The sequence below is a fragment of the Corynebacterium minutissimum genome (assembly GCF_000805675.1).
Taxonomy (GTDB): Bacteria; Actinomycetota; Actinomycetes; order Mycobacteriales; family Mycobacteriaceae; genus Corynebacterium; species Corynebacterium minutissimum.
On sequence record NZ_JSEF01000010.1, the window covers coordinates 1 to 50,139 of the forward strand.

Annotated in this window: 32 protein-coding genes and 1 pseudogene; 21 read left to right on the forward strand and 12 right to left on the reverse strand. The window is 59.5% G+C overall.

The features are described from left to right. The first annotated feature begins 47 nt into the window (after window positions 1–47). Window positions 48–7,256, forward strand: a complete 7,209-nt coding sequence (locus NX84_RS12625) for a G5 domain-containing protein (RefSeq protein WP_082013921.1) — start codon at window positions 48–50, stop codon at window positions 7,254–7,256. A 463-nt stretch (window positions 7,257–7,719) separates the two neighbouring features. Here the strand turns inward: NX84_RS12625 and NX84_RS05975 are convergent, their stop codons facing one another. Next, window positions 7,720–11,463 (reverse strand): multifunctional oxoglutarate decarboxylase/oxoglutarate dehydrogenase thiamine pyrophosphate-binding subunit/dihydrolipoyllysine-residue succinyltransferase subunit, encoded by a 3,744-nt coding sequence (locus NX84_RS05975; RefSeq protein ID WP_039674881.1) that lies wholly within the window; start codon window positions 11,461–11,463, stop codon window positions 7,720–7,722. Between the two features lie 153 nt (window positions 11,464–11,616). Further along, a complete protein-coding gene (locus NX84_RS05980; RefSeq protein ID WP_039674886.1) occupies window positions 11,617–12,336 on the reverse strand; it encodes a hypothetical protein in 720 nt (239 codons plus the stop codon). A 103-nt stretch (window positions 12,337–12,439) separates the two neighbouring features. Here NX84_RS05980 and NX84_RS05985 point away from each other — a divergent pair, with 103 nt between their 5' ends. The 3 genes from NX84_RS05985 to NX84_RS05995 all read left to right on the forward strand — a co-directional run bounded on the left by NX84_RS05985 (window position 12,440) and on the right by NX84_RS05995 (window position 16,010). Then, complete coding sequence (locus tag NX84_RS05985) at window positions 12,440–14,149, forward strand: carboxylesterase/lipase family protein (RefSeq protein WP_039674888.1); 1,710 nt, start codon at window positions 12,440–12,442, stop codon at window positions 14,147–14,149. 60 nt (window positions 14,150–14,209) lie between these two features. Further along, a complete protein-coding gene (locus tag NX84_RS05990; protein WP_039674890.1) occupies window positions 14,210–15,085 on the forward strand; it encodes a hypothetical protein in 876 nt (291 codons plus the stop codon). Window positions 15,086–15,158: 73 nt separating this feature from the next. Further along, complete coding sequence (locus NX84_RS05995; protein ID WP_039674892.1) at window positions 15,159–16,010, forward strand: hypothetical protein; 852 nt, start codon at window positions 15,159–15,161, stop codon at window positions 16,008–16,010. Between the two features lie 11 nt (window positions 16,011–16,021). Here the strand turns inward: NX84_RS05995 and NX84_RS13075 are convergent, their stop codons facing one another. Further along, window positions 16,022–16,558, reverse strand: a complete 537-nt coding sequence (locus NX84_RS13075) for a hypothetical protein (protein ID WP_174519901.1) — start codon at window positions 16,556–16,558, stop codon at window positions 16,022–16,024. Window positions 16,559–16,652: 94 nt separating this feature from the next. On the opposite strand from NX84_RS13075, the gene NX84_RS06005 reads away from it, so the two are divergent. Further along, entirely contained in the window at window positions 16,653–17,879 is a 1,227-nt protein-coding gene (locus tag NX84_RS06005; protein ID WP_039674932.1) for an MFS transporter, read from the forward strand. A gap of 79 nt (window positions 17,880–17,958) precedes the next feature. Continuing rightward, window positions 17,959–18,798: a MurR/RpiR family transcriptional regulator gene (locus NX84_RS06010; RefSeq protein ID WP_039674894.1), complete on the forward strand. Its 840-nt coding sequence runs from the start codon at window positions 17,959–17,961 to the stop codon at window positions 18,796–18,798. On the opposite strand, the gene NX84_RS12795 is transcribed toward NX84_RS06010, so the two are convergent. The 5 genes and pseudogenes from NX84_RS12795 to NX84_RS06030 all read right to left on the reverse strand — a co-directional run bounded on the left by NX84_RS12795 (window position 18,795) and on the right by NX84_RS06030 (window position 25,214). Next, window positions 18,795–18,962, reverse strand: coding sequence for a hypothetical protein (locus NX84_RS12795; protein WP_156126960.1), 168 nt, complete (start codon window positions 18,960–18,962; stop codon window positions 18,795–18,797). The genes NX84_RS06010 and NX84_RS12795 overlap by 4 nt on opposite strands. A gap of 343 nt (window positions 18,963–19,305) precedes the next feature. Continuing rightward, window positions 19,306–22,422: pseudogene (locus NX84_RS13295) on the reverse strand (DUF3427 domain-containing protein). Continuing rightward, complete coding sequence (locus NX84_RS06020) at window positions 22,419–22,811, reverse strand: (deoxy)nucleoside triphosphate pyrophosphohydrolase (protein WP_039674896.1); 393 nt, start codon at window positions 22,809–22,811, stop codon at window positions 22,419–22,421. The pseudogene NX84_RS13295 and the gene NX84_RS06020 overlap by 4 nt, the downstream one beginning before the upstream one ends. A 52-nt stretch (window positions 22,812–22,863) precedes the next feature. After that, the gene (hutG, locus tag NX84_RS06025) at window positions 22,864–23,823 is read right to left on the reverse strand and encodes a formimidoylglutamase (protein WP_039674898.1); all 960 of its coding nucleotides are present in this window, start codon (window positions 23,821–23,823) and stop codon (window positions 22,864–22,866) included. A gap of 2 nt (window positions 23,824–23,825) precedes the next feature. Further along, entirely contained in the window at window positions 23,826–25,214 is a 1,389-nt protein-coding gene (locus NX84_RS06030; protein ID WP_039674900.1) for an amino acid permease, read from the reverse strand. A 308-nt stretch (window positions 25,215–25,522) separates the two neighbouring features. Between NX84_RS06030 and NX84_RS06035 the strand changes: the two genes are divergently transcribed. The 6 genes from NX84_RS06035 (at window position 25,523) to NX84_RS06060 (ending at window position 34,764) form a co-directional block, all read left to right on the forward strand. Next, on the forward strand, window positions 25,523–26,869 hold the full coding sequence (locus NX84_RS06035; RefSeq protein ID WP_039674902.1) for a YjiH family protein: 1,347 nt from the start codon (window positions 25,523–25,525) through the stop codon (window positions 26,867–26,869). Between the two features lie 15 nt (window positions 26,870–26,884). Further along, a complete protein-coding gene (locus tag NX84_RS06040) occupies window positions 26,885–27,613 on the forward strand; it encodes an IclR family transcriptional regulator (protein ID WP_039674904.1) in 729 nt (242 codons plus the stop codon). A gap of 252 nt (window positions 27,614–27,865) precedes the next feature. Next, entirely contained in the window at window positions 27,866–29,419 is a 1,554-nt protein-coding gene (hutH, locus tag NX84_RS06045) for a histidine ammonia-lyase (RefSeq protein ID WP_039674906.1), read from the forward strand. Window positions 29,420–29,668: 249 nt separating this feature from the next. Then, window positions 29,669–31,345: a urocanate hydratase gene (gene hutU, locus NX84_RS06050; protein ID WP_039674909.1), complete on the forward strand. Its 1,677-nt coding sequence runs from the start codon at window positions 29,669–29,671 to the stop codon at window positions 31,343–31,345. A gap of 21 nt (window positions 31,346–31,366) precedes the next feature. Beyond that, window positions 31,367–32,545 (forward strand): imidazolonepropionase, encoded by a 1,179-nt coding sequence (gene hutI, locus NX84_RS06055; protein WP_039674911.1) that lies wholly within the window; start codon window positions 31,367–31,369, stop codon window positions 32,543–32,545. Between the two features lie 242 nt (window positions 32,546–32,787). After that, window positions 32,788–34,764 (forward strand): DEAD/DEAH box helicase, encoded by a 1,977-nt coding sequence (locus NX84_RS06060; RefSeq protein WP_039674913.1) that lies wholly within the window; start codon window positions 32,788–32,790, stop codon window positions 34,762–34,764. Between the two features lie 153 nt (window positions 34,765–34,917). Here NX84_RS06060 and NX84_RS06065 read toward each other — a convergent pair whose 3' ends face one another. Beyond that, window positions 34,918–35,361, reverse strand: a complete 444-nt coding sequence (locus NX84_RS06065; protein ID WP_039674914.1) for a hypothetical protein — start codon at window positions 35,359–35,361, stop codon at window positions 34,918–34,920. Between the two features lie 46 nt (window positions 35,362–35,407). Further along, entirely contained in the window at window positions 35,408–35,950 is a 543-nt protein-coding gene (locus tag NX84_RS06070; RefSeq protein WP_039674934.1) for an HNH endonuclease family protein, read from the reverse strand. Window positions 35,951–36,145: 195 nt separating this feature from the next. On the opposite strand from NX84_RS06070, the gene NX84_RS06075 reads away from it, so the two are divergent. Next, window positions 36,146–37,486 carry a lipase family protein gene (locus NX84_RS06075; protein WP_082013922.1) on the forward strand — a complete coding sequence of 447 codons (1,341 nt, stop codon included), beginning with the start codon at window positions 36,146–36,148 and terminating at the stop codon, window positions 37,484–37,486. A gap of 94 nt (window positions 37,487–37,580) precedes the next feature. On the opposite strand, the gene putP is transcribed toward NX84_RS06075, so the two are convergent. After that, entirely contained in the window at window positions 37,581–39,143 is a 1,563-nt protein-coding gene (putP, locus tag NX84_RS06080; protein WP_039674915.1) for a sodium/proline symporter PutP, read from the reverse strand. Window positions 39,144–39,385: 242 nt separating this feature from the next. On the opposite strand from putP, the gene NX84_RS06085 reads away from it, so the two are divergent. The 7 genes from NX84_RS06085 (at window position 39,386) to NX84_RS06115 (ending at window position 48,339) form a co-directional block, all read left to right on the forward strand. Then, a complete protein-coding gene (locus NX84_RS06085) occupies window positions 39,386–42,490 on the forward strand; it encodes a DEAD/DEAH box helicase (RefSeq protein WP_039674916.1) in 3,105 nt (1,034 codons plus the stop codon). After that, window positions 42,491–43,315, forward strand: a complete 825-nt coding sequence (locus NX84_RS06090; RefSeq protein ID WP_039674917.1) for an SWIM zinc finger family protein — start codon at window positions 42,491–42,493, stop codon at window positions 43,313–43,315. 37 nt (window positions 43,316–43,352) lie between these two features. Further along, window positions 43,353–44,486: a metallophosphoesterase family protein gene (locus NX84_RS06095; RefSeq protein WP_039674919.1), complete on the forward strand. Its 1,134-nt coding sequence runs from the start codon at window positions 43,353–43,355 to the stop codon at window positions 44,484–44,486. Between the two features lie 3 nt (window positions 44,487–44,489). Continuing rightward, window positions 44,490–47,060, forward strand: a complete 2,571-nt coding sequence (locus tag NX84_RS06100; RefSeq protein ID WP_039674920.1) for an AAA family ATPase — start codon at window positions 44,490–44,492, stop codon at window positions 47,058–47,060. 23 nt (window positions 47,061–47,083) lie between these two features. After that, a complete protein-coding gene (locus NX84_RS06105) occupies window positions 47,084–47,593 on the forward strand; it encodes a MarR family winged helix-turn-helix transcriptional regulator (RefSeq protein WP_039674921.1) in 510 nt (169 codons plus the stop codon). A 66-nt stretch (window positions 47,594–47,659) separates the two neighbouring features. After that, complete coding sequence (locus NX84_RS06110) at window positions 47,660–47,953, forward strand: hypothetical protein (RefSeq protein ID WP_039674922.1); 294 nt, start codon at window positions 47,660–47,662, stop codon at window positions 47,951–47,953. Between the two features lie 176 nt (window positions 47,954–48,129). Next, window positions 48,130–48,339 (forward strand): hypothetical protein, encoded by a 210-nt coding sequence (locus NX84_RS06115; RefSeq protein ID WP_039674923.1) that lies wholly within the window; start codon window positions 48,130–48,132, stop codon window positions 48,337–48,339. 147 nt (window positions 48,340–48,486) lie between these two features. On the opposite strand, the gene NX84_RS06120 is transcribed toward NX84_RS06115, so the two are convergent. Then, window positions 48,487–48,849, reverse strand: coding sequence for a VOC family protein (locus NX84_RS06120; protein ID WP_039674925.1), 363 nt, complete (start codon window positions 48,847–48,849; stop codon window positions 48,487–48,489). A gap of 112 nt (window positions 48,850–48,961) precedes the next feature. On the opposite strand from NX84_RS06120, the gene NX84_RS06125 reads away from it, so the two are divergent. Next, a complete protein-coding gene (locus NX84_RS06125) occupies window positions 48,962–49,411 on the forward strand; it encodes a hypothetical protein (RefSeq protein WP_039674928.1) in 450 nt (149 codons plus the stop codon). The last annotated feature ends 728 nt before the right edge of the window (window positions 49,412–50,139 follow it).

Consider the following 50,139-nt stretch of genomic DNA (forward strand, 5'->3'; position numbering starts at 1 on the left):
CGTAACTTCTCATCACCTGACATCTACACAACCTCCTAGCTGTATAGATGCATTCACCACCTGAGCCCGCCGCCGACGAAAGCATCTTCATTTTTAATTCTGGTCGCTCACTGCGAAACTTGAATCTCGGAGCAGGGCTGAGCGACGAGAAAGTCAAGCAGTTCGCGTCGGCCACTGCCGATAACCCTGTGCGTTACGCCTGGCAGGGCAACTACAAGAAGGACAATCCTGATGGCCCGAAAGCCACCCAGGGGTCCAATGCGTCTTTCTCCGCTGCTGTGAACCCGTGGCCGAGCGAGAACAACGAATGTAACCCGATCACGGTCTCGTGGGAGGACTGGGAGAAGCACGTCATCGTTCCTGGTGCGAAAACCAAGGTCGGTACGATCAACGTTCCTGCTTTGCGGTACGCCGGTGCGGACGACTCGATGTCCCGCATGGTCGTGGAAGCGTACGACGGCAACGGCGAGTTCATCGGCACCACGGATCCGTCCGTCTCCGGCGGTGAGCAGCTGCTGGATATCGACGAAGCGACCGGCGAGATCTTCTTCACCTGGCCTGAATACCGTGGTACGGACCTGGCGACCGACAAGAACGTGAACTTCTCCGTTCTGGCGAAGCCGCGTACCATCGACCAGCTCCAGAGTGCCGCTAGACACAATACCTACGGCAATGGCCAGGTCTTCGACAGTTCGAACTCGCTGACGCGCTATAACAAGGCGAACGTCATCGATTCCAAGGCGTTCTCCTTGGACGACACCGAGTACCACGACCCGAAGTACGACAAGGTAGACGCTTCGATTATTTCGGGCGTCGATAGTGCTACCGGTCCGATTGCTACCGAGCCACAAAAGGTCACCTTCACCCAGGTCCCAGACCTGATCAAGGAACTGGCGAAGAAGAAGGGCGAAGGCGGCTTTGAAGCTATAGCCACCCTCGACGAGAAGTACGTCTACGAGGGCTGGACCGTGGAGATGGACGAGGACTACAACGTCACCGTCACCGCTCCGGAGAACCCGAAGCCGGGCACATTCGCCCGTCCGGTGGTCACCGTCGAGTACTCGAACGGCTCGACCGATAGGCTTGAGCTGTTCGTGGTTGTCGACCCGAACAACACGCAGGTCACTGACCTGGTGCGCCCGGGTCTGACTAAGGGCATCATCGGTGATGACCTCACCGCCCAGGTGGGCACCAAGTCCATCATGAAGGGCCACAAGCCGGTTCACCCTGCTAAGTTCGAGGTCGACCCGTCCACTGTCCCTGAAGGCTGGACCGTCACCGTCGATGAGACGGGCAAGGTCACCGCGAAGGCGGACGACACCGTGGCGCCGGGCACCATCATCACCCCGAAGGTGAAGGCGACCTACCCGGACCAGACCACGGACGAGATCGAGACTCAGTTCCAGGCGATCGTCGATATCAAGATCCCTACCTACGACACGGTGACCAATAAGCCGACTGCCAAGGTCACTCTCAAGCCTGAGCTTCCGGAGCGCGGACTGAGCGGCAACACGACCGACGAGGCACCAACGCGCTACACCTTCAAGGACGGTAAGACCGAGTACACCCACACGGATGACAGCGGCACGTGGACCGTCAAGATTGACGAGAACACTGGTGAAATGACCACGACCATTCCGCGGACCGCACCCGAGGGCTACATCCTGAACGTTCCGGTTCTTGCCCACTACGACAACACCGACAAGCCGCAAGAGGTCAAGGGCACCGTCGTCGTTCTGAAGAGCGATATCGCTCCGACGTACGGCGTGGAGACCACTGGCCCGAATCAGGCTGTGAACCATAACGTCCAGGACGCCCCTAAGGGGTCGAAGTTCTCCTTCGGCACCGATGAGAACGGCGCACCGATCACCAAACAGGAAGTCGACGGCTGGAAGTACACCGTCGACCCGAACACCGGTGTCGTATCTTCCACCCCGCCGGCAGATGCCAAGCCAGGTGACAAGAACACCATCAACGTCACTGTGACGACTCCGGACGGCCCCACCCCGCTGGTGCCAGTCACCACCGTGGTGAAGCTGACCAACAACTGGGAAGCCGAGCCGTCCTACCCAGTAGAGACCGTCTACCCGGGCGAGACCGCTAAGCTGCCGGTCGCTCTGGACAAGCCGGACAACGTCAACGTCGCGAAGGAAAACCCATACAAGTTGGGTGATGTTCCTGCCGGTTGGACCGTCAGCATTGACGACAACGGTCAGGTCACCGCGACCGCACCTGCGGATGCGAAGCCGGGCGATCAGGTCAAGATCCCGGTCACTGTGACCTACGAGGACGGCTCTACGGATACTGCTTACGCTGTCGTGAACGTTGTCGATGTCCCGACCCGTGAGGTTCCGTTCAAGGTCGAGTACAAGTACGACGACACCATTCCTGCTGGCGAGTACAAGGTTAAAACCAAGGGTGAGCCCGGCGCAGAGAAGCAGAACAAGGACGGTACGTGGGAGCAGACGAAGGCACCGACTAACGAGGTCGTGGTCGTCGGCACCAAGCCTGCCAAGAGCGCCGAGGAAGTCACATGGAAGGTTCCGATCCCGTACCCGACCGAGGTTCGCGAGAACCCGGACCTGAAACCTGGTGAAACCCGGGTAGTTCAGGAAGGTGAGAACGGTGAGAAAACCTACACCGCTAAGTTCACTGCTGAGGGTGATAAGGCTGAGGTAGTCGAGGAAGAGACCACCAAGGAGCCTGTCAAGCGGATCGTCGAGTACGGCCCGGGCCTTGCTCCGAGCGAACTGGTGACCAAGACTGAGAAGCCGATTCCGTTCGAGACCGAGGTTGTCTTCGACGACTCTCTGCCGGCTGGCGAGAAGGTCGTCGACCAGAAGGGCGAGCTCGGAACCGAAGTAGAGACCTCGACCCAGAAGCTTGTCGACGGTAAGCCTTCCGGCGACCCGACCGTGACCACTGAGCGGACCAAGGAACCGACGACGGAGAAGATCCGCGTGGGTACCAAGACCACCGGTGAAAACACGGAGACTTACAATGCCGAGGCTCCGTACAAGGTCGTTGTTAAGTACGACCCGAACATGCCTGCTGGTGAGTCCAAGGTGACCACGCAGGGTGTTCCGGGTGAGAAGACGGTGACGATCAAGCGCGAGATTGTTAACTCCAAGCCGGGTGATCCGAAGATCACTGAAGAGATTACCAAGCAACCGGTTGACGAGGTCATCACTGTCGGCACGAAGCCGTCCGAGGCCTCCTCGAAGGTCAGCTGGACTGCTCAGGTTCCGTCCGGGGTTGAGACCCGTCCGAACCCGGAGTTGAAGCCGGGTGAGATCAAGGTTGTCCAGAAGGGTGTTCCGGGCGAGAAGACCTACACCGCTGACTTCACCGCCAAGGGCAACGAAGGCTCCGTGAAAGTTGATGAAAAGCAGACCAAGGATCCGATCAACGAGATCATCGAATACGGTCCGGCGGCTGAGGACACTTCTGTGGTGACTAAGGTTGAGAAGCCTGTTCCGTTCGAGACGGAGATCGTCTTCGACGACAACCTCGAGGAGGGTGAGCAGGTCGTCGATCAGCAGGGCGAGCTTGGTACCGAGGTTGTTACCTCTACCCAGAAGATCGTCGATGGCAAGCCGTCCGGTGATCCACAGGTGACCACTGAGCAGACGAAGCCGCCGAAGAACGCCAAGATCCGCGTGGGTACCAAGACCACCGGTGAAGTCAAGAAGTCGGTTGAGTCTGAGGTTCCATTCAGTGTGAAGATTGAGTTCGACCCGAACCTGCCTGCTGGCACCTCCGAGGTTGTCACCGAGGGCAAGCCGGGCAAGAAGACCATCACAGTGACCCAGAAGGTCACCAACTCCCAGCCGGATGGCGAAGCCACTGTAGAGGAGAAGGTCACCGAACAGCCGGTGGACCAGGTCATCAAGGTCGGCACCAAGCCATCCGAGGCATCTGAAAAGGTCACGTGGACCGCTCAGGTTCCGTTTGAAGTGGAGACTCGTCCGAACCCTGAGTTGAAGCCGGGTGAGATCAAGGTTGTCCAGAAGGGTGTTCCGGGTGAGAAGACCTACACTGCAGACTTCTCTGCCAAGGGCGACCAGGCCACGGTGACCCCGGAGGAGAAGCAGACTAAGGATCCGGTCAAGGAAATCATTGAGTATGGTCCGAAGGTTGAGGACACCTCCGTGGTGACCAAGACCGAGAAGCCGGTTCCATTCGAGACCGAGATCGTCTTCGACAACACCTTGAAGGAAGGCGAGCAGAAGGTTGACCAGCAGGGTGAAACCGGTATCGAAGTCGTGACCTCCACTCAGAAGATTGTGGATGGCAAGCCTTCCGGCGAGCCAACCGTGACTACTGAGCGCACCAAGGAACCGAAGAAGCAGATCATCCGCGTCGGTACCAAGACTGAGGGCACGAACGTCACCGAGTCCGAGGCTGCTGTTCCGTTCGAGACCGAGATTCAGTTCGACGACACGATGGATGCTGGTACCCAGGAGACTGTCCAGGAGGGCAAGCCGGGTAAGGATAAGGTCACCACGACCCAGAACATCGTGGACTCGAAGGTTGTCGGTACCAAGACCGAAACTGAGCGCATTGCAGAGCCTGTCAAGAAGATCATCAAGGTCGGCACCAAGGGCAAGACCACGTCGAAGACCATTGAGTGGACCGAGAACACCCCGTTCGAGGTTGAGGTTCGCGAGAACCCCGAGCTTAAGGCCGGTGAGACCAAGGTTGTCCAGCAGGGCAAGCCAGGCGAGGTCAAGCACACTGTGACCGTGACCTCCGATAATGGCGAGATTTCAACCACGGACGACACCGAGGAGATCAGCAAGCCGACGAAGCAGATCATCGAGGTCGGCACCGCGCCGTCCCAGACCGAGCTGACCGATAAGCACACCGAGCAGCTGCCGTTCGAGACCCTCATTGAGGTGGACCCGAACCTGGAGGCCGGCAGGGTCATTGAGGATCAGGCAGGTTCCTTCGGTGAGAAGGAAGTCACCAAGGTTTGGAAGCTGGAGAACGGTGTAGCTGTCGGTGACCCGGAGACCACAGAGAAGGTCACCAAGGAACCGACGCCGCGCAAGCTGCGTATCGGTAGCAAGGTTGTGACGGAGACTGAAAAGGTCACCGAAACCACCAACACCACCACGACTGTGACCGAGAAGGAACAGGTTCCGGCAGCGGAGGTTGAGCGTTCCTTCTTCGGTGTGGAGCTGGTCAAGCCTGGTCAGACCGAGTCTCAGGACGTGAAGAACCACACGGACGGCAACACCTACGAGGTGCCGTCGGACGTTGATGGTTGGAGCTTCTCTGTGGACGAGAACGGCAGGGTAACGGCAACTGCACCGTCGACGGCCGAGTCCGGCGACTACATCGAGGTACCTGTGACGGTTACCCCGGAGAACGGCAAGCCATATGTGACCAACGCGGTGTTCATCGTCAAGGAAGATGAGCCGATCGCTCCTGAGCCGAATGACCCGGAGATCATTCAGGCACCGACCTACAACCCGGACGTCATCGAGGCTGGTGACACCAAGACGGTTGGCATCAACTACGGCCACGCCGAGGGCAACACGTACGAGTTGGGTGAGGTGCCGGATGGTTGGACCGTAACCATTGATGAAACCACTGGTGAGCTGACGGTTACCCCGCCGGCTGACACCCCGAGCGGCACCATCAAGGAGATTCCGGTCAAAGTCACGACGAAGGACGGCGAAGTCTTTAACGTGAAGACCGTCATCGGCGTTATCAGCGACAACTGTGGTTGCGAGCCGGTTGAGCCGAATGAACCAACCGACGAGCCGACTGAGGAACCGGAGGAACCGACAGCCAAGCCGGAGGAACCGACAGCCAAGCCGGAAGAACCGACAGCCAAGCCGGAAGAGCCGACAGCCAAGCCGGAAGAGCCGACAGCCAAGCCGGAAGAACCGACAGCCAAGCCGGAAGAACCGACAGCCAAGCCGGAAGAACCGACAGCCAAGCCGGAAGAACCGACAGCCAAGCCGGAAGAACCGACAGCCAAGCCGGAAGAACCGACAGCCAAGCCGGAAGAACCGACAGCCAAGCCGGAAGAACCGACAGCCAAGCCGGAAGAACCGACAGCCAAGCCGGAAGAACCGACAGCCAAGCCGGAAGAACCGACAGCCAAGCCGGAAGAACCGACAGCCAAGCCGGAAGAACCGACAGCCAAGCCGGAAGAACCGACAGTCAAGCCGGAAGAACCGACAGTCAAGCCGGAAGAACCGACAGTCAAGCCGGAGGAGCCGACGACCGTAACGGTTACTGAGACGGTTGATCCTTCTAACCCGGCACCGAGCGAGGACCCGAAGGACCCGGAGCCGACCGAAGAGCAGCCAACGGGTGATGCCTCGACGACGACTGTCACGGTTACGGAAACCAAGGAGCCGTCCACGCCGAGCGAACCGACGCCGTCTGACGACCCGAAGGATCCGGAGCCGAAGCCGACGGTCACCGTAACGGTAACCGAGGATCCGTCAAAGCCGACCCCGACCGACGAGACCACGTCGACCGAGCCGACCACAGACAATCCAAAGCCGTCTGATGAGAATCCGACTGTGACGGTTACCGTGACCGAGGATCCTTTCGAGCCGCGCCCGACCGACGACACCACGCCGGCTGAGCCGACTGTGGAGGATACCCCGTCCGAGGATCCGACCACTCCGGTGGAGCCGACCGACCCGACCGACCCGACTGATCCGGATACTCCGGTTGAGCCTTCCGACCCGACTGATCCGAACGAGCCGTCTGAGCCGGACACTCCGGCCGACCCGAACGAGCCTCGTATTCCGGAGGTCGGCAGTCTGTGGCCGATCCTCATTCCGCTGGTCCTGGTACCTGCAGTCATCGGTCACTTCATCAACCAGCCGGGAACTCCGGCTCCGAAGCTGCCTGGTCTGCCGCTGAAGCCGCAGAAGCCGGAGGACGTCATCAAGGACCTTCAGCCAAAGGCTCCGGGCGAGGCAGAACAGCCTAAGCCGCAGGCACCGGGTGAGGCTGAACAGCCGCAGCCACAGGATCCGCAGGCGTCGATGGAGAACGAGCGGTCGAACTCTGTTGAATCCAAGGATGTTCAGTCGAGCCAGAGCGACAACACCAGCCGCTACACTGGCAAGTCCCCGAGCACAACGGATTCCAGGAAGAGCACCAACTCTGGCTTCCTGGCTAACACTGGTGCGAATGTCCTGGGTCTGCTAGCCGCAGGTCTGGCACTCATTGCCGGTGCCGCACTGCTGCTGCGCCCTGGTCGCGGCCGCAAGGAGTCCTAGAACTACCTAGGACCCTGGGGCCAAGTTGGCCCTAGGCCACGGCTACTGAGGCCGTGAAGGAAACGCCCGAGCACAACGCTCGGGCGTTTTTTGTTTTCTCTTTTTGGCCTTCTGGGTATTCAGGTGATGCGAGTAGTTCTATACGCGTTGAGTAGAGACGTGGTCGCGCGGCTGGGAGGCAACCAGATCATCCCCGGTCCGGTGGGTAGGGCCGGCACGGGAACTTTCAGACCTTGATATCGCTTCCGCGCAATGTTGAGAGCGTAAAAAATGAGCACGATAGGCGGCGAAACGAGGTCGGTTGAAGGGCTATCGTGCTCATTTTTCGCAGGCGGGGAGGGAGAGAATGATCCGAAGAAGGATCCCTAGGTTCCAGCCGGGGCAGAAGGCATAGCAAAGGCCCCAGCCGCCACCGCTCGGGGAGAGGTGGCAAGACCGGGGCCTTGGAAGAGCCTAGACGCTGTTAGATGTCGAATGCCTCTTCCAGCAGGTTCTTCTGCTCAATCTGGTGAACCTTCGCGTTACCGGTTGCAGTAGAGGACTGCGAACGGCGGGAGACGCGGACCAGCTCCGGCATATCCGGGATGAGCTCACGCAGGTGCTCGTTGTAGAACGGCCACGGGCCCTGGTTGGCCGGCTCGTCCTGAACGAAGCGAACCTGCTGGGCGTTCGGGTAAGACTCGAAGGCCTCACGCAGGCGGTTGAACGGAATCGGGTGGAGCATCTCCACGCGCACGATGGCGATGTCATCGCGGCCATCGGCTTCCTTCTTCTTGGCCAGCTCCCAGTAGAGCTTGCCGGAGACCAGCATGATGGTCTTGACCTTGTCGGCGTCGCCCACCTTCTTACCGTCAATGTCGAAGAAGTTCGGGTCGTTGATAACGGACTGGAACTTGGTGACCCCGGTGAAGTCGGACACGGAGGAGGTCGCAGCCTTGTTACGCAGCATGGACTTCGGGGTGAAGACGACCAGCGGGCGCTTCATCTCACCGAGGGCCTGGCGGCGCAGCAGGTGGAAGTGGTTAGCCGGGGTGGATGGCTGAGCCACGGTCATCGATCCCTCAGCGCACAGCTGCAGGAAGCGCTCAATGCGGGCGGAGGAGTGGTCCGGGCCCTGGCCTTCGTAGCCGTGCGGCAGCAGCAGGATCAGGCTGGAGAGCTGGCCCCATTTGGCCTCACCGGAAGAGACGTACTCATCGATGATGGTCTGGGCACCGTTGGCGAAGTCACCGAACTGTGCTTCCCAGGCCACGACGGCATCCGGGTTACCCACGGTGTAGCCGTACTCAAAGCCCATGCCGGCGAACTCGGTCAGTGCGGAGTTGTAGACCATGAACTTACCGCCGTTGCCCTTGGACGTAGCCAGGTGGGCAACCGGGTTGTACTCTTCGCCGGTGGCTGGGTCGAAGGCCACAGCGTGGCGCTGGGTGAAGGTACCGCGGCGGGAATCCTCACCGGCCAGGCGAACGACCTTGCCGGAGTTGGCCAGGGAACCGAAGGCGATGAGCTCGCCCCATCCCCAGTCGATGCCGCCTTCGCGAGCGGACTTCTGGCGCTCCTTGGCAACCTTGCCCACACGCTTGTGGTACTCGAAGCCCTCTGGTGGGGTGCCGTAGGCATCGCCAATCTCCGCCATCTCCTCGGCGGTGATGGAGGTATCCAGACCGCGGGTGAGATCCTGGGAGGAGGTAATACCGGTCTGCTCCTTCGGGCCGGCCTTCTCCGCTTCCTTGTGCTCAGCGAAGACGGACTCCATCTGGTCATGGAAGTCACGTGCAGCTGCCTCTGCCTCTTCATCAGAGAGGTCACCGCGGCCGATGAGCTCCTCGGTGTAGCGCTCACGGACAGACTTGTGGTTGTCAATGATGTCGTAGAGCCGCGGCTGTGTCATGGACGGATCATCAGCCTCGTTGTGGCCGCGCAGGCGGTAGCAGACGAGATCAATGAAGACGTCCTTGCCAAAGCGGCGGCGGTACTCGGTAGCGAGCTTACCTACCCAAACAACAGCCTCCGGGTTGTCGCCATTGACGTGGAAGACCGGGCAGTCGAAGCCCTTGGCCAGGTCGGTGGCGTAGTGTGTGGAACGGCCGGAATCCGGGGTAGTGGTGAAGCCCACCTGGTTGTTGACCACAACGTGGACCGTACCGCCGGTGGTGTAGCCACGCAGCTGGGACAAGTTGATGGTCTCCTGCACCACGCCGAGGCCGGTGAAGGAAGCATCGCCGTGGAGCATGATCGGGACAACAGTGTGGCCCTCCGGGCCCTTGTCCAGGATGTCCTGCTTAGCGCGGGCAATACCTTCCATGACCGGGTCGACGGCCTCGAGGTGAGACGGGTTAGCGGCCAGTGTGACCTTGATTTCCCCATCGCCGAACATCTGCAGGTGCTCGCCCTCAGCACCGAGGTGGTACTTCACGTCGCCAGAGCCGCCAAGCTGGCCGCCCTTGTAGTTGCCATCGAACTCGCCAAAGATATCGGCCAGCGGCTTGCCCACGATGTTGAAGAGCACGTTGAGGCGGCCGCGGTGCGGCATACCGATGACAACCTCGTCGAGGTCCTGGCCAGCGGCAGTGTCCACGATGGAGTCAAGCAGAGCGATGAGGGACTCAGCGCCTTCCAGGGAGAAGCGCTTCTGGCCCACGTACTTGGTCTGCAGGAAGTTCTCGAATGCCTCGGCAGCGTTGACCTTCTGCAGGATGTACTTCTGCTCAGAGTTGGACGGTTTCGGCATGCCGGCCTCAATCTGCTCCTGCAGCCAGCTGCGCTCATCGCGGTCGAGGATGTGGGTGTACTCGGAGCCCACCTTGAGGGTGTAGGCGGAGCGTAGGCGGGTAACCACCTCACGCAGCGTCATGGTCTCCTTGCCGCCGAATCCGCCCACGTTGAAGGTGCGGTCCAGGTCCCAAATGGTCAGGCCGTGAGTAGCCAGGTCGAGGTCGCGGTGGTCCGGCCACGGCAGGCCCGGCTGCTTCCATCCCAGCGGGTTGATGTCAGCCAGCAGGTGGCCGCGGGAGCGGTAGGCCTCGATGTACTGCATAACGCGCGTGTTCTTATCGACGCCTGTGTTAGGCACGTCAGCAGCCCAGCGGAAGGGCTGGTAGGGAACACCCAGGGACTCGAAGAGCTCGTCCCAGAAGGCGTCATCCAGAATGAGCTGGCCAATGGTGCGCAGGAACTCACCGGACTCCGCGCCCTGAATAACGCGGTGGTCGTAGGTGGAAGTCAAGGTAACCAGGCGGCCCACGCCCAAGTCAGCCAAGCGGTCGGCGGAGGTGCCGGCGAACTCGGCTGGGTAGTCCATGGAACCGACACCGATAATGGAGCCGGAACCCTTGGTCAGGCGAGCGATGGAGTGGCGGGTACCGATGCCACCCGGGTTGGTGAGGTTAATGGTGACGCCGGAGAAGTCATCCATCGTCAGCTTGTTCTTGCGGGAACGGTCAACGATGTCCTGGTAGGCATCGATGAACTCGGCAAAGGTCTTGTTCTCCGCTTCTTTAATGGCGGCAACCACGAGGGCGCGGGAGCCATCCTTCTGCGGAAGGTCAATGGCCAAGCCCAGGTTGACGTGCTCCGGCTGAACCACGGTGGGTTTGCCGTCCTGAATCTCGTAACGCACGTTCATGTCCGGGTGGATCTGAACGGCCTTGACTAGGGCGTAGCCCAGGATGTGGGTAAAGGAGATCTTGCCGCCGCGGGTGCGCTTGAGATGATCGTTGATCATCGCGCGGTTTTCCCACATGAGCTTGACCGGGATGTCGCGCACGGTCGTAGCAGTCGGAATCTCCAGGGATTCGTCCATGTTCTTGGCAATTGCCTTGAACATGCCCTTGAGCACACGGGAGCCGGGCTCCGGGGCGTCCTTGATGCGGTCGAGCGGGGACTCCGACTTCTTCGGATCTGCCTTCGCCTTCGTTGCCGAAGACTTCGAGTCGCTCGGTGACTTAGCGCCAGGAGCAGCAGGGGACTTCTCTGCAGGCTTAGGAGCGGAGCTTTCCTTCTTTTCTGCCGGCTTCTGTGCCGGGGCAGAAGCCGTGGAGCCAGAGGCCTTGGCGGAGGCCTTGGGCTGTGCGGCCTGCTTGGGAGCCCCGTTAGCCTCAAAGTAGTCACGCCACTCCTTATCTACGGAGTTGGGGTCCTTTGAGTACTGCTGGAACTGTTCGTCAATCAGCCACGCGTTCGGGCCGTAGATGCTCGATTTGCTCACGGCAGGTGTTCGCCTCTTTCTGTGCTTTAAAGTTTGTCTTTAATCGACTGTAGTAGGCCATTCCATGGGTACGAAAGGCACCCGGAAAGGTGTCTCCCCATATGATACGGCCCGCGTAAGTTTGCTCACTACCCTGGGGCGCGTTTCCCGTGTTTATTCCCCCTGCAGGGGGGAGAGCTGGGTGCCCGCATGGTTAATAACTTGGCGGGCAATTTTACGGTTGGCAGTCGTTCCCAGTACTGCACCTACCCCCATCGGCAAGAGTTTGGACAGCCATGCCCACTTCACTTTCTTACGGGCTTGCTTCAAAAAGAGCTTGGTCAGTCGGCCGTTGATACCACTCAGAGTTGGCCCCGAGAAACGGGAGAGGGTAGCAGCGGACTTCATGCCGGAGAGCGTGGTGACGTCGCCAAGCATGGTGTCCACCAGAGCACTGCCCTGGGATCCGGTGAGGACTACGAGGACGAGCGCGCGGCGGCGCTCTTCATCGCGGATGTCATCGCCACGCAGGTGCGCCGAGGCCAGGATGTACCATGCGGCAGCCTCAAGGAAGACGAGGGATTCTGCACCTACTGCAGCCGCACCGGAGACCAGGCCGATGCCGGGGAAGGCAGCCGAGGCGCCTGCGGCCGCACCGGTGCCCGAGACAATGTTGAGGAAGTGCTTGTCAATGAGCTCCTGCAGCTCCTCGGGAGAGGCATTCTTGTTCTTCTTCTTCAAACGATCGACGTAGCCGATGATGATGGAGGATTGCACCGACACCACCTTGTTGATGGCCGCCAGAAAACCTTGACTAATACGGTTGCTCTCGTCCACGTCGAGCTTTTCCACCTCGGTCGGAGCGTCCTTTTCCTTCTGTCCAATTCCAAGCATGTTCTTCACCTGATTTCGTCTACATTGTTAACGGTATGTTCACTACCGTATCGAAAAAGCTGTTCCCAGCGCAGAGTCAGGCTGGGGGATTAGTCTAGGGGCCATGAGCGAGTACGAGCCTTTCCCCCCGCGCGAGGTAAGCGCGGCTGCGGCCCGCCTGCTTGCTGAGTCGTTACACGCCCGCGCCCGTGCCGCTCAGGAGGCAGCGAGGACAGCGTGGGCGGATGAGATTACGGTTCTGACAACTTCCGGCTGGGTACGCGGCAGCCTCGAGGAGGACTTGCGCCCAGACCGGCCGCTGTCGACACCAGTGCGGTCGTGGCGTGGCATTCCCTTTGGGGCAACGACCGCGGGAGAGTATCGCTTCCGTGAACCGCGCCCAGCGCCGCCATGGCAGGGGATTCGGGACTGCCGTGAGTTCGGCGATGTGGCCCCGCAGCCCGTCTACTCGTGGACGGACCGCATCGAAGGCACGGAAGATTGCTTGACTCTCGATATCGTCCGACCACACACCGAACATGACGCCGCTCCCAATACGGAAAAGCTCCCCGTTGTCGTCTACTTGCATGGCGGCAGTTTTATCGTGGGGTCGTCGCACATGCTTATGCTGCGCGGCTTTGAGTTCGCCGCACAGATGGGCGTGGTCTATGTGTCCGTCAACTTCCGCTTGGGCGCGCTGGGGTACCTCGACGTGCGCAGTTTGGGAGGTGAGGCCTGCGCTAATCCCGCGGTGGCGGACCAAGTCCTTGCCTTGGAGTGGGTTCGCGACAACATCGCTGCCTTCGGCGGAGACCCGAACAACGTAACTCTTATGGGCGAATCCGCGGGTGGCGCAGCGGTGCTCACGCTCATGGCCGTTCCCCGCGCAGAAGGCCTCTTTCACCGCGTCATCGCCCAGTCGCCGCCAATTGGCATGATTCATTCCCGTGCACAGTCGATGTTCTGGGCGCGCGAACTCGTGGACAAGATGGCCCTGCCGCGAGACACCACGGCGGATGATTTGCGCCGCGAGGATTTCGCGGACCTAGTGCGCTCGGGGCAATCCATGATGTGGCGCGCAGGCGAGTTGCTTTACCTGAACTCCTGCTACGCGCCCACCGTGGATGGTGAACTCATTCCGCAGCATCCGATTGAGACTTTCGAAGAGGGCGCCCAGCACCCGGTGCCGTTGCTCATCGGTACTAATTCCGGTGAGGCGAGCTTTGGAAAATTCCTCTATCAACGTCAACGCTCCCGCGAACGTGCGGCCTTGCGGCTGTTGGCGTCTTTCGATCCGGAGAGTGCACCGGACGTCGTTGCGGCGTACGGCGGGGCGGTCTCGCGCAGTGATTTTGGGGACTTGCTTACCGACGCCCTCTTTTGGGCCCCCACCGTCCGCGTCGCCTCCGAACATGCTCGCCGATACCCCACGTGGATGTATCGTTTCGACTTTGCGCCGGCAGCGTTGCGCTGGCTGGGGCTGGGGGCGATGCACGCGATGGAGCTGTCTAATATCTTCGGCGATCCCGGTGCGTCACGCGTGTCCTTCTTGACCACCATGGGCAAGTCCTCCGAAATGGAGGAGGTCACTGAGAATATGCAGGCCCAATGGGGCGCGTTCATCAATGGTGGCGCTCCGCGTGAAGATTGGCCGCGCTACCGGGCTCCGCAGCGAGAGACGATGATTTTCGACGTGCAGCCTCATATCGAAGAGTCACCAATGGAGGCGCGCCGCCAGGCCTGGGAATCCTATGACATGTTGGAGTGGGGAACCGGACGCCCGGAGATCCTGAAGCTTCTGGGTTTCATGCCCGATGACCACAATCGCGGGTAGGATGTGTGGGGCCTTGGTAGCAGCCGGGGTGACACTGCCACATGGACGGATGTTGATCACATGAGCTTTTTTGAAGATATTGCTTCTGCGCTGGACGGGGAAGGCATTGAGTCCCGCGTCAATGACGATGTGATGTTCGTGCCCATCACCTCTGACTTGGAGATCCAGTTTGTAGAAATTGACCCGATTCTCCCCGCCGCAAACGTCTACATCGCCGCCGCGGACGTGGATGAGGATGATGAGGATTTTGAGGCTGTCTTGGTCTCCGTTGCGTTCTCCGTGGAGGATGCCGTGGAAGCGGTGTCGCGCCATATTGCTACCGACCAAGTAGTCACCGTGCTGCGTGACCTTCTTGAGGGCACCGATGAGCGCATTGCTGAACTGGAGTTTCTCCAGGATGAGTTCAACCCGAACCTTGTCGTGGCGGAGGTCGCCAACGATTCCGAGCTGCGTGTGCTCGTGGAGACCATCGACGGCGTCCCCAGCGCTGTGGTGCGCTTCCTCTCCTTCGACTTCGATGAGGACGAGCTTGACGAGCTGGAAGATGAAGCCATCAATGAGCTGTGGGAAAACGACGCCGTGGAGGACCTGGGGGAGGAAGAGCGCGTGGCGCTTTTCGACGCCGGCGAGTTCGACGACGCCACCCTCGCCCCCATCATCGAAGTTCCCGCCGAGGCACTCGAGCTGGGCACCTACACTGACTTTGACCGCCTCTTCGACGTCCTGAGCTTGGTCTCTGACCAAGCCCTGGATTGGGAAGCCCAGCTGGTCAGCGTGGAGGACCCCGACTTTGATGAGCCGGACGTCTACGACATCTTCGGCGCCGACGACGATGAGGACGATGATGACGTTCTCTACGATGACAGCGATATCGACGATGACGACAATGATGACGCTGACAACATTGACCACGAGGGCAGCGCCAGCCAAGATTAGTCGCCTCCTTAGCATGGGCACGCTAGGATAATCGGGTACATTTGCCGAACTCGATGAGGAGCAGCCTGGGTTTATGCCGGTTAACATGGCTTTTCGTGGCCAGCGCATCAGCGTTGCTCTCGGCCTGCTCTGCGCTCTGGTGGCATGGGGCCTGACCTTAACCCCGAGGTTTAAGTTTGCCGAAAGGACCTTTGACTCCCTCCTTCCCGCAACGGTGTGGGGCTTGAGTCTTCTTTCCGTCCTGCTTTTCTTCGGCTCCCAGCGCGGGCTATGGCGCAGCCCTGCACTCATTAACGCCCTCCTTGCCGCCGTGGTGGACATGGTGGGCTCGACGGTGTTCTTTAACCTCAATATCCCGCTCTACATGGACACCGCAGGAACAGTGTTCATCGCGATAATTTATGGCCCAGTTCTCGGCATGGGTACAGCGGTTTTGTCCTTGACCTTAAGATCCGTCGTCAGCCCTCTAGAGCTTGCTTATCTGCCCAACGTGCTGATTCTGGCGGTAATGGTGGGCTGGCTGGCTCGCCGCGGTGCGTTTAAGCGCATGATTTCCACACTGTTTACCGGCTATGGAATCGGCATCATTGCGGCACTCGTGTCTTTGTCTTCGACCTTGTTCGCGCTGGAGCAGAATCTGCCGCGCGGCGCCCGCGAGCTTGCCAACTTTTTCTTGTTGATTACCCATGACGAAACCACGGCGACACTGCTCCAAGTACTGACTTCAGATCCGCTGGATAAGGCCTTCACTGTTGTCTTGGTGTGCGTGTTTATCCGCTTCGTGCCGAAACCCGTGCGGAACTCCTTCGATCGACCAGAAACCCAGTCGGCCGTTGCTCGAGTACTGACCGAAGGTCGCTTTACTCTTTCCTTGGACGAGGAACCTCCCCGCAACTTCGTTGGCCGACTGCAACGCTACCTGTAGAATGCTAGGGCTTAAGCAGCCTGGCTGAAGCCCTCGAATAGTGAGAGCGGAGAGCGTACCGGGGTGTAGGAGCTATCGACGAGCCAGACGAAGGTTGCGGCACTACTGCTCGAAATCTCATGTACTGCCGAGACCAAGTTTGCAGGCACCAGCGTGCGAACCCACGCTTCCGCAATCGCAGGGGATACCGGCCGTCCGGTAGGGGAGGTAATGCGAACGGTAATGAGGTAGGACGGGATACGCTTCTCTCCGAAGCCCAGCACACGAGCTTTCGCCCGTTCGCCCACGCGGTGACGAGACACCGTCAGTGTCAGCGGTGGAGTAGCTTCTCCTTCCTCACCCCGAAGCGGTACTGAGGGGAGTGACTTTGATGGTGGTCGCCATTGCGGTGTGGGGCGTGCCAATGACCGCGGATGACGAATAATGCTCTCTGCGGAGTTCAGGGTGTCTGCGTGGTGGAAGAGGATGTCTGCGGTGAGTTCTCCAGCAGCGATGCTGGACTGGGTGGAATACGGAACCGTGGTGCGAAAGCTGTTGTAATTCTTCATGGCCCTCACAGTAGAAACCAGTGTGGACATTGAAACCCACACTATCGAAACGGTGTTCGATGATTTGGATGGATGGGCTACAGTTGGTGTCGCTATGAGTAAGGGCGTTACACAAGAACTGAAGATTCCGCGGGAGATCTGGGTGATGGTCACCGCGGGCTTCATCATCGCATTGGGCTATGGGCTGATCGCGCCCCTACTTCCGCAGTTCATTGTCAGCTTCGATGTGTCGATGGCGGCCGCGGGCCTTGTCGTCTCTATTTTCTCTGCTAGCCGCCTTATTTTCGCGCCCGTCGCTGGCCGCCTCATCGACCGTGCCGGCACGCGCGGCGTCTACCTGACGGGGTTGTTAACCGTCGCTATTACGACAGGGCTTGTGGGCATTGCCCAGGAGTATTGGCACATCGTGGTGCTGCGCGCCATCGCGGGTATTGGCTCCACGATGTTCACTGTGGCAGCCATGGCACTCATCGTGAAGCTCTCGCCACCCGCTATTCGTGGTCGGTGCTCAGCCACGTATGCCACATCCTTCCTGCTGGGTAACGTCATTGGTCCGCTCGTCGGCGCCAGCTTGTCCTTCCTTGGCTTTCGGTGGCCATTCTTCATCTACGGGCTAGGCGTGGCGCTCGCAGCACTCGTTGTCTGGGTTCTGATGCCGGCGGTCGACACGGATGCTGAACGCCAACATCGTCTTCCGCCGATGAAGCTGCAGGAGGCCTGGGGTGATACCGCTTATCGTGCGGTGTTGACCTCGAACTTCGCCCAAGGATGGATCAACATGGGCGTGCGCGTTGCAGTCCTCCCACTGTTTGCCGCGTCCATCTTCCACAATGGTGGCCAAGCCTCGGGCATCGCACTCGCGGTCTTCGCGGCGGGCAATGCGATTGTGCTGCAGTTTTCTGGTTCCTGGTCTGACCGTATTGGACGCCGGCCACTCATTCTTGCGGGCCTTGTGGGCTCGGCACTGTTTGTAGGAACGCTGGGCTTGGCGACGTCCGTGTGGGCCCTCCTCGCGCTCTCCGCGTTGGCTGGCGCGTCGTCAGGGCTGATTGTGCCCTCGCAACAGGCGGCCATCGCCGATGTGGTGGGCCTGAAGCGTTCAGGTGGGCAGGTGCTTTCTACCTTCCAGATGGCTGGTGACTTTGGGCAGATCTTGGGTCCCATCGTGATTGGATTCCTTGCGGATAAATTCGGCTTTGGGGTGGCCTTCGGCATGTGCGCCATCGTGGCAGCTGGTGGTGTCCTTGCGTGGAGCTTCGGGCGTGACACCGTGCAGGATAAGAAAATTGTGTTGCAAGGCCTTCGCCGTAGGTATAAATAACACTTATTGAACCCCACCTGTGTCGCAATGCTTTGAAAGCTGAAGCCACCCTTAAAAAAATTTTTGTTAAACTCGTGGTGTGAATTTTCAACAAAGGGTGGAGCGCCACCGGGCATCACTAAGTCGGGCAGACGAGGCGGTTGTTGATGTGATTCTCAGCCGACCACAAGAAGCAGCCCTGTGGCGCGGCGAAGACGTCGCCGCCAAGGCAGGTGTCCACGGCTCTGCTGTGACCCGCACTGCTAAGAAGCTTGGGTACAAGGGGTATCTGGAGCTGCGCCAAGAATTGCGCCGCATGCATGACCAGTACCTAGCTGCTGAGCACTCCAACGGCCGGCAGGCATTCCGCAACGAGGCTGGACAAACGATTCTGGGACAGCTGGTGTCCAGGGAAATGGATTCGCTGTCCGCGGCGACGGGAAGCGTAGACCAGCATTCTATTAATAGAGCAGCGGACTTGGTGATGAGTGCCCGCGATATCTACATCTATGGCCGCGGCAACTCCATTCCTCTGTGTGATCAGACAGAGCGCCGCTTTCGCCGCCTGGGACGTTCCGTCCATGACCTTTCGGGTGAGACGGACCAAGACATCGCTGAACAGTTGCTTCGCATGGGCGAGCCAGACCTTCTTGTGGTCTTTGCCTTCCGCCGTTCCACGCGGCCGCTACGTCAGTTGCTGAACTATGCTGAGGCGGTCAATTGCAAGGTGCTCCTCATTACTGATGACCTTCGCGTTGTTCATCCAGTACCTGTCGTAACTTTGGCTGCTCCGCGCGGCGATGAAGGAACCTTTACCACCTTGTCGGTTCCAATGCTCATGCTGAATGCCATTGTGCTGTCGATTCAGCGGCGATACGAGCACGATGTTGCCCCGTTCCAGCAGAAGCTGAAGAACATTCTCGAGGGCTTCGAGTACTAACGAGAAGTACGTGCTCGCTTGCTGCAGGCGGCCCAGCGTGGCGCATGGCCCAATGCAGCCTTGAAGTCACGCTCGCGATAACGCGTGAAGCCATAGGTAGAAGCCTCGGAACCGGTATTCGGGCGGCTCCATCGCTTCTGGCTACGATCGCTGGCGGCTTCCATGCCACTCCTCCGTATGTTGCTCAATTGGTGTGTGCTCAGTTGACAGCAAGCATCTAAGAAAATATTAGGTTAGCTCAAGGTGTCCGTCAAACCCATGGCGTGAGATCCTCTCATTTGGGGGGTGAGGTTCCCAACAAAACCAAATAGAACTGCGTAGCTTGATCTTGATTGAACCCGAATATCTGCAATCTTTGATGAAATGGGGGTAGGGGTACACGTTCGGCGTTAGCCAGAATTGCCCTACCGGAGGTTCCTGAAAATTCTTACATAAAGTGAGTTAATTATTGCATTTGTATATCTAGGGGCCTGGAGGGGTATTAGACCAAAAGCGGGAAAATCGGGCTTAGGCGACGGTCCGTCCTGCTGCATACAGCTTCTTAGGCATGTCGCGACGTAGGCTCCATTCGAATTGGATGGGCTTTTCTCCGCGGTGCGTTACATAGTCAACGTTTCCGAGGAAGGTATATGCCGCTGCGGTATCAACCTTGTTTTTCTTCGTGAAGCGAGTAGCAATGATGATGTGGCCGCCGAGTTTCCGGTGGTGGATGTAGCGCTTGGCCATCGCTGACTTCAGTGTCGTTGTGAATTGGGACTCCCAGTGAAGCAGATCCGGAGACAACGGGTAGTCGCGGTAGTTAGTCGAAGCACTTACATTCTCATCCTTCTGGAACGTCACCAAGAATAGATCAGTGTTTGATGTGTCGAAGCGTTTGACTCCTTCGCGGGGAAGGTTGGCGAGCTTTGTGAGCGGGCCCTCGTCCAAGGCACCGACAAGCTCAGCAAGGCTATAGTCTGCATGCGTCTCGAGCACACTATGAGAGGACTCCTGGGGAATCACGCGGGACGCTTCTAGCGCAATCCGCATGACTTGATTGACTTCGTTGACGAACGCTGGGTAAGAACGCACGATATAAAGCGCCTCATCCAGAGAGCCTGGGATGGCTCTATTGGAATTCGCCCATAGCGCCAGAACGAGCATCGTGGCATAGCGCTTTTCGCGGTCAGTCATGTCTTGTTCTGAGGGGCCGTCGGCCTCCATGAGTCGGCTGTATGCCGCCACGCGGTCGGGGTCATTGATGTGGAGCAGAACTCGGATACGGCTCAGGAGGAAGGCTTCTTCGCTGTCCTCGTTGGACGGAGGCAGAAGCTTTTCATCACGAAGGAGCGTGGTCCAGGAGATTCCTTTCCTGCGGTAGATGTCCTCCAGAGGGATATTGGACTCGCGAATGAAAGCTGCAAGGTCAGTGGTTCTGTGTTCGTTAATCTGCGAGCGAATTTTCTTGATCGAGTTTCGTGCGAGACGCCTGACGTTGGCTAAAACGCGGTCTGTTGTCATGCGGTCCAGCGTGATGTTGGAACCGGGTGGCGCAGTGGGGAAGCCCTGCTCGACTTCTTTGATGAAACTCTTGCCGCGGGCAGCTGTCAGCACCTTGAAGCGTTCTTCAAAGTCGAACTCTTCGTGCTGGAGTCCGAGAAAATCGAATACGATACATGCGTCCTTACCCTGGTTAAGGCGCAGTCCGCGGCCCAGCTGCTGAACAAAAAGAACCGGGCTCTGGGTAGGGCGTAAGAGTAGGAGAGTGTTGATGGAAGGAATGTCAACACCCTCGTTGAAAATGTCGACCGTAAAGATGATCTTGATGTCGCCATCGCGCAGCTGTGCAATAGCTCTTCTGCGTTCCTCAGTACTTTGCTTGCTGCTTACCGCTAAAGCAGGAATACCAAAAGCATTGAATTGTTCCGACATGTATTCGGCGTGGGCGATCGAAACACAAAAGCCGAGGGCTTTCATCTCGGAGAGATCGAAGATTCGGCGTTTGAGCTCATTGATGATGAATCGGGTGCGCTTTTCTCCAGCCTTGATATAAAACTCGCTGAGCTCTGTCGTGTTGTAGTTTTTCTTTCCTCGGTTCCACGTCAGGCTCGTGAGATCGGTATCGTCATCGACCCCGTAATAGTGCAAAGGCGCGAGTAGCTGTAGGCGAAGCGCATCCCAGAGGCGTAGTTCATGGGCCACGCGGTAGTCGAAAAATTTCTGGACGTTTTCGCCATCTCCGCGCTCGGGCGTTGCCGTGAGTCCGAGGAGCTCCTGAGGTTGGAAGTAATCGAGAATCTTTCGGTAGGTCGTGGCCTCTGCGTGATGGAATTCATCGATCACGATGACATCGAAGTGGTCAGGAGCTATTCGCGTCAGGCGATCGCCGTGGAGGGATTGAATGCTTGCGGAGACATGGTCCCAGCGACGAGGCTCCTCGCCACCAACAAGAAGTTCACCAAAGTCGGAGCTTTGGAGTACCTCCCGATACGTGCGTTGAGCCTGCTGGAGGATCTCCCGGCGGTGAGCCACAAACAGAAGGCGCGGACGGCGCCCAAACTCTGCACAGAGGTGGCGCTAGTCTAAGGCTGCGACGACAGTCTTACCGGTGCCGGTAGCAGCGATCAACAGGTTCTTGTGTCGGCCGTGCACGTCTCTCTCCGAGCGCAATGCCTCAAGCATCTCCTGCTGGTAGGGGTAGGGCTCGACACGCAGGCCTGATAGCTCAAGTTTCTCACCCTCTTTCGCTTCGAGGAACTTCGCTCCCCGAAGTGCTTCAAGCAAGCGCTCGTAATCACGCTCCGGGTCGAAGGGCTTGAAGTGGTTGTCGAACCAGTAACTGTCAAAAGTCTTGATGAACTTCTCGATGATCTCCGGAGTGGTAGAGCGGGAGCCGCGAACGTTCCACTCCCAGCCGTCGACAAGCGCAGAACGGGACAGGTTAGAACTGCCGATGAAGGCGGTATCGAATCCAGACTCGCGGCGGAAGAGCCACGCCTTTGCATGCAAACGGGTGGTCTTGTGCTCGTAGCAGATTCGAACCTCAGCGTTGTAGTCCTCGACAAGGCGGCGTACAGCAGCAGCTTCAGTCGCACCACAATACGTTGAAGTGATGACTCGAAGGGGGATTTGGTGATCGCGTAGGTACTCCAGTTCATCACTAATGACCGAAATTCCGGAGTTCTTGATGAATGCACACAGCAGATCGACGGAATCGGCAGTACGAATCTCGCGGGCAATTTCCACCGACATGTTGGTGTCATCCACGCTATTGGTGAAAAGTGCGCTGGAGTTCAGAGAAACTTCGGGCAAGACAGGCGGTTCAGTGAGCTCAGACCTGTACATGGCATAAAGCAACTGTTCAGCCGATACCTTCTCGTCCGCCCCAAGGTGCTGTGCGAGGTTGTTGATGAGAGCGACGCGTTCTTCCGGCTTTTTGATCTCGAGAAGCCGTTGCTCAATGAGCCGGGCGAAGTGGTGGGATACGGCCGTGGCGAATCTTGGGTCGACGTCCTTAGAGATCACCTCGGCAATTCCGGAAGCCGCGGTGGGAATGGCTCGCTGGGTCTCCCTAATGCGCTCGTGAATACGGGCGGTGACAGGGGTTTCGTAGATGCCGAAAGGCAGCAGGGAGTCAGAAGTCATAGGCGTGAGGAAATGAGCTCAACAGCGGGGACGTCAGCGGGAGCCCAGTCGAGCTCTTGTGCTTCGGCGGCGGTGACCCACCGGGTGGCGTCATGGTCGGTGAGTACAAGATCACCGGATTGGATTGTGCACAGGAAGGTGGTGAGTTCGATGGTGGCGAACTCATAAGTGTGGAGCGTCGTGGTGACTTTGTCACCAACAGTCGCAGTGAGAGAGAGTTCTTCTGCCAACTCGCGTTTCAGGGCCTCTTGAGGAGTTTCGCCCGGCTCAATCTTTCCACCAGGGAATTCCCACATGCCGGCTAGAGACTTTCCTGGGGCCTTACGACAGGCCAGGATTCGGTCACCATCAATAAAGACGGCGCCGACAACACGAATCGGAGAACTCATTGGACCAGTATGCCGGCTGGCCCGAATCTTAGCCAGAAGGTACGGCTTGTGTTTAGGCCGAAACCGCAGAAAAGTGCGCGGTCACGATGTCGTCGATAAGCCGGGCGGCGAGCTTGGCGGTGCGGTTGTCGAGGTCGAAGGAGGGGTTGAGCTCGACGACGTCGACAAGCGCGAGGCGTCCCGTGGCGGCGATGGCGACGGCGAGTTCGCGGATGATGGGCAGGTCAACGCCGAGTCCGGCCGGAGCAGAAACGCCAGGGGCCTGCGCGGCGGGGAGGACATCCAGGTCAATGGAGAGATGGATGGGGGCCTCGCCAGCGCAGAGGTGCTCGGTGTGGGCGCGGACCTGCTGGAGGTTCATGGCGAGCAGTTCCTCGTCAAGGGTGATGGTGACGCCGAGGTCGGCGGCCTCGTCGAAGAGGACTGTGGTGTTGTTGGGGCGGGAAATGCCCAGGACGGAGTAATCGAAATCCTCGCGGCCAACGAGTTCAGAAATCTGCTTAAACGGCGTGCCGGAGGTAGGCACGTCCGCGGTACGCAGATCGAAGTGGGCATCGAGGTTGATGATCTTCAGCGGGCCCTGCGCATGGAAGGCGCCTCGGTGGGAGCCGAAGGCAGTTTCGTGGCCGCCGCCCAAGATGATGGGAAGGTGGCCAGCATTGGATAGGGCTTCCACGGACGTAGAGAGGCGCTCGTGGGCGCCCTCCAGGTCGGTGCTTTGGGTGGTGATCGTGCCAGCGTCGTAAAGCGCATGCTCATGGTGCACCGCGAGGGAACCTAGGGCGTTTCGCAGTGCCTCCGGGCCCGCAGCCGCGCCGGGGCGGCCATGGTTGCGCTCTACTCCCTCGTCGGAGGCGAAGCCCAGCAGTGCTACGCCGGGCTGCGCCTGTGGGTTGTCCACGTCGAGGGGGCGAACCACGCTGTGCCACCGCGCGTGCTCCGGGCCGGGACCATCAGAGCGGCCAGACCACTCGGATGCAGGGGAGTAGGCGGGGGCATCAACGCTGTTCATAATTATCCTCTCGGAACGGGGCTGGGGTCAGTATGTGCAGCAGCGTGGTTGCGGCGGCCGGTGAGGTAAAAGATGGCTGTCATCAGGATGATGAAGCCAACGCCTACCGCTAGGGCCGGACGGTACTGCGGCTGCCATGCCATGATGCCAAAAGTAAACGTGATGAAGGCGATGGCGAAGTATTGTCCCCACGGCCAGAAAGGCACTGTGTAGGTCAGGCTCGCGCGTTCCTGCGGCGACATCTGCTTACGGGAAGCCACGTGGGCCAGCAGAATCATGAGCCAGACATAGATGGTGGCGAACGTGGCCAGGGAGGCGATGACCTCGAAGACGTTGTCGGGGATAAAGGCGTTGAGGGCGGTGCCGATGACCATGACGATGAGCAAAATGACCATGGTCATCACCGGTACGCCGCGTGCTTTCTTGGCCATGACCTTAGGTGCGAGATTTTGGCGTGCCAGGCCGGTAAGCACGTTGCCGGCACCGAAGAGATCGGCATTGATGGCGGAGACAGCCGCGGTGATGACCACGACGTTGAGTGCGGCTGCTGCCCACGTGACGCCCAGGGTGGAGAAGATTTGGACGAAGGGGCTTTCCTCACCCGTAATGGTGCGCCAGGGGTTAATCATGAGGATGACCAGGATGGCCAGCACGTAAAACAGCAGGATGCGCACGGGGATGGTGTTGACGGCCTTGGGGACGGACTTCTCCGGTTCCTCGGCCTCCGCACTGGCCACTCCCACGATTTCTGTGCCGCCGAAGGCGAAGAGAACGAGGATGAAGGAGGCGATCATGCCGGAGGGACCGTTGGGGAAGAAACCACCGTCATTGACCAGGTTGGCAGGGCCGGTGGTCTCAGCAGTGGAGAGGCCGAAGACCAAGACGGCCACGCCGCCGAGAATCATCGCGACGACTGCGCCTACTTTGACGATGGTGAAGGCGAACTCTAACTCGCCGAAGGCTTTGACCGTGGCGAGGTTCGCGCCGCCGACGAGTAATAGGGTGGCTGCCACCCAGACCCATTGCGGTGAGCCAGGGAACCAGAACTGCATATAGACGCCGATGGCGGTGAGGTCCGCTAAGGCCACGATGACCATTTCAAAGGCGAACATCCAGCCGGTGATATAGCCCGCCCAAGGTCCGAGGAAGGCGCGGGCATATTCGGCGAAGGAGCCGGTGACCGGGTGGTGGACGGACATTTCTCCGAGCGCGCGCAGGAGGAAGTACACGACGGCGCCGCCGAGGAGGTAGACCAGCAGCACGGAGGGGCCGGCAGCTTGGATGGCGCTAGCGGAGCCGTAGAACAAGCCGGTGCCGATGGCGGAGCCGAGTGCGATGAAGTGCAGGTGGCGGTGCTTGAGGCCTCTGCGCTGGGTGGTGGTCTCGGGCACGGTGGCCGTCCTCCTCCTTCGTGAAGAGTGTGAGTGAAGAATGCGTCTGAGAGCTACTTTCCTCTAGTTACTGCGTGGGGTCAATTCCATGAAATTTAGCCAGGTGACATGTCTTTCATTAGACGTCCGGGGGTGATCTAAGTGACATTTAAGAAAGTTGTGGTTAGTATCTTTGTGACCCGCGTGTGGCTGTTGCGTGGGCATGGTTGGCGTTTCATCCCGCACTGTGCGTCGTTGGAACGCGCGTTGTTGGGTCCGCCTGCCGTGCTAGAGACGTGTAATTTGTCGCCCATACCGTGAGGTAAAAAATGAAGAACGAAGACGCCCTTGTTGACGCCTTCTACGAGTCCGAAGATGCCACGCCCACAAAGAAGGGGCTGTGGCGGCTGTTTGTCTACAGCGCCATCGGAGCTTTCGTTTTCTTTTTCCCCGTCAGCTACGGCGGGAAGAAGTCGATTCCGCTTGACCATATGGTCACCATCATCCGTACACACGCGGAGGCTGTGGTGCCGTGGATCATCTTGGCGCTGGCCGTCTATGGCACTGTGCGCAGTATTGTGAATAAGAACTGGCGGGAAGGTGCCCTGCAGGCGGTGTTCACCGTGCTCAACGTCGTGGGCATGGTGGTGTCCTTCCTTATGGTGTTAGGAACACTGCCTGGCGTGTTGGGCAACGAGGATATTGTTCCCTTCCTGTGGAACTCCATCGCCACGCCCGTAGGGCTCATCGTCCCCATTGGCGGTGCCTTCTTGGGCCTGCTCATTGGTTATGGTCTGCTGGAGTTTGTAGGCGTGTTCATGCAGCCCATCATGCGGCCCCTGTGGCGCACGCCGGGGCGCTCCGCCATCGATGCCGTGGCCTCCTTTGTGGGCTCTTACTCGCTGGGCATTCTCATTACTGACCGCGTGTACCAGCGTGGCGGCTACACGGCGCGCGAGGCCTCCATCATCGCGACGGGTTTCTCCACGGTGTCTGCGGCCTTCATGGTCATCGTGGCTAAGCAGCTGGACTTGATGGGCATGTGGGGAGTCTATTTTGCCGTGTCACTGGTGGTGACGTTCCTCGTTACCGCTATCACCGTGTGGATTCCGCCGCTGAGCACCATTCCCAACGAGTATGTTTCCGGGGTAGCGCCGGACCCGGAGAAGCCGGTCAAGGGCAACTACTTCAAGGCAGCGTGGAGGGAAGCGCTCTTGCAGCTCGACCGTGCACCAGCGTTGGGCGCTGCCATCTGGGAGAACCTGCGCGATGGCGTGCGAATGGCTGCGGCGATTGTTCCGTCCATCATGTCGGTCGGCCTCATTGGCTTGCTACTGGCTAAGTTCACTCCGCTCTTTGATTGGTTGGGCTATGTGTTCTACCCCTTCGCGTGGATTGTGCAGCTTCCAGAACCCGAACTAGCAGGTAAAGCTGCAGCGATGGGGATTGCGGAAATGTTCTTGCCGGCCACCATGGTGGCGGATTCCTCCAGCCTGACGCTGAAATTCGTCATCGGCGTGGTAGCGGTGTCAGCCATCATCTTCTTCTCTGCACTGGTGCCGTGCATTCTGGCCACCAAGATTCCTATCAAGCTGTGGCACCTGGTCGTTATCTGGTTCGAGCGCGTGGTCCTCACCATCATCATTGCCACGCCGATTGCTTTCCTCGTGACCTAGCTAAACTGTCGCGCTATGAGTAACTCCCGCGTTCCGGCCGCGCGCAATGCGCTGGAAGTCCTCCGGCTGCTATCCACCATTGATGTCCCCATTTCCGCGGCGCGGATCCGCAGCGAGTTGGACCTGCCACGCTCATCTACCTATCACCTTCTCAAAGAGATGGTGGACGCGGGATTTGTGGTGCACCTGCCGGAGAACCAAACCTATGGATTGGGCCTTGCGGCCTACTCCATGGCGGCTGCCTATGCCACGCAGCAACCCCTCGTTCGGGCAACGCACGGGCATCTGGAACGCATTGCTAGCAAGGTAGATGGCTCCGGTCACCTGTCGCGCCTAGCGGGGTCGGAGATCCTCTACCTCAATGAGGTCCGAGCGCCAAAGGCTATGTCCTTGGTGACGGAAAGGGGAGTGCGCCTCCAAGCGCAGCGCACCGCCTCGGGGCGAGCGATGCTCGCGGTGCTTCCGGAAGCCGAATGGCGTGCGGCCTATTCGGCTGGGGCGCTTAGCTTTGGAGAGTTTAAGACCATCCTGCGTGACGTTCGGGAGCGAGGCTGGGCTGAAGAGGTTGAGGTGGTCGCCCGCGGGCAGGCCTCGGTTGGGGTGGCGATTGTTGACCATGTAGGCAGGCCCGCAGCAGCACTGGCGGTGACCTATCCAGTAGGTACTGCCGACGCCGCCGCAGTGGCCCACGAGCTTAAAGCCGCCGCCGCGCAGGTGGCGAAGCGGATGTATGGCCGGCGTTAAGCTGCGTTAACCCGTGCACGGACACTGCGCGGAGGTGTAGCAGGTGTGCGAGCCGAGGTGGCTGTTGTACTATGAGCGCAACGCGTGAGGCTGTAGCGCGTATCACTATATTCTGAAAACTTGTGAGAGCACATACGTATGTGTGACCGCAAATACATTGTGCTGTGTGTCTGTGTACTCCGAGCTTTTGGTCACCCTTGGCGGCCATTGGCAGGGTATTTGGTGCGCAGCGATACGTGAAGGAGCCTTTTAATGCCTAATTCTTATCCCTCCACCGTAACCGTGGGCATCGGTGCCCTGAGCATTGAGGAGGTCGTGGCCGTTGCGCGTCATGGCGCGAAGGTAGAGATTTCCCAGGAAGCGCTGGAGGGCATTGCCTCCACGCGTGACCGTGTAGAAGAGCTTGCCCAGGACCCGACGCCGGTTTACGGAATTTCCACTGGTTTTGGTGCGCTGGCGCGCCGCCACATCCCGGAGGAGATGCGCGCGCAGCTGCAGCTGTCCCTAGTGCGCTCTCATGCCGCAGGTACTGGTCCGGAGGTAGAGACCGAAGTTATTCGCGCTCTTATGCTTCTGCGTTTGTCTACCTTGTGTACCGGCCGCACTGGCGTGCGTCCGGTCGTAGCAGAAACCTATGCGGCAGTGCTTAATGCCAACATTCATCCGGTGGTTCGTGAGTATGGTTCCCTGGGCTGCTCCGGTGACCTGGCTCCGCTCGCGCACTGTGCCCTGGCGCTGTTGGGTGAAGGCGAGGTGCGCGTCGACGGCGGCCACATTACGCCCGCTGGTGAGGCCCTCGCGGTAGCCGGTATCGAGCCGCTGCAGCTTCGTGAGAAGGAAGGCTTGGCCCTTATCAACGGCACCGATGGCATGTTGGGTCAGCTCTGCCTCGCTATCACTGACCTGCGTGAGTTGGCCAAGACGGCTGACATCGCCACCGCGATGACGGTGGAGGGATTGCTGGGCACCCTAGTGGTCTTCGCCGACGACCTGCAGCAGCTGCGCCCGCACCCGGGTCAGGGCGATGCTGCTGCCAACATCCTCACCGTGGCCGAGGGCTCTGCGATTCTGGACGCAGCTCGTGAAGAGTTCAAGAAGAACCAGGTGCAGGACGCTTACTCGGTGCGCTGTGCCCCGCAGGTGGCTGGCGGCTTCCGCGATACCTTGGCGCACACCGCACTGGTAGCTGAACGTGAGCTTGCCGCCGCCGTCGATAACCCGGTGGTGGCGAAGGACGGCCGCGTAGTCTCCAACGGCAACTTCCACGGCGCGCCGGTGGCCTACGTGCTGGACTTCCTGGCGATTGTGGTGGCTGACCTGGCCTCCATCTCTGAGCGTCGAACGGACCGTTTCCTCGACGTTGCCCGCAACCGCGGCCTTCATGCCTTCCTGGCCGATGACCCAGGCGTAGATTCCGGCCACATGATTGCGCAGTATGCGCAGGCGGGCATCGTCTCTGAGCTCAAACGCCTGGCTACCCCGTCCTCGGCGGATTCGATTCCGTCTTCGGCAATGCAGGAAGACCACGTGTCCATGGGGTGGTCTGGTGCCCGCAAGCTGCGCAAGGCTGTCGACGGCCTGCAGCGTGTACTTGCCATCGAAATCCTGACTGCCGCCCGCGCCATCGATATGCGCGATGGTGAACCTGCCAAGGGCACCGGCGCGGTTATCGCCGGCCTTCGCAAGACCGTGCAGGGCCCAGGCACAGATCGCTACTTGAGCCCGGAGATTGAGGAAACCGTGCGCCTAGTCAAGGAAGGCGCGCTCGTGGCTGCGGTGGAGGAGGTCGTCGGCTCGCTGCGCTAAGCGCCACCCCGGCCCCCATGGTCGTGCCAAGTTCCGCACGGTCCATGGGGGCCTTTTCTGCGCGCACCGCCCAAGCACCGGTCGCTCGACAGTCTGGCATATGAGACAGATGGATAAAATGTGGCCTGGAAGATAGGCGTGGGTCACAGTACCTTGTCCTGTGTGACGCCAACCAAGCCTTGAGGGACAGCCCCGGGAAACCGGCCTGGGGCTTGGGAGGGCGTCGAGAAGCACGAGCGAAAGGAAGTCATGTCTGAACCCCGCGAAGTACGCGCCCCGCGCGGAACTGAACTCACTGCCAAGTCGTGGCAGACCGAAGCCCCGCTGCGCATGCTCATGAACAACCTTGATCCTGAGGTTGCTGAGCGCCCCGAGGACCTCGTCGTCTACGGCGGCACTGGGCGTGCTGCCCGCAGCTGGGAAGCCTTCGATGCCATCGTGGAGTCTCTAAAGGACCTCGAGTCCGACGAGACCCTCTTGGTGCAGTCCGGCAAGCCGGTGGGTATCTGGAAGACCAACGAGTGGGCACCGCGCGTGCTCATTGCGAATTCCAACCTGGTTGGTGACTGGGCCAACTGGGAGCACTTCCGCCAGCTCGAGGATGAGGGCTTGATGATGTACGGCCAGATGACGGCCGGTTCCTGGATTTACATTGCGACCCAGGGCATCCTGCAGGGCACCTTTGAGACCTTCGCGGCTGTGGCCAAGAAGCGCTTCAATGGCACGCTCGCCGGCACCTTTACCTTGACCGGCGGCTGCGGCGGCATGGGCGGCGCACAGCCGCTGTCCGTCACCCTCAACGGCGGTGCCTGTCTCATCGTGGATGTGGACGAGACCCGTCTGAAGCGCCGCCAGCACAAGCGCTACCTCGATGAGGTCGTTACCGACCTGGATGAGGCGCTCAAGCTGGTGCTGGACGCCAAGGAGAACAAGAAGCCGCTGTCCGTCGGCCTAGTGGGCAACGCCGCCGAGGTCTTCCCGGAGGTGCTGCGTCGCCAGCGCGCCGGCGAGTTCACCGTGGATATCGTCACGGACCAGACCTCCGCGCACGACCCGCTGAGCTACCTGCCCACCGAAATCACGGTGGAGGATTGGCACAACGAGGCCAAGGCGGATCCGACCACCTTCACCAAGAAGGCGCGCGAGGCCATGGCCGCCCAGGTCCAGGCCATGGTGGAATTCCAGGACGAGGGCGCTGAGGTCTTCGACTACGGCAACTCGATCCGCGACGAGGCCCGCAAGGCCGGCTACCAGCGCGCCTTCGAGTTCCCGGGCTTCGTCCCGGCCTACATCCGCCCGCTCTTCTGTGAGGGTCTTGGACCGTTCCGTTGGGCAGCACTTTCCGGCGACCCGGAAGACATCAAGGTCACCGACCAGGCGCTTAAGGAGCTCTTCCCGGACAACGAACACCTGCACAACTGGCTCGATGCCGCCGAGGAGTACGTGGAGTTCGAGGGCCTGCCGGCACGGATTTGCTGGCTGGGCTACAACGAGCGCCACAAGGCCGGCCTGCTCTTCAACGACTTGGTCAAGGAAGGCAAGATCAAGGCCCCGATCGTTATCGGCCGCGACCACCTGGACTCCGGCTCGGTGGCCTCCCCGTACCGCGAGACCGAGGCCATGCTTGATGGCACCGATGCCGTGGCCGACTGGCCGCTGCTCAACGCCATGACCGCTGTCTCCTCCGGTGCCACCTGGGTATCCATCCACCACGGCGGTGGCGTGGGCATGGGCCGCTCCATCCACGCCGGTCAGGTCACCGTGGCCGATGGCACCGAGCTGGCTGCCGCCAAGCTGCGCGCGGTGCTCACCAACGACCCGGGCATGGGCGTTATCCGCCACGTGGATTCCGGTTACACTCGCGCCAAGGAAGTCGCCGACGAGCGCGGCGTGCGTATCCCGATGGAATTCAAGGCCCGCGACTAGACACGAGAGGAAAAGAAGATCATGTCCACCCTGTTTACTGGAATTTCAGAGCTGCGTACGGTGTCGGAGGCCGGCACGCTTGCCGACGCCGCCCTTATCGCCAACACCGACGGCACCATCGCCTGGATCGGACCGGCGTCCGAGGCGCCGGCCGCGGACGAAAAGGTTGACCTTGGCGGGCGCGCAGTTCTGCCGGGCTGGGTGGATTCCCATACGCACATGATCTTCGACGGCGACCGCTCCGCTGAGTTCGAAGCCCGCATGGCGGGTGAGTCCTACCAAGCCGGCGGCATCGCCGTAACCATGGATGCCACCCGCTCGGCGGGGGAGGAGCGCCTGGAAAAGCTCCTCGTGGAACGCATTGCGGCCGGACACCGCGGTGGTACGACGACCTTGGAGACGAAGACCGGCTATGGCCTCAACACTGAGTCCGAGATTGAGGCCGCTCGCGTGGCTGCCCGCCACGTCGATGACGTCACCTTCCTCGGCGCGCACCTCGTGCCGCCGGGAGCGGAAGCCGAAACCTACCTCGACGAGGTTGTCGGCCCGATGCTCGATGGTGTCGCCGAACACGTGCAGTGGATCGACGTCTTCTGCGAGCGCGGCGCCTTCGACGAGGAGCAGTCGCGCCGCGTGCTGGAGGCCGGGAAGGCCCGCGGCCTAGGCGTGCGCGTGCATGGCAATCAGCTCGGTGAGGGCCCTGGTGTGGCTCTCGCCGTGGAGTTGGGTGCGGCCTCTGTGGATCACGTCAACTACCTCAGTGACGCCGACGTTGAGTCGCTGGCTTCCTCCGAGACGGTGGCCACGCTGTTGCCGGCCTGCGACCTGTCCACACGCGAGCCGCTGGCACCGGGACGCAAGCTTCTCGACGCCGGCGCGACCGTCGCCATCGCTTCCAACCTCAACCCGGGCACGTCCTACACGTCCTCGATGAACTTCTGTGTCACCACGGCCGTGCTTCAACAGCACCTCACCCTCGATGAGGCCATTGCTGCCGGCACGGTGGGTGGAGCCACCGCACTGCGTCGTCAGAATGTTGGTGAAGGTAAGGACGCGCACGGCCGCCCAGCCAAGGGCTCGTTAGTGGTCGGCGCTGCTGCGGACCTGCATGTCCTCGATGCCCCGAGCGCCATCCACTTGGCCTACCGGCCGGGCATGCCGATGACGTTCAAGACCTTCGTGGGCGGTCGCGAGGTCTAGCCCTGTGGGCAAAGGCACCATATGAGGGGCACCTTATGAAGAAAACCGTATACGTCGACCTGGGGTTTTAGGCGTCGAAGGCGGTAAAAGGTGCCTTTAGTGTGGTGCCTTTGGTCTTTCGGGACCTGAGGGCTCGGGGGCTCGGTAAGGCCCACGAGGGAGTGGGGTGCAGCATGGGGGTAGCGGCAGGCTGCGGGGAGGAATAGATAATCTCACCGCAGTGCCGTACTCTGGTCTGAGCAATGAGCATTACCGATAACGCCACCGGCGGCGTCAACGAGCCGGAAGAATTCAATAAGTCGGAATCTCAGGAAAACTCGCAAGGTGGCGAAGCGCAGGACGCTTCGCAGGCTTCTAGCCAGGATACCGGGGCTGCGAATAACCCTGAGGACACCGGCGCTGAAGAAACTTCAGCCAACGACAACTCCCAGGGTTTTGCGCACCTCGGTCTGCCTGATGACGTTCAGGAAGCCGTAGCTAAGGTGGGCTTTACCAAGCCATCCCCAATTCAGGAAGAAACCATCCCGATCCTCATGGAGGGCCGCGACGTCGTCGGCCTCGCCCAGACGGGTACAGGTAAGACCGCAGCCTTCGCACTGCCGGTTCTCTCCCAGATCGATACTGATGCCCGCCATCCGCAGGCACTCGTTCTCGCGCCCACGCGCGAGCTGGCCCTTCAGGTCGCGGACTCATTCCAGTCCTTCGCCGACCACCTGGGCCGCATCGAGGTCCTGCCTATCTATGGCGGCCAGGCCTACGGCATTCAGCTCTCTGGTCTGCGCCGAGGCGCCCAGGTCATCGTGGGTACTCCAGGTCGCGTGATCGACCACTTGGAGAAGGGCTCCCTGGACATCTCCCAGCTGCGCCTCCTTGTCCTCGATGAGGCGGACGAGATGCTCAACATGGGCTTCCAGGAAGACGTCGAGCGCATTCTTGAGGACACTCCGGAGGACAAGCAGGTAGCGCTGTTCTCGGCGACCATGCCGAACTCCATTCGCCGCCTGTCCAAGCAGTACCTCAACAACCCGGCAGAGGTTACGGTCAAGTCGGAGCGCCGCACGAATGACAACATTACGCAGCGCTTCCTGCTTACCCCGCACCGCCACAAGATGGATGCCTTTACCCGCATTCTTGAGGTCATTGACTACGACGCCATCATCGTCTTCTGTCGCACCAAGCACGAGACTGAAGAGGTTGCGGACAACCTCAAGGATGCTGGCTATAACGCTGCTGCCATCAATGGCGACATTGCCCAGCAGCAGCGTGAGCGCACCGTGGACCAGCTCAAGGACGGCCGCCTAGACATCCTCGTGGCTACTGACGTGGCTGCACGTGGTCTTGACGTCGACCGCATTACCCACGTGGTCAACTACGACATCCCGAACGACACTGAGTCTTATGTGCACCGCATCGGCCGCACCGGCCGTGCTGGCCGTACTGGTGAGGCCATCCTGTTTGTCACTCCACGTGAGCGCCGTATGCTGCGCTCCATTGAGCGCGTGACCAACGCTCGCTTGGAAGAGATGGACCTGCCGACTGCCGACGAGGTCAACGCGAAGCGCAAGGAGAAGTTTTTCGCCTCTATCGGTGCTTCGCAGGAGGACAAGCAGTTCGAGTTCTTCCGCGACATGGTGCGCGAGTACTCCGCTGCGGAAAACGTGGCCATGGATGACATCGCGGCTTCCATCGCTGTGCAGCTACAGGGCGGGACGGAGTTCCTGCTCAAGGAGCGCCCAATGACCAAGAAGGATCGTCGCGAGCGCGAACGCTTCGACCGCGATGACCGCGGGCGTGACCGCGGCCGTGACCGTGACCGCGGTGGCCGTGGACGAGAGCGTGACCGAGGCCCGCGCCGCCCCGACGGCGACTTTGAAACCTACCGTCTGGACGTGGGCAAGCGTCAGAACGTGCGCCCAGGCGCCATCGTTGGTGCGCTGGCTAACGAAGGTGGTTTGACCTCCAAGGATTTCGGCCGAATCACCATTGCGGTGGGCCATACCCTGGTGGATTTGCCGAAGAATCTGGACCCGGCTGTTCTGGACCGTCTCAAGGACACCCGCATTTCCGGCCAGCTGATCAAGATCCAGAAGGATACCGGCCGCCCGCCGCGCCGTAACTTCGATGATGATCGTGGCGGCCGCGGTGGACGTGGCGGCCGTGGTGGTTATCGCGACCGCGACCGCGGTGGACGTGGCGGCCGCGGAGGCTGGCGCGACTAAGTAACTGTCGGCGCTAGTGCACGTGCTCGTGCCGACACAGAAAACCTCCCGAACTTGCGAAAGTCTTAGCCCAGATAGGATTTCTGAGCAGACTTTCGTGAGTTCGGGAGGTTGTGCGTTTTCGGTGTGCTGTCCTGGGACTCTAAAAGTGAGTTACACGTACATCAGGATGGCGCAGACAACCCACAGCAAGTTGAAGATACCGGAGAACATCGCCAGCTGCTTCTTCAGCTTGGCAACATCGGCGGTGCCGGGGGAAGCGATGGCGGCCATAGACTTGTTCTGCTTCGGGATCACTACGACGAGGAGAATCACCCACGCGATGACGGCGAGCAGGATCGCGATGTGGAACTGAACCTGGGACTTATAGGCGTCAAGGTCAGTAAGGAAGACAGCCAGGCCGATTACCGGAACGATGACAGAGATGTATCCATAGGTGGTGGTGATCTTGTTGAGGACGCCCGCAGCACCAGCAGCGGACGCATCGCCAGCAGCGGCCTTCTCAAGTTGGCCCGGGAAGGCAGAAGTGGAGACACACACGGTACCGACCAACAAAATAGCGGCGAAGGCGTGGAGGAAGATGAGCAAGCTAGTCATGAGGAGAAGTGTTTACCTTTCTGGTCACGGGTTTCCCTGCGAAAGTCTAACGACGGTCCGTAATGAAATCGAATCGACACTGATGACGCATGGCCTCGTAGTCACGGGCGGGGAGTGGTAGTTCATACTTCCGCGCCACGGCAGCAAGCCTTCGCGAATAGTCACAGCGATCCGCTGGTGGAAGCCAGTCACCAGGCAATGAATCTGACTTTGCTTGGTTAAGAGTTCGGGCGGTGGCAACAAGGTTGAGCGGGTCGTTAGCAAACGCTAGCTTGTGCTCTCTTGTCCACGTCGATGCACCGAGGTCCCATGCCGCGGAGAGCGGAAAGACGTGGTCCACTTCAACGCGGTCCGGGGCAGGGCCGCGGGAGTACGGGTCATAAAGAATGCCGTTAATGGTTTGGGTGTCCTTGATGGCCTCGCGTGTGCCGGGCAGCCAACCGCCAAAGTCAGCACGTTCATAGCCAGGTGTCGATACGCGCGCGGGCACTGTGGCCACTCCTAGGTTGGGGCCGGGGAAGAAGTGGTATCCGGCATATGTGAGTGTGGCTAGGGAAAGGAGGCCGAAATAGGCCGTACGCAGGTCCATGACCATTTAGACTGTGTGCAACGTTGAGAGGTTCCCTGTAGAGAGATGTCGAGAAGCGTGGAGATGAAGGGAAGGTGTGCGGGGGATTAATAAAACTTGACACAATCAAATGAAGGTTAATAATAAACATGACCTTTCTTAGAAAGAGTCAAAACTTATCGCACCTGCTGACACTGCTTAAAGAAAGGAAATGCAGTGAAATCGTCCCTTCCCATTCTTACTGTGGCATGTCTCGTTGCCACATCAAGCCCTGTTGCCTTAGCACAGGAAGTCGCGCCAGAACTACCAGAATCCGCTCTCGCTGAGGAAGCCCTTAAAGATCCCGTAGCAACGAAGAGCCCGGAGCAATCCGGTGATATTGAGGATGCTGCAGAGGAGTTGAAGAACTACTCCACGGCACCGGAACCTGGTATGAACAACCCGGTCGGAGATGAATACTCGGCCTTCTACCACGATTCCGTTGATGTGGAGTCGTCCACCCCCGGCCAACTTTTCCGTTCCGAGCCTGTTCGCAACCCGTCGAACACCCTCGGAATTACCAACATTGGACCGTACAAGGCCCAGCGAATCCTGTATTCCTCTACCAACCGCACTGGAAAAAAGACTGCCGTTAGCGGCATTGTTATTGAGCCCAAAGCTGCGTGGGTGGGGCCCAGCCCGCGCCCAGTTGTAGCATTCGCTCCGGGAACGCAGGGAGTGGCAGACCGATGCGCGCCGTCGCGCAAGATCGCTGAAGGTGTGGGGGACTACGAGCAGTTCTTCTTTGAGCAATATCTGAAGAAGGGCTATGCGGTTGTGGTCACAGACTATGAAGGTCTTGGGACCCCAGGTATGCACACCTACATGGATCGAATCTCTCAGGCGCATGCCGTCTTGGATAGTGCGCGTGCAGCACAGCAGCTTAGCGGTTGGGATATTGCTGCCGATAACCCCGTGTTCATCAACGGTTACTCGCAGGGCGGTGGGGCAGCGGCATCAGCAGCGGAGCTCTATGACGATTACGCGCCTGAACTTAACGTCAAACTAGCTACCATTGGCGCTGCACCCGCCGACCTGACGTTGCTGCCGCCGGCGCTCGACGGCACGTTGTACTTCCTGTTTGAATCCTATGCGTTGCTGGGACTGAGTGACTCTTATGGGGAAGACCTTTACTCCCATCTCAATGAGAAGGGCGCTGAAATCCTTAAACGCGCCACCAACACCTGTACCTTGGGGCTCACAAGCTTTGCAGGAACTACTATTGAGCAGATCAGCAATGAGGAGAAGGATGTTGACCAGTTCATCGCTTCTGCGCCATACGACCGGATCCTCGCGGACCAGCACATCGGTTACGATGCGCCGTCGATCCCAGTGGTAGTCACGCATGGCCGCGGCGATGACGTGATTCCTTTTTCGACCGCTGAGCAATTGGTTAACCAATGGACATCGCGCGGCGCGAACGTGACGTTTATCCCGAATGATGCACGTTCACATGTTGCTGGCACCGTCCCACACATTACTGAGTCAGTCAAAGCTATTGAAGCGGCGTTGTCTTAAAAGTTCTTGCGCATAAGACAAACCCCTCGCCGAAGCTTCGTGATGAATTAGCTCAGCGAGGGGCTTGAAAAGAAATGGGATAGGGGGTCAGCGTTTAGCTTTGCACCTGTTCCGCAGCCTCCTCGAAGTCGAGGTTCTTGTTGTTCTCGACGAGTTTGGCCAGGCGGGAAGCCTCCTCAAACTCCTGGGTGACCTTCTCGTCCGGGGCCTTGGTGGCCAGGGAAACACCGACGGCCACGAGCAGAGCGGAGATGAAGCCCGGAACCAGCTCGTAGAGGGTATCGCCCAGCGGGCTCATGCCCCAGCCGATGGCCACGATGGCGCCGGTGAGCATGCCGGCGATGGCGCCGGTGGAGTTCAGGCGCTTCCAGTACAGCGACAGAAGGACAATCGGGCCGAAGGCGGAACCGAAGCCAGCCCAGGCGAAGCCAACGAGACCCAGAATCGAGTCGGATGGGTTGATGGCCAGCACAGCGGCGATGATGGCGATGGCCACGACAGCGGTACGAGACAGGTTGATCAGGACGTCCTGGCTCGGCTTCTTTTTAGCGAAGATGAGGTAGAGGTCCTCAATCAGGGAGGTGGAAACAACCAGCATCTGGGAGGACATGGTGGACATGATGGCTGCCAGAACAGCGGTCAGGACCAGACCAGCGAACAGCGGGTGGAACATAACCTGTGCCATGTCCAGGAAGATGGTCTCATAGTTCTCCTGGTCAGTGATGGAGTGACCAGTCTGAGTGAAGAAGACGGTACCGGACAGTGCCACGAAGATAGCACCAATCAGGGAGATACCCATCCAGCTGACACCGTAGAAACGGCCCGCGCGGGCATCGGAAGGCTTACGCAGCGCCATGAAGCGGACGATGATGTGCGGCTGGCCAAAGTAGCCCAAGCCCCACGCCAAGTTACCGATGATGACGGCAGCGGAAACGCCGGAGAACATCGAGAAGTAGTTCGGGTTCTCAATAACGCCACCGGTGGCGTAGGGGTTCTCAGCAGCGAAGCTGAAGATCTCGCCAGGGTTGTCCAGTGCGAAGAGCACCATAATCGGCACGATGATGAGGGAAGCGAACATGAGCAGGCCCTGGACGGTATCGGTATAGGACACCGCGAGGAAGCCACCGACGAAGGTGTAGAACACCGTCACGGCAGCCACGACGAGCATGCCGACCATGTAGTCGCCGCCGAAGCTGGACTCGAAGTAGCGGCCACCGGCGACCATGCCGGAGGATACGTAGAAGGTGAAGAAGAAGATAATGATGGCTGCAGCAATGATGCGCAGCATGCGCGACTTATCGTGCAGGCGGTTCTCGAAGAAGGACGGCACGGTAATCGAGTTGCCGGCAATTTCGGAGTAGGAGCGCAGACGCGGCGCAACCCACTTCCAGTTCGCCCAAGCACCGGCAAGAAGACCGATGGCCATCCAGAGCTCGGACATACCGGTGAGGAACAGGGCGCCAGGCAGGCCCATGAGAATCCAGCCGGACATATCGGACGCACCGGCGGACAGTGCGGCTACGAACGGGTGAAGCCCGCGGCCGGCTAGAACATAGTCGTCGTATTCATCCGTCTGCTTGTAGCTCCAGAAGCCGATGGCGGCCATGGCAAGCAGATAGATGATCATCGCAACGACGTACCAAGTGGAGTCTTGCACTGATCTCTCCTTGAGATTGAGATTAAGAGTAGGACGCATTCACGCTAACGAGGTAAACGGTCCTGCCCAACTGAAAATCGGCAAGGCGACCAGTATTTGGTTACCTTGGTCACAGCTTAATGTACGGTCTTACTGGCGTAACGCTGAAATGTAACGAGACTATAACGATTGGGTATTGTGGCAGCATTTGGGAACTTTCTGCCCCCAGTGCCCCCAGATGGTGTGCTGCTAAACTGGCCGTTATGGCTTCTTACCTGCTGCATGGCCTCTGGCTGCCCGTCTCTGGCCTGAGTCTATGGATCGAACAGGTCGAAGGACACAAGATCGTCATGCCCTCCGCTGTACCGGAGCGCACCTTCCCCGATGTTGTCGACACCATCTTGGAGAAGAAGACGTTTCGTAACCGAGCGCGGGTATCGCTGCGCACTCCGAAAGGAAAAGACGTCTCCCTCATGGTGCCTATGGCCATGTTCGCACCTGATGAGGCAGTTGAGACCTTGGCCAAATTAGAATTTCTCGACACGGGCAGCCAAGCGGTGACGGCAGAGCAGCGCTTGACCATTGCCCCAGACCTCATGTGGCTCATCCGGGCCTACCGCGGTCTCTACCGTTTTGTGCGCGCTGGGCGCGTGACTATTCGCCTTTCCTACCAAGCAGGCGAGTGGTATCCCATGTGGCAGCTCGCCTCCGGATTAGGAGAGCGCAGCTGGTTGGCGGAGATGCTTGCCTCAGCACCAGGCATTCTGACGATTAATAACCGTGCGCTCTCAGATGATTTAGCTGATGAGCTTACGCACTGGATTGCCTATACCCAGCTGCGCCCACAGATCGATGCTCCACGTGCAGCTCCCTGGCATGATTTCGCCCTTTCGCTGCTGAAGACTGCACCAGTGAAGAAGGGGCGTGCCCAGCTGCTTCGCGGGCTCAACGAGTGGAAAGACTCCATCACCTCGGTGGATCTCCAGCTGGTGTTCCTCGTAGAAGAGCCAGAAAATGATGAAGACCCTGAAGAGACCGTCTGGCCCATCCGCGTGCTTGTGCGCTCCGGCACCGATTCGCCGCGCCCAGTGAAGCAGGAGCAGCTGGATCGGGGGAGCGTCGAGAAGCTGCGTGATGCCCGCCGCCACGCCTTCGACGTAGCCCCGCGCCTGAAATACAACTCCGGGGCACCCTCGCCCTATGCCGGTGACTGGGACGTATACCTGACGACCGAACAACTCGTGGAGTTTGTCACCCACGATGCTGCAGCCTTGCGCAAGGCCGGTTTCACCGTCATGCTGCCGAAGTCGTGGTCGCATATGGAGACCAAGGCCCGGCTAGAGACCGTCGAGGCTCACGATCCTGCCGAGGGTGCCACGAAGGCCCATATCGGCATGGAAAAACTCGTCAACTATGACTGGAAGCTCTCCGTCGGTGACACGCAGCTCACCGATGCCGAAATGGAGGAGCTAGTTAAGTCCAAGTCCGGCCTCATCAAGTTGCGCGGCGAGTGGGTCATGGCGGATACCCAGGCGCTCAACAAGATTCAGCAGTACATGCGCGAGCTCGCCGATACCGCCCGTAGGCGAGCCCTCAAGGAACTCGAACAGCTCGCAAAAACCGCAGAGATGGCCCGCCAGCTGGAGCAACCCGGCTGGGAGGAGCTCGTCGCTGAGGTAGAGCGTCGCCGCAAGGAATTCAACGAAGGCGAAGAAGAAAACCTTGTCTCCATCGCGGATCTGCGCGAGATGGCGCTTAAATCCATGGCGGAGGATCCCATCGCCTTTACCGGCTCCCAGTGGCACACCTCGTTGCTCGGAGGCCTCGAGACCACCGCCCCGGACCGCGTGGATATCCCAGATACCGTCCACGCGGAGCTGCGCGATTACCAGCGCCGCGGCGTGGACTGGCTCTACTGGATGTCCCAGAACAATATTGGAGCAGTGCTTGCCGACGACATGGGGTTGGGCAAGACCCTCCAACTACTGTCGTTGCTGGCCGTCGAAAAGGCGGCGTGGGCGGAAGCCCACGCCGCGGGAGATACGCAAGCCCACGCCGCGGAGGATAAGGACGCCACGGCGTGGAACCCCACGCTGGTTGTCGCCCCCACCTCCGTCGTGGGCAACTGGGCCCGTGAGGCCGCGCGCTTCGTGCCGAGCTTCAAAGTCGTGGTCCAGCACGGCACCGGCAGGCTCAAAGGCGACAAACTTGTGGAGGCAGCGCAGAATGCTGACGTCGTCATCACCTCCTACGGCACCGTGGCCCGTGACTTCCTCACCTTGAGCAAGGTGGACTGGGACCGCGTTGTGCTCGATGAGGCCCAAGCCATTAAAAATGCGGCAACGCGTTCCTCTAAAGCAGTGCGCGCTATCCCGTCGCGCCACCGCGTGGCGCTGACCGGTACGCCGATTGAGAACCGCTTGTCAGAGATGCGCTCCATCCTGGACTACTGCAACCCCGGCATTCTTGGCTCAGCGTCGTTCTTCCGCAACCACTTTTCCAAGTCCATCGAACGCGAAGGCAACGAGGAAATGGCCGAGCGCCTCCGCCTTCTCACCGCGCCGTTTATCCTGCGCCGGCTCAAGACTGACCCGAACATCATCGATGACCTGCCTGACAAATCCGAACAGATCATCACCGTGCGCATGACCGACGAGCAGGCGGCGCTGTATAAGGCACTGGTTGCTGATGTGGAGCAAGCCTTGGGCAAAAAGGAAGGCATGTCGCGCCGCGGACTCGTGCTGGCCTCGCTTACGCGTATCAAGCAGATTTGTAACCACCCGGCCCACTTCCTTGGTGACGGCAGCGCGGTCACCATCAAGGGCAAGCACCGCTCCGGCAAAGTGGAAGAGCTCATGCGCATCGTGGACCAGGCGATTGAATCTCGCGAGCGCGTGCTTATCTTTACCCAATACAAGGCCTTCGGCGATATTCTCCAGCCTTATCTATCCGACCAGTTGGGCACTGACATTCCCTTCCTCCACGGCGGAGTGAGCAAGAACAAACGTGACCAGATGGTGCAGGATTTCCAAGCCGATGACGGAGCTCCCGTCATGCTGCTCTCGCTCAAGGCGGGAGGTACGGGGTTGAACCTCACGGCGGCGTCGATAGTCGTGCACATGGACCGCTGGTGGAACCCAGCCGTGGAGAACCAGGCCACCGACCGTGCCTTCCGCATCGGTCAGGAGCGCAACGTGCAGGTCTACAAGATGATTACTGCTGGCACGCTGGAGGAGTCCATCCAAGACATCCTCGACGGCAAGACCCAGCTCGCTGGCGCCGTGGTGGGCGAGGGCGAAGGCTGGCTCACGGAACTAACTCCGGAGCAGCTGGCAGATCTCATGAGCTACAAGGGACAGGAGAACTAAATGGCACCGGCACGCCCGAGCGATGACAACGTCATTTACGCTAACTTTGGCACCCGCAAGCGCGTCAGCACGCCCGAGGAGGTCCACCGCGTAGACCGCGTGCGCACGATGCAGCCGGCTGCCACGCGCGTGGTGAACTTTGTCAATGGGCAGACGGATTCCGGGCGCATCAGCCGCGGGCGCCAATACGCTACGGAAGGTCACGTCGTGGGCCTTGACGTGCGCAATGGTGCGGTTCACGGCAAGGTTGCCGGCTCCCAGAACGAGCCTTTCGCGGTGCTCATCCAGGTCCCGTACCGCAACAACGAGGACATCGGCCGTTTGTCGGAGATGTTTGCGCGTACCCCCAACTCCGTGGCGAAGGCGAGGGAGGGCCTGCTTGCCGACGACACCCTCGACATCCTCTTTGCCGAATTCGCCGACGACCTCCGTTTCTCCTGCACCTGCCCTGATCCGGAGTATGTGTGCAAACACATCGTCGCCGTGGCAGATCGCCTTGCTGCGCGCATGGATGCCGATCCGTCTGTCATCTTCGCCCTGCGCGGACTGGATTTTGCGCGTTTGGAGCAATCCGTCATGGAGCAGGCCAAGGCTGCCTCGGAGGATTCCTATAGTGGCGTGGACATGGACCCTGAAGAGCGCAATGCTCTGTTCTGGGAAGGGCGCGAACTGCCACCGCTTCCCGAACCTAAGTACGCACCCGCAGTGGATGATTCTGACCCTGACCTGCTGCGCCGTGCCATGCGTGCGGTGAGTCATACGAACATAGATGTGCTTCGTGCAGTCTCCGATGTCGATGACCTTTACTACCATCTGACGCATTAACGATATCGCCTCCGTGTCGAGTGAGGAGTAAGAATTCATGGCCGCTGTCACGTTTATCCATACCTCCGATTTTCAGCTGGGGATGACCCGCTGGTTCCTCTCACCAGCAGCGCAATCGCGCTTCGATGATGACCGTGAGGAGGCAGTAGCGCGGCTCGGCGAGCTAGCCAGCGAAACGGGTGCCGAATTCATCGTGGTGGCTGGTGACGTGTTTGAACATAACTCCCTCAACAAGTCCACGTTGCTGCGCGCAAAAGAGGTCTTTAAGAACTTGCCCGTGCCCGTCTACCTGTTGCCAGGCAACCACGATCCACTCGTGGCGGACTCCATTTTCTTTCACTCCTTTGCGGATAACGTCCACGTTATTGCAGATTCCGAGCCCATCGAGGTACGCCCAGGGGTAGAAATCGTCGGCGCGCCCTACCTGTCGAAACGCGCGAATTACGACCTCGTGCGCCGTGCACTGGAGCCCTTGGAGCCATTCGATAAGGCAGCGGGCGGGATTGCCCGCATCGCGGTGGGCCACGGCCAAGTGGAATCCCGCGCAGGTGAATCTGCTGATACCGATGCAGACATCATTGACTTGGCATTCGTGGAGCGCTGCCTCGACGAAGGAATTATTGATTACCTGGCGCTCGGGGATACTCACTCCACGGACTCTCTTGGCCGCACCGGAAAGGTGTGGTTCTCCGGCAGTCCGGAAACCACGGCCTTCGATGATCGCGAGCGTGATTCCGGTAATGCGTTGGTGGTGACGGTTGAGGGTGATCGGGTGGACGTCGCCAAGCACAGCGTTGGACGCTGGCACTTCCGCGCCATTGATGCTGACCTTAACTCGATGGAGGAGGTCGAGCGCTTTTTGTCGGAGCTGGATGAGCTGCCGGGAAAGACGCGCACCGCGGTGAAGTACAGCTTGCGCGGAACGCTGGGCCTGAACGCTCAAGCACGGCTAGAGCAGGGCCTTGCGGATCTGGAAGAGGTCTTTGCCTCCCTGAAACCACGTGAGCGGACGATGGACCTGCACCTTGCGCCGTCAGAGGAGGAACTGGGCGAGTTAAGTCTGAGCGGCTATGCAGCAGATGCGCTGACAGAGTTGCTCGAGGATCTGGACAATCCCACCGCCCGTGATGCCGCTAATCTACTGTTTCGTCTCAGCGCGAAGGGAGCCTAAACCATGATGCAGCTACATTCTGTCGAACTGAATAATGTCCGCGCTGTGGAACGCCTTGTGGTCAAGGATTTGCCGGAGACTGGTGTTGTGGTGATTGGCGGCCCGAATGAGGCCGGTAAGTCCACGCTGGTGGAGGCCATTGACTTTGTTCTGACGGAAAAGCACACGGCGGGATCAAAGAAGATTAAGGCGCTCAAACCCGTGGGCCGTGACGTAGCGCCCGAGGTCACGCTGGAAGCGACCGTGGGCCCGTACCGTTTCCGCATCCACAAGAGGTGGTTGAAGAAGCGTGCCTCGGAGTTGCAGGTGTTGTCTCCGCGTCCTGGGCAATGGACAGGTGCTGAGGCCGATAATGAGCTCGACCGTATCTTGAGCGAACACCTTGACCGCGCGCTGCTCGATGCGCTGTTTGTGCGCCAGGATGACCAGAATGAGGGTATCGCTGCAGTAGGTATTCCGTCTCTGACTGCCGCACTGGAAGAAGAAACCGGGTCGAGTGCTGTGGCTGAGGATTCCGAGCTACTCACGCGCATCGAAGCTGAGTACACGCAGTTCTACACCGCCAAGACGGATAAACCGGCAGGGGAGTACAAGGCTGTTATTGCGGCTTTAGAGGAAGCGGAGGACGCCCATGCCTCTGCTGAAGCCGCCCTGCGCGAGCTCGATGGCGTGGTGGAGCGCTACGAGGCTGCGGAGCTCAAGCAGAGTGAAGCTGAGGCCGCCCTGCCTGCTGCCGAAGAGGACTGCGCTCGCCTCGATGCAGAACTTGTCGCGGCACGCGCGGCGCAGGAGAAGGTGAGGGTGCAAGAGGTTGCTGTTACTCGCGCTGCGGAGGCTGTGACGCGTGCCCAGGAGGATGCCGAGCGCCGCAAGGTTCTCGTGGAGGAACATGCCCATGCAGTCGAGGCTGCCGAGCGTGCAGCGACGGTTCTGGTGCAGGCAACTGAACGGGCGGACGCCGAAGCAGCCACACGGCTGAAACTCGAAGAAGAGCGCGCTGAGGTCCAAAAGCGCTATGACGCAGTGCGTGAGGAGCGCCAGCGGGCTCGCCGTGCGCGGCAGCGCGCGGAGCACGAAGCGCTGGGGGCACGACTGGAAACGCTGGGCACCTTGGAGGAGACGCTGGCTGTTCGCCGCCGTGAACTGGCCGCAGCGCCCGCCATTGCAAACCTTGGTGCGCTGGTGGAAGCCGAACGTGAGGTCAGCATTCAGAAGCGCCTGCGTGCGGCCGCCGCCGCGAAGCTCTATGTCACCGGCTCGGGTGAGATCACGGTGGACGGTGAGCCTCTGGCTCTCGATTCCGGTGAGGAAACCCCGGTTGAGCTGCACGATGGCACGATGGTGTGCATCGGCGAGGTCACTGCCCGCTATGCGGCCGCTGCCGGTGAATCCGGAGTCGATGGTGTTGAGAAAGCCCAAGCAGAGCTAGTCCGACTTCTGGACAACGCTGGCTGCGAGACCGTCGAGGTAGCTCGCGCTGCCCATGAGAAGCACGAGCAGCTTGCTACATCGGTAGACAGCGCTTCCCGTGAGCTGGTTGCTGCCTTGGGTGGTGATGATTTGGGCGAGCTTCGCGCACGCTTTGAGGCTAGTGCCATCGAAGAACTGGAGACTGCCGATGAAAATGACGACGAGCCACGTGAGCTCGCCGTTGTAGAGAAGGAAGAAGAAGAGCTGCGCATCCAGCTCGACGAGCTGGACCGTGCGTTGGCTCCCTACCGCGAGAACAAAGCTGGGGCAGCCCTCGACGTTGCTCAAGTCCGCGCCGACGAAGCCGAATCGCAGCGTGGCCTTAAGGCCCAGGCCATTGCCGCCGCCCGCGAGCAGCGTAGTGACGACGACGTTCACGCTGCTATAGAGAAGGCCCGTACCGCACAGGCTAACGAGGAAGCCGTCCTTAAAGAGATGTCGGGCGTGGATGTGGCCACTGCAGAAAGCTTGGCACAGGGCGCGCGGACGCACGTTGAGTCGCTTAAAGCCGCGGTGTCTGATGCCAATGGTGAGAAGCGTGAGCTCACAGGCCGCATTGAGATGTATTCCGGCGCTGCCGAGGCACTAGAAAGGGCCACCGCTGAACTGGAGATGGCTCGCGAACGCCACGCCGCTACTGAACGCCGGGCTGAGGCCGCCCGTTATCTACGCATGCTCATGCTGCGCCACCGCGATGCCGCCCGCCAGCGCTATGCGGAGCCGTTCGTCACGGCACTCAATGGTTTGGCGCGCACCGTCTTTGGCAGCGACGTGGATTTCCACCTGTCAGAAGAACTCAAGGTAGAAACGCGCAGCCGCAATGGCGACACCGTGGATTTTGAGGGCCTATCCGGGGGAGCCAAGGAGCAGTTGGGGATTCTGACGCGGTTTGCCATCGCGCAGCTCGTCTCTGGGGACTCCGTGCCCATCATTATTGATGATGCATTGGGGTCCACCGATTCTTCCCGTCTGCAGCTCATGGCAGCGCTTTTCACTAAGGCGGGAAAGAGTTCCCAGGTCATTGTGTTGACCTGCATGCCTCAGCGTTATTCCTGGGTTGGTGGGCGTACCGAGTTGAGCATGGAAAAATTAAAAGGGCTGTAACTCCAAAGTGTAGGGTTGTTGTCATGACTGCGGAAACTCGATGGCTCAACGAAGAAGAACAAGACCTGTGGCGTCACCTCTTGGCCTGCATCCGCAAGATCAACCGCGGCATGGAGGAGACCCTCTTGGCTTGCGGAGATATCTCCATGTCTGAGTACTCCGTGCTCGTGTCCCTCTCTGAAGCCCCGAACCACCGCCTGCGTCTGCGTGAACTGTGCTCGGAGCTGGAGTGGGATCGCTCCCGAGCATCGCACCAAATCACGCGGATGGAAAAACGTGGTCTCGTGACCAAAGAAAAATGCGAAGGCGATGCCAGGGGAGTCGAGGTCGTTATCACGCGACTCGGCTTTAAGCGGCTTCGAGCATCCGTACCGGAACACGTGGAGTCCGTTCGCCGCATGGTCTTTGACCACCTCGATTCCGCAGATGCCCCAGCGCTCCTGCGGTTTTGTGAGGGCGTGTTAGCAGAGAATAACTTGCCCGGTTATAAGGACTTCGTCCCCGACGAGCTCCTGCGCGGAAGTCGCTCTTAAGATCGAGCGATTCACGGGTACAGTGGGCCCAGACCGCATTCTCACCAGGAGGTGTATCCCCACATCATGATGGGACAAGAACTATTCGAGCGCCCGAAACGCCAATACGCTCAGTACCGCATTGAAGCGCTGGAGGAGTTGAGCGCGCAGGTGGGCCCAGTGGAGGACGTTGACGAGCTTAGCGATGAACAGGCCGCGGCTTTAGAGCAGGCTCTGGAACAGCATCCAGAAAGCGCTGTGACCTTCGATGAGCTTTCACAGCAATGGATTGTTGGCGCTGGAGATGACATCAATCGCATGTTCCACGACCGCGAAGAATTCATCGAGGCGTTGGAGAATAACGAGGATCCTGGGGTCTAGCTCACACACGGTGTCAAACTTCTGACGGATAGCCGCTGAAAATCTGCGTAGAACTACGGCCGGTACTGTATAACCTGCTAACATACTCTGTGTTAATGGGCGAGCGTCCCTCAGCTGTGAGGGAGAAGACTCCAGCATGAGCTCCTCGGAGAGGGAGCTAAGTGAAAGGATTGAACATGATCAACCAGCGCGATTTGGCTCAGGAAGAGCGCGAGGCTGCCGCACGCGACAAGGCTGACGGTTGGGTATCCGTCTTCGTTCAGTGGATTCCCTTGATGCTCATCTCCGTGGTTATTCTGGCCGCCCTTTTCTTCGGTATGTACTACATCGAGCACGGCACCTTGGACATCACGCAGGAGATCGTGAACCCGTTCATCACTCAGTAACGCGAACGGACGCGCGGACGCTGTAAAGCCTCCGCAGCCCGTGGTGTAGTAGCCACGGCACCAACAAAGCCCCGGCAGCTCAATCGCAGAAGCTGCTGGGGCTTTTTCATACCCGTTTGCCATGCGGCCTTGCCGCTAGCACGCTGGCTAATCGATGGGAGCCACGCGAACACGGTTACCGTCGGGATCAGCAACGACAAACGTTGTGCCGAAGACATCCTCGTGCGGTTCTTCAAGGACCTCTACGTCTGTGGCCGTCCAGTTGTTGTAAACCTTAAGTACTTCGTCCTTGTCCACATTGAGGCAGACTTCCGAGGTTCGCGTCGGGGCAGAGGAGAGTGCTTGGCTCTCGCCGCTCCACACAGCGAGTGAAACGCCATCGCCTAGGGCGAAGGTGACGTAGCGGGGTGAGGTGAAGTCAACCGTGAGTCCAAGATGCTGTGAATAGAACTCAACGGATTTCTCGACGTTGCTGGCATAAACGATGAAGACGATTTCACGGTTCGACATGCGTAAAATTTTACCTATGAACGACAGTCTGCGCATTCGACAAGTTTGAAGAAACCGACTCCGGTGAGTTGCTCCACGAGGGTGGAACGCTTCACAACTACCCTTGAGAGCCATGAGTGGCAACGTCTATGTGCGCTATCTCAATGGCCCGCTCCAGTGGCTGGGAATCGTTGTTGGCCTCGCTGTTGTGGCAGCGCTTCTGCCAACAATGGTTAATTCCACGTGGGTAGCTATCCTTTTTGGCGCAGTGGTTATCGCAGCAACGTTGGCCTGCATTGTGATGCGGGTGAAGATCGTCGTGAGCGACGACGGCGTGACGGCTTCCGTCTTGGGCTTGTTTTCAAAGACGATTTCCCTCAAGGACATCACCGGTGTCAGTGTCGGTCCGGAGACAGGACTGATAGAAGGCGCGGGCCCACGCGTGGTCGATGGTTCATCGGCCTATATCGTTTCCGGGCCCACCGTGCGTATCGAGCAAGGAGCCTCCTCTTTTATTGCCTCGGCGAAGAACCCGGAGGAGGTTGTTGCGGACGTTCAGGCGCGCCTTGCGCGTGCGGCTTAGGCGAAAAGGGCGTTAGCGAGGATGGTTCTCCTTATATGGCTCGTTTGGGCCCAAACGAGCCATATAAGGAGGGGAGGAAGGTTCGTTTGCCCCCAGGGGAGCCTTGTGAGTAGTGCCTTATGACTGGAACCATCTTGATGTGGTGTGAGGGGGTAAGACGGCCATGGGAAGGCACCGGGCTTATGCATCAAACAGCATGAAAAAGTGCCCCTTACAGAGTGCCCCTGACAGTGTCCGGTTCGGAGACATCGTTTCGCATGTCTCATGAGACTGTTCCGGTAGAAAGCCCTGAAGCCACAACTGCCCAGACACGACGCAAAGCGATGTCTCGAGACATCGATCCTCTGTGGCTTTCCACACCGAAGTGACGACTTCCAAAAATCCGCTCGTGTGAGGCCCAGCTCGGTTGCTTTTAGCGCGTTCAGGAGCAGTTCTAGGAGTGTGTCTCAAACTATGAACGACAACTGAGGTCGGAACCAAGCCCCAGCTATCGCGTTTAAAGACCGCAAATGGGGCACGATCTTGGGCCGCACAGTTGCCTGTACTGAGGAGTATCCGTGACGTTGCGGCTAGCCGATTTCCGAGCTCTAGTCCACAGCCCCGGGGTCTCACACATCTGTCACTGTCATTCACGGTAGATAGTGGCTAAAAACTACAGGCGGTTTCAAGTGGTGGATGCATCACTTGAATAGTTCTTGGATTTTCTCTTCTGGTGTGTACCAGTTGAG

Excerpts from the sequence above, each read along its gene's own strand:
- NX84_RS06120 (WP_039674925.1), bottom strand. The coding sequence starts at position 48,849 with ATGTCGAACCGTGAAATCGTCTTCATCGTTTATGCCAGCAACGTCGAG.
- NX84_RS05980 (WP_039674886.1), bottom strand. The coding sequence starts at position 12,336 with ATGCTTGGAATTGGACAGAAGGAAAAGGACGCTCCGACCGAGGTGGAA.
- NX84_RS06105 (WP_039674921.1), top strand. The coding sequence starts at position 47,084 with ATGACTGCGGAAACTCGATGGCTCAACGAAGAAGAACAAGACCTGTGG.
- NX84_RS06035 (WP_039674902.1), top strand. The coding sequence starts at position 25,523 with ATGAAGAACGAAGACGCCCTTGTTGACGCCTTCTACGAGTCCGAAGAT.
- NX84_RS13075 (WP_174519901.1), bottom strand. The coding sequence starts at position 16,558 with ATGAAGAATTACAACAGCTTTCGCACCACGGTTCCGTATTCCACCCAG.
- NX84_RS06095 (WP_039674919.1), top strand. The coding sequence starts at position 43,353 with ATGGCCGCTGTCACGTTTATCCATACCTCCGATTTTCAGCTGGGGATG.
- hutI (WP_039674911.1), top strand. The coding sequence starts at position 31,367 with ATGTCCACCCTGTTTACTGGAATTTCAGAGCTGCGTACGGTGTCGGAG.
- NX84_RS06110 (WP_039674922.1), top strand. The coding sequence starts at position 47,660 with ATGATGGGACAAGAACTATTCGAGCGCCCGAAACGCCAATACGCTCAG.
- hutH (WP_039674906.1), top strand. The coding sequence starts at position 27,866 with ATGCCTAATTCTTATCCCTCCACCGTAACCGTGGGCATCGGTGCCCTG.
- NX84_RS06020 (WP_039674896.1), bottom strand. The coding sequence starts at position 22,811 with ATGAGTTCTCCGATTCGTGTTGTCGGCGCCGTCTTTATTGATGGTGAC.
- hutU (WP_039674909.1), top strand. The coding sequence starts at position 29,669 with ATGTCTGAACCCCGCGAAGTACGCGCCCCGCGCGGAACTGAACTCACT.
- NX84_RS12795 (WP_156126960.1), bottom strand. The coding sequence starts at position 18,962 with ATGGAAGCCGCCAGCGATCGTAGCCAGAAGCGATGGAGCCGCCCGAAT.
- NX84_RS05985 (WP_039674888.1), top strand. The coding sequence starts at position 12,440 with ATGAGCGAGTACGAGCCTTTCCCCCCGCGCGAGGTAAGCGCGGCTGCG.
- NX84_RS05990 (WP_039674890.1), top strand. The coding sequence starts at position 14,210 with ATGAGCTTTTTTGAAGATATTGCTTCTGCGCTGGACGGGGAAGGCATT.
- NX84_RS06070 (WP_039674934.1), bottom strand. The coding sequence starts at position 35,950 with ATGGACCTGCGTACGGCCTATTTCGGCCTCCTTTCCCTAGCCACACTC.
- NX84_RS06090 (WP_039674917.1), top strand. The coding sequence starts at position 42,491 with ATGGCACCGGCACGCCCGAGCGATGACAACGTCATTTACGCTAACTTT.
- hutG (WP_039674898.1), bottom strand. The coding sequence starts at position 23,823 with ATGAACAGCGTTGATGCCCCCGCCTACTCCCCTGCATCCGAGTGGTCT.
- NX84_RS06060 (WP_039674913.1), top strand. The coding sequence starts at position 32,788 with ATGAGCATTACCGATAACGCCACCGGCGGCGTCAACGAGCCGGAAGAA.
- NX84_RS06115 (WP_039674923.1), top strand. The coding sequence starts at position 48,130 with ATGATCAACCAGCGCGATTTGGCTCAGGAAGAGCGCGAGGCTGCCGCA.
- NX84_RS06100 (WP_039674920.1), top strand. The coding sequence starts at position 44,490 with ATGATGCAGCTACATTCTGTCGAACTGAATAATGTCCGCGCTGTGGAA.
- NX84_RS06005 (WP_039674932.1), top strand. The coding sequence starts at position 16,653 with ATGAGTAAGGGCGTTACACAAGAACTGAAGATTCCGCGGGAGATCTGG.
- NX84_RS06125 (WP_039674928.1), top strand. The coding sequence starts at position 48,962 with ATGAGTGGCAACGTCTATGTGCGCTATCTCAATGGCCCGCTCCAGTGG.
- NX84_RS06040 (WP_039674904.1), top strand. The coding sequence starts at position 26,885 with ATGAGTAACTCCCGCGTTCCGGCCGCGCGCAATGCGCTGGAAGTCCTC.
- NX84_RS12625 (WP_082013921.1), top strand. The coding sequence starts at position 48 with ATGCATTCACCACCTGAGCCCGCCGCCGACGAAAGCATCTTCATTTTT.
- NX84_RS06085 (WP_039674916.1), top strand. The coding sequence starts at position 39,386 with ATGGCTTCTTACCTGCTGCATGGCCTCTGGCTGCCCGTCTCTGGCCTG.
- NX84_RS06065 (WP_039674914.1), bottom strand. The coding sequence starts at position 35,361 with ATGACTAGCTTGCTCATCTTCCTCCACGCCTTCGCCGCTATTTTGTTG.
- NX84_RS05995 (WP_039674892.1), top strand. The coding sequence starts at position 15,159 with ATGCCGGTTAACATGGCTTTTCGTGGCCAGCGCATCAGCGTTGCTCTC.